The organism is Gluconacetobacter sacchari, from assembly GCF_014174255.1.
Lineage (GTDB): Bacteria > Pseudomonadota > Alphaproteobacteria > Acetobacterales > Acetobacteraceae > Gluconacetobacter > Gluconacetobacter sacchari.
Genome location: NZ_JABEQJ010000023.1, coordinates 1 through 56,461, shown reverse-complemented (window position 1 = coordinate 56,461; position 56,461 = coordinate 1). Strand labels below are relative to the sequence as shown.

Annotated in this window: 53 protein-coding genes, 3 tRNA genes and 4 pseudogenes (1 of these 60 cut by a window edge); 19 read left to right on the top strand and 41 right to left on the bottom strand. The window is 64.3% G+C overall.

The window, feature by feature from the left end; genetic code table 11:
* The 4 genes from HLH48_RS16110 to HLH48_RS16095 form a co-directional block, all read left to right on the top strand.
* Positions 1–757: the 3' portion of a glycosyltransferase gene (locus HLH48_RS16110; RefSeq protein ID WP_264812223.1), read on the top strand. Its footprint begins 212 nt before the window's first position; only the last 757 of its 969 coding nucleotides appear in the window; its start codon lies beyond the left edge, outside the window; the stop codon is at positions 755–757.
* 117 nt (positions 758–874) lie between these two features.
* Positions 875–1,735, top strand: coding sequence for an ABC transporter permease (locus tag HLH48_RS16105; RefSeq protein ID WP_246387398.1), 861 nt, complete (start codon positions 875–877; stop codon positions 1,733–1,735).
* Between the two features lie 5 nt (positions 1,736–1,740).
* Positions 1,741–2,520 (top strand): ABC transporter ATP-binding protein, encoded by a 780-nt coding sequence (locus HLH48_RS16100; RefSeq protein ID WP_182998518.1) that lies wholly within the window; start codon positions 1,741–1,743, stop codon positions 2,518–2,520.
* A gap of 24 nt (positions 2,521–2,544) precedes the next feature.
* The gene (locus tag HLH48_RS16095) at positions 2,545–4,485 is read left to right on the top strand and encodes a glycosyltransferase family 2 protein (protein WP_182998498.1); all 1,941 of its coding nucleotides are present in this window, start codon (positions 2,545–2,547) and stop codon (positions 4,483–4,485) included.
* Here HLH48_RS16095 and HLH48_RS16090 read toward each other — a convergent pair.
* From HLH48_RS16090 to HLH48_RS16065, 6 genes are all read right to left on the bottom strand, one after another.
* On the bottom strand, positions 4,462–7,323 hold the full coding sequence (locus tag HLH48_RS16090) for an FkbM family methyltransferase (protein WP_182998497.1): 2,862 nt from the start codon (positions 7,321–7,323) through the stop codon (positions 4,462–4,464). The genes HLH48_RS16095 and HLH48_RS16090 overlap by 24 nt on opposite strands.
* 15 nt (positions 7,324–7,338) lie before the next feature.
* Complete coding sequence (locus HLH48_RS16085) at positions 7,339–8,307, bottom strand: NAD-dependent epimerase/dehydratase family protein (protein WP_182998496.1); 969 nt, start codon at positions 8,305–8,307, stop codon at positions 7,339–7,341.
* Entirely contained in the window at positions 8,304–9,524 is a 1,221-nt protein-coding gene (locus HLH48_RS16080; RefSeq protein WP_182998495.1) for a glycosyltransferase family 4 protein, read from the bottom strand. The genes HLH48_RS16085 and HLH48_RS16080 overlap by 4 nt, the downstream gene beginning before the upstream one ends.
* Positions 9,524–10,432 (bottom strand): glycosyltransferase family 2 protein, encoded by a 909-nt coding sequence (locus HLH48_RS16075; RefSeq protein ID WP_246387402.1) that lies wholly within the window; start codon positions 10,430–10,432, stop codon positions 9,524–9,526. Before HLH48_RS16075 ends, HLH48_RS16080 begins: the two co-directional genes overlap by 1 nt.
* A gap of 371 nt (positions 10,433–10,803) precedes the next feature.
* The gene (locus tag HLH48_RS16070) at positions 10,804–12,021 is read right to left on the bottom strand and encodes a GGDEF domain-containing protein (protein ID WP_182998493.1); all 1,218 of its coding nucleotides are present in this window, start codon (positions 12,019–12,021) and stop codon (positions 10,804–10,806) included.
* A 90-nt stretch (positions 12,022–12,111) separates the two neighbouring features.
* Entirely contained in the window at positions 12,112–13,392 is a 1,281-nt protein-coding gene (locus tag HLH48_RS16065; RefSeq protein WP_182998492.1) for an MFS transporter, read from the bottom strand.
* A gap of 134 nt (positions 13,393–13,526) precedes the next feature.
* Here HLH48_RS16065 and HLH48_RS16060 point away from each other — a divergent pair, with 134 nt between their 5' ends.
* The 7 genes from HLH48_RS16060 to HLH48_RS16030 all read left to right on the top strand — a co-directional run bounded on the left by HLH48_RS16060 (position 13,527) and on the right by HLH48_RS16030 (position 15,471).
* The gene (locus HLH48_RS16060) at positions 13,527–13,892 is read left to right on the top strand and encodes a tRNA-binding protein (RefSeq protein WP_182998491.1); all 366 of its coding nucleotides are present in this window, start codon (positions 13,527–13,529) and stop codon (positions 13,890–13,892) included.
* The gene (gene gpt, locus HLH48_RS16055) at positions 13,892–14,374 is read left to right on the top strand and encodes a xanthine phosphoribosyltransferase (protein ID WP_182998490.1); all 483 of its coding nucleotides are present in this window, start codon (positions 13,892–13,894) and stop codon (positions 14,372–14,374) included. The genes HLH48_RS16060 and gpt overlap by 1 nt, the downstream gene beginning before the upstream one ends.
* A gap of 90 nt (positions 14,375–14,464) precedes the next feature.
* Positions 14,465–14,541 (top strand) — tRNA-Pro (locus HLH48_RS16050).
* 50 nt (positions 14,542–14,591) lie between these two features.
* Positions 14,592–14,897, top strand: a complete 306-nt coding sequence (locus HLH48_RS16045) for an ETC complex I subunit (protein ID WP_182998489.1) — start codon at positions 14,592–14,594, stop codon at positions 14,895–14,897.
* Positions 14,898–14,930: 33 nt separating this feature from the next.
* Positions 14,931–15,004: transfer RNA gene (locus HLH48_RS16040), tRNA-Arg, on the top strand.
* A 2-nt stretch (positions 15,005–15,006) separates the two neighbouring features.
* Positions 15,007–15,096 (top strand) — tRNA-Ser (locus HLH48_RS16035).
* Positions 15,097–15,225: 129 nt separating this feature from the next.
* Positions 15,226–15,471: a hypothetical protein gene (locus HLH48_RS16030; protein ID WP_182998488.1), complete on the top strand. Its 246-nt coding sequence runs from the start codon at positions 15,226–15,228 to the stop codon at positions 15,469–15,471.
* A gap of 189 nt (positions 15,472–15,660) precedes the next feature.
* Here HLH48_RS16030 and HLH48_RS23805 read toward each other — a convergent pair.
* From HLH48_RS23805 to HLH48_RS23580, 7 genes and pseudogenes are all read right to left on the bottom strand, one after another.
* Positions 15,661–16,695, bottom strand: a pseudogene (locus HLH48_RS23805) (recombinase family protein); the annotation flags it as partial.
* Positions 16,692–17,153: a type II toxin-antitoxin system VapC family toxin gene (locus HLH48_RS16015; protein ID WP_182998487.1), complete on the bottom strand. Its 462-nt coding sequence runs from the start codon at positions 17,151–17,153 to the stop codon at positions 16,692–16,694. The gene HLH48_RS16015 and the pseudogene HLH48_RS23805, both read right to left, overlap by 4 nt.
* The gene (locus HLH48_RS16010; RefSeq protein WP_149577224.1) at positions 17,150–17,398 is read right to left on the bottom strand and encodes a type II toxin-antitoxin system Phd/YefM family antitoxin; all 249 of its coding nucleotides are present in this window, start codon (positions 17,396–17,398) and stop codon (positions 17,150–17,152) included. The genes HLH48_RS16015 and HLH48_RS16010 overlap by 4 nt, the downstream gene beginning before the upstream one ends.
* A gap of 177 nt (positions 17,399–17,575) precedes the next feature.
* On the bottom strand, positions 17,576–17,728 hold the full coding sequence (locus HLH48_RS23300) for a hypothetical protein (RefSeq protein WP_182998523.1): 153 nt from the start codon (positions 17,726–17,728) through the stop codon (positions 17,576–17,578).
* Complete coding sequence (locus HLH48_RS16000) at positions 17,718–17,936, bottom strand: helix-turn-helix transcriptional regulator (protein WP_182998486.1); 219 nt, start codon at positions 17,934–17,936, stop codon at positions 17,718–17,720. The genes HLH48_RS23300 and HLH48_RS16000 overlap by 11 nt, the downstream gene beginning before the upstream one ends.
* Positions 17,937–18,066: 130 nt before the next feature.
* Entirely contained in the window at positions 18,067–20,826 is a 2,760-nt protein-coding gene (traA, locus tag HLH48_RS15995) for a Ti-type conjugative transfer relaxase TraA (protein ID WP_264812227.1), read from the bottom strand.
* Complete coding sequence (locus HLH48_RS23580; protein ID WP_264812226.1) at positions 20,714–20,974, bottom strand: MobA/MobL family protein; 261 nt, start codon at positions 20,972–20,974, stop codon at positions 20,714–20,716. Before HLH48_RS23580 ends, traA begins: the two co-directional genes overlap by 113 nt.
* Before the next feature lie 168 nt (positions 20,975–21,142).
* Between HLH48_RS23580 and HLH48_RS15990 the strand changes: the two genes are divergently transcribed.
* Both HLH48_RS15990 and HLH48_RS15985 read left to right on the top strand, forming a co-directional pair.
* Positions 21,143–21,472 carry a conjugal transfer protein TraD gene (locus HLH48_RS15990; protein ID WP_343065431.1) on the top strand — a complete coding sequence of 110 codons (330 nt, stop codon included), beginning with the start codon at positions 21,143–21,145 and terminating at the stop codon, positions 21,470–21,472.
* A gap of 1 nt (position 21,473) precedes the next feature.
* Entirely contained in the window at positions 21,474–21,692 is a 219-nt protein-coding gene (locus HLH48_RS15985) for a conjugal transfer protein TraD (RefSeq protein WP_182998485.1), read from the top strand.
* 44 nt (positions 21,693–21,736) lie between these two features.
* On the opposite strand, the gene HLH48_RS15980 is transcribed toward HLH48_RS15985, so the two are convergent.
* The 9 genes from HLH48_RS15980 to HLH48_RS15940 all read right to left on the bottom strand — a co-directional run bounded on the left by HLH48_RS15980 (position 21,737) and on the right by HLH48_RS15940 (position 29,820).
* On the bottom strand, positions 21,737–21,922 hold the full coding sequence (locus HLH48_RS15980) for a hypothetical protein (RefSeq protein ID WP_246387395.1): 186 nt from the start codon (positions 21,920–21,922) through the stop codon (positions 21,737–21,739).
* Positions 21,923–21,994: 72 nt separating this feature from the next.
* Positions 21,995–22,963 (bottom strand): quinone oxidoreductase family protein, encoded by a 969-nt coding sequence (locus HLH48_RS15975; protein ID WP_182998484.1) that lies wholly within the window; start codon positions 22,961–22,963, stop codon positions 21,995–21,997.
* 117 nt (positions 22,964–23,080) lie between these two features.
* Positions 23,081–24,718 carry a GMC family oxidoreductase gene (locus HLH48_RS15970; protein WP_182998483.1) on the bottom strand — a complete coding sequence of 546 codons (1,638 nt, stop codon included), beginning with the start codon at positions 24,716–24,718 and terminating at the stop codon, positions 23,081–23,083.
* Between the two features lie 24 nt (positions 24,719–24,742).
* Positions 24,743–25,519, bottom strand: a complete 777-nt coding sequence (locus HLH48_RS15965) for an alpha/beta fold hydrolase (RefSeq protein ID WP_182998482.1) — start codon at positions 25,517–25,519, stop codon at positions 24,743–24,745.
* A 14-nt stretch (positions 25,520–25,533) separates the two neighbouring features.
* Positions 25,534–26,379 (bottom strand): oxidoreductase, encoded by an 846-nt coding sequence (locus tag HLH48_RS15960; protein WP_182998481.1) that lies wholly within the window; start codon positions 26,377–26,379, stop codon positions 25,534–25,536.
* 53 nt (positions 26,380–26,432) lie between these two features.
* Entirely contained in the window at positions 26,433–26,945 is a 513-nt protein-coding gene (locus tag HLH48_RS15955) for a cytochrome P460 family protein (RefSeq protein ID WP_182998480.1), read from the bottom strand.
* 24 nt (positions 26,946–26,969) lie between these two features.
* Positions 26,970–28,034, bottom strand: coding sequence for an alpha/beta fold hydrolase (locus HLH48_RS15950; RefSeq protein ID WP_182998479.1), 1,065 nt, complete (start codon positions 28,032–28,034; stop codon positions 26,970–26,972).
* A gap of 60 nt (positions 28,035–28,094) precedes the next feature.
* Positions 28,095–28,511 carry an organic hydroperoxide resistance protein gene (locus HLH48_RS15945; RefSeq protein ID WP_182998478.1) on the bottom strand — a complete coding sequence of 139 codons (417 nt, stop codon included), beginning with the start codon at positions 28,509–28,511 and terminating at the stop codon, positions 28,095–28,097.
* A 34-nt stretch (positions 28,512–28,545) separates the two neighbouring features.
* Complete coding sequence (locus tag HLH48_RS15940) at positions 28,546–29,820, bottom strand: epoxide hydrolase family protein (RefSeq protein WP_182998477.1); 1,275 nt, start codon at positions 29,818–29,820, stop codon at positions 28,546–28,548.
* A gap of 204 nt (positions 29,821–30,024) precedes the next feature.
* On the opposite strand from HLH48_RS15940, the gene HLH48_RS15935 reads away from it, so the two are divergent.
* Positions 30,025–32,862 carry an ATP-binding protein gene (locus HLH48_RS15935; protein ID WP_182998476.1) on the top strand — a complete coding sequence of 946 codons (2,838 nt, stop codon included), beginning with the start codon at positions 30,025–30,027 and terminating at the stop codon, positions 32,860–32,862.
* Between the two features lie 371 nt (positions 32,863–33,233).
* Here HLH48_RS15935 and HLH48_RS15930 read toward each other — a convergent pair whose 3' ends face one another.
* From HLH48_RS15930 to HLH48_RS15920, 3 genes and pseudogenes are all read right to left on the bottom strand, one after another.
* Positions 33,234–34,706, bottom strand: coding sequence for a carbohydrate porin (locus HLH48_RS15930; RefSeq protein ID WP_182998475.1), 1,473 nt, complete (start codon positions 34,704–34,706; stop codon positions 33,234–33,236).
* A gap of 360 nt (positions 34,707–35,066) precedes the next feature.
* Positions 35,067–35,435 (bottom strand): helix-turn-helix domain-containing protein, encoded by a 369-nt coding sequence (locus tag HLH48_RS15925; RefSeq protein WP_182998474.1) that lies wholly within the window; start codon positions 35,433–35,435, stop codon positions 35,067–35,069.
* Positions 35,432–35,653 (bottom strand): annotated as a pseudogene (locus tag HLH48_RS15920) (type II toxin-antitoxin system RelE family toxin); the annotation flags it as partial. The pseudogene HLH48_RS15920 and the gene HLH48_RS15925, both read right to left, overlap by 4 nt.
* Before the next feature lie 52 nt (positions 35,654–35,705).
* Here HLH48_RS15920 and HLH48_RS15915 point away from each other — a divergent pair.
* Positions 35,706–35,909 (top strand): annotated as a pseudogene (locus HLH48_RS15915) (transposase); the annotation flags it as partial.
* 154 nt (positions 35,910–36,063) lie between these two features.
* Here HLH48_RS15915 and HLH48_RS15910 read toward each other — a convergent pair.
* The 12 genes from HLH48_RS15910 to pcaH all read right to left on the bottom strand — a co-directional run bounded on the left by HLH48_RS15910 (position 36,064) and on the right by pcaH (position 48,186).
* Positions 36,064–37,953 (bottom strand): bifunctional sugar phosphate isomerase/epimerase/4-hydroxyphenylpyruvate dioxygenase family protein, encoded by a 1,890-nt coding sequence (locus tag HLH48_RS15910; RefSeq protein WP_182998473.1) that lies wholly within the window; start codon positions 37,951–37,953, stop codon positions 36,064–36,066.
* Between the two features lie 25 nt (positions 37,954–37,978).
* Entirely contained in the window at positions 37,979–38,833 is an 855-nt protein-coding gene (locus HLH48_RS15905; RefSeq protein WP_182998472.1) for a sugar phosphate isomerase/epimerase family protein, read from the bottom strand.
* Positions 38,833–39,663 (bottom strand): shikimate dehydrogenase, encoded by an 831-nt coding sequence (locus tag HLH48_RS15900; protein ID WP_182998471.1) that lies wholly within the window; start codon positions 39,661–39,663, stop codon positions 38,833–38,835. The genes HLH48_RS15905 and HLH48_RS15900 overlap by 1 nt, the downstream gene beginning before the upstream one ends.
* Positions 39,663–41,051, bottom strand: a complete 1,389-nt coding sequence (locus HLH48_RS15895; protein ID WP_182998470.1) for an MFS transporter — start codon at positions 41,049–41,051, stop codon at positions 39,663–39,665. Before HLH48_RS15895 ends, HLH48_RS15900 begins: the two co-directional genes overlap by 1 nt.
* A gap of 113 nt (positions 41,052–41,164) precedes the next feature.
* On the bottom strand, positions 41,165–42,370 hold the full coding sequence (pcaF, locus tag HLH48_RS15890; RefSeq protein ID WP_182998469.1) for a 3-oxoadipyl-CoA thiolase: 1,206 nt from the start codon (positions 42,368–42,370) through the stop codon (positions 41,165–41,167).
* Entirely contained in the window at positions 42,363–43,031 is a 669-nt protein-coding gene (locus tag HLH48_RS15885) for a 3-oxoacid CoA-transferase subunit B (RefSeq protein WP_182998468.1), read from the bottom strand. The genes pcaF and HLH48_RS15885 overlap by 8 nt, the downstream gene beginning before the upstream one ends.
* Complete coding sequence (locus HLH48_RS15880) at positions 43,028–43,729, bottom strand: 3-oxoacid CoA-transferase subunit A (protein WP_182998467.1); 702 nt, start codon at positions 43,727–43,729, stop codon at positions 43,028–43,030. Before HLH48_RS15880 ends, HLH48_RS15885 begins: the two co-directional genes overlap by 4 nt.
* A gap of 149 nt (positions 43,730–43,878) precedes the next feature.
* Complete coding sequence (locus HLH48_RS15875; protein WP_182998466.1) at positions 43,879–44,091, bottom strand: hypothetical protein; 213 nt, start codon at positions 44,089–44,091, stop codon at positions 43,879–43,881.
* 222 nt (positions 44,092–44,313) lie between these two features.
* Complete coding sequence (gene pcaDC, locus HLH48_RS15870; RefSeq protein WP_182998465.1) at positions 44,314–45,483, bottom strand: bifunctional 3-oxoadipate enol-lactonase/4-carboxymuconolactone decarboxylase PcaDC; 1,170 nt, start codon at positions 45,481–45,483, stop codon at positions 44,314–44,316.
* Positions 45,484–45,486: 3 nt separating this feature from the next.
* Positions 45,487–46,893 (bottom strand): 3-carboxy-cis,cis-muconate cycloisomerase, encoded by a 1,407-nt coding sequence (pcaB, locus tag HLH48_RS15865; RefSeq protein ID WP_220795155.1) that lies wholly within the window; start codon positions 46,891–46,893, stop codon positions 45,487–45,489.
* Complete coding sequence (gene pcaG / locus HLH48_RS15860; RefSeq protein ID WP_182998514.1) at positions 46,886–47,476, bottom strand: protocatechuate 3,4-dioxygenase subunit alpha; 591 nt, start codon at positions 47,474–47,476, stop codon at positions 46,886–46,888. The genes pcaB and pcaG overlap by 8 nt, the downstream gene beginning before the upstream one ends.
* Before the next feature lie 5 nt (positions 47,477–47,481).
* Positions 47,482–48,186, bottom strand: coding sequence for a protocatechuate 3,4-dioxygenase subunit beta (pcaH, locus tag HLH48_RS15855; protein ID WP_182998464.1), 705 nt, complete (start codon positions 48,184–48,186; stop codon positions 47,482–47,484).
* 141 nt (positions 48,187–48,327) lie between these two features.
* Here pcaH and HLH48_RS15850 point away from each other — a divergent pair, with 141 nt between their 5' ends.
* Both HLH48_RS15850 and HLH48_RS15845 read left to right on the top strand, forming a co-directional pair.
* The gene (locus HLH48_RS15850) at positions 48,328–49,221 is read left to right on the top strand and encodes an AraC family transcriptional regulator (RefSeq protein WP_182998463.1); all 894 of its coding nucleotides are present in this window, start codon (positions 48,328–48,330) and stop codon (positions 49,219–49,221) included.
* Positions 49,222–49,269: 48 nt separating this feature from the next.
* Entirely contained in the window at positions 49,270–50,070 is an 801-nt protein-coding gene (locus tag HLH48_RS15845; protein WP_182998462.1) for an IclR family transcriptional regulator domain-containing protein, read from the top strand.
* 2 nt (positions 50,071–50,072) lie between these two features.
* Here HLH48_RS15845 and HLH48_RS15840 read toward each other — a convergent pair whose 3' ends face one another.
* Positions 50,073–51,467: a carbohydrate porin gene (locus HLH48_RS15840; protein WP_182998461.1), complete on the bottom strand. Its 1,395-nt coding sequence runs from the start codon at positions 51,465–51,467 to the stop codon at positions 50,073–50,075.
* Between the two features lie 525 nt (positions 51,468–51,992).
* Here HLH48_RS15840 and HLH48_RS15835 point away from each other — a divergent pair.
* Positions 51,993–52,853, top strand: coding sequence for an IclR family transcriptional regulator (locus HLH48_RS15835; RefSeq protein WP_182998460.1), 861 nt, complete (start codon positions 51,993–51,995; stop codon positions 52,851–52,853).
* A 113-nt stretch (positions 52,854–52,966) separates the two neighbouring features.
* Entirely contained in the window at positions 52,967–54,889 is a 1,923-nt protein-coding gene (locus HLH48_RS15830) for an FAD-dependent oxidoreductase (protein WP_343065430.1), read from the top strand.
* A 120-nt stretch (positions 54,890–55,009) separates the two neighbouring features.
* Here HLH48_RS15830 and HLH48_RS15825 read toward each other — a convergent pair.
* The 3 genes and pseudogenes from HLH48_RS15825 to HLH48_RS15815 form a co-directional block, all read right to left on the bottom strand.
* Positions 55,010–55,306, bottom strand: a pseudogene (locus tag HLH48_RS15825) (ATP-binding protein); the annotation flags it as partial.
* Positions 55,249–56,183, bottom strand: a protein-coding gene (locus HLH48_RS15820; RefSeq protein WP_182998459.1) for an IS630 family transposase whose coding sequence is annotated in 2 segments (ribosomal slippage) — positions 55,249–55,844 and positions 55,844–56,183 — 936 coding nt in all. Because the reading frame shifts where the segments join, the coding sequence is not laid out codon by codon here. The gene HLH48_RS15820 and the pseudogene HLH48_RS15825, both read right to left, overlap by 58 nt.
* A 138-nt stretch (positions 56,184–56,321) precedes the next feature.
* On the bottom strand, positions 56,322–56,461 hold a 140-nt coding region (locus HLH48_RS15815), incomplete at its 5' end, for a transposase (protein WP_182998458.1).

The following is a 56,461-nucleotide window of genomic DNA, read 5'->3' as shown; positions in this document are numbered from 1 at the left end:
ATGCGTGCAGATCACCCGGATCACCGAGCGCCTGGGCGTGGCCCGATCGTTCGCTCTCCTGCTGGACCAGGTCCCGGACGGTCACCTGGCGGCCTTCTGCGACCAGGACGACGTATGGTTTCCCGACAAGCTGGAACGCGCCGCGCAGGCCCTGTTGCCTTTGCATGCGACGGGCCGGCCGGCCCTGTATTGCTCCCGCCAGGTCCTGACGGACGCGGCACTCGCCCGGCTCGGCCTGTCCCCCCTCCTCCCCTCCGCGCCGACTTTTTCCATGGCTTTGGCCCAGAATATCGCCACCGGCTGCACGATCACGCTCTCGCCCGCCGCGATCCGGCTGGTGCGGGCCGCCATGCCGCCGCCGGCCCGCACCCTGCATGATTGGTGGAGCTATCTGCTGGTCAGCGGCGCCGACGGTCAGGTCGTGACCGACAACCGGCCAAGCCTCTATTATCGCCAGCACCAGAGCAACGCCGTGGGCGCGCCCGCGCATGTCGCGGCGCGCGCACTGGCGGCCTTCCGGCGGGGTCCGGGCCCTTTCATGTCCGCCTTCCGTACCAACGTGGCCCAGCTCCTCTGTCACGCCGACCTGTTGAGCGACCGGAATACGGCCACGCTCACCACCCTCCAGCAGGCATTGGCCATCCGAGGCCCCGCCGGTTGGCTGGCTCGCTTTCGGCTACTGCGCCGGCTGCCGGGCCTGCGGCGCGGCACCCGCGCGGAACAGATGGTTTTCCGATCCTGGTTCCTGCTGGGTTAACCCGGCCTCGCCGCCCGGCCAGGTTTGCGTCCCGCGCATCGATCCGCGTATGGTCGGCACCTTGCCGGATACAAGGTTCTCAAAGGCTTCCCTCCCATGACAAAAGCAGCCCCCACGATGTCGCGAAACGGAGCCCTGCGACGACCGGTCCATTTCCATCTATCCGCGGACAGCGGATGGAAACAGCGGTTCCACCTGGCATGGGCGGACATGCGCGAGGGCGCGCATCTGTGGAGGCTCATCGCGGTCCTGGGCTTTCTGGACATCAAGCTCAAATATCGCGGCTCGGCGCTCGGCCCCTTCTGGCTGACCATTTCGATGGGGGTGCAGGTCGGGGCGATGGCCTTCATCTATGCCGACCTGTTCCACACCGACATCCACTCCTACCTGCCGTTCCTGTGCCTCTCCATCATCGCCTGGAGCTACCTGAACGCGCTGGTGACCGAAGGCTGCGGCTGCTTCATCCAGTCCGATGCCGTCATCAAGGGCATGCGCATGCCCTTCAGCGTCCATGCGGGGCGCAGCATCGTCCGCAACACGATCATACTCGCCCATAATGTCGTGGTGATCGTCGTCGTGTTCGCCATCATGGGCGTGCATCAATCGCTTTCATCCCTTCTGGCGCTGCCGGCATTAGGCCTGTGGCTCGTCGACGGCTTCGCGTTCTCGCTGTTCTTCGGCGCCCTGTGCGCCAGGTTTCGCGACGTTCCGCAGATCATTTCGGCAATCATGCAGATCGCCTTTTTCGTCACCCCGGTCATGTGGTCCACGACGATCCTTACCGGCCATCGCGAGGCCCTGCTGCTGATCCGGTTCAACCCGTTTTATTATATGCTCGAAATTCTCAGGGCGCCTCTTCTCGGCACGCCATTGTCCGTCATGACCTGGGGCTGGGCCCTGGTCATTTCCGGTATCCTCATTTTCCTTTCATGGATCGCCTTTGCACGAACGCGCGGCCGGATCGCCTTTTGGGTCTGAATATGATGGCAAACCTCACAGCATCCAATGTCTCGATCGGTTTTCCGCTCTATCACAGCGACAGCCGCTCATTGAAGAAGACCATTCTGGGGCAGGCCTCGGCGCGCTTCGGGCGGGACAACAACAACCGTCCCGTCGTCCAGGCACTCCATGACATTTCCTTTTCCCTCAATTCCGGCGATCGCCTCGGGCTGATCGGCTCGAACGGATCGGGCAAGACCACCCTGCTGCGCGTTCTGTCCGGGATCTACCAGCCCACAGGCGGCACCCTGTCGGCGAAAGGCCGCATGACCGCCCTGCTCGATCCCGGCCAGGGCATGAACCACCAGCTCACCGGACGGGAGAACATCCGGCTGCGCGGCCTGTATCTCGGCCTGTCCGTTTCCCAGACGCAGGAACTCGTCAAGGATGTGGAAGATTTTTCCGAACTCGGCCATTTTCTCGATCTTCCGGTCCGCAATTACTCCTCGGGGATGACGATCCGGCTGGCCTTCGCGATGGCCACCGCCTTCCCGCCCGAAATCCTGCTGATGGATGAATGGATCCTCGCGGGCGACGCCGTTTTCATGGAAAAGGCCAAGAAAAGGGTCGAAGGCATGGTCCGGCATGCCGACATCCTGGTACTGGCCAGCCACTCGCCTTCGATCCTGCTCGAATGGTGCAATCGCCTGCTCTGGATCGAGAACGGCCAGATCAGGGGCGATGGCGCCCCGATGCGCATTCTCGAACACTACCTCCCGTCTTCAGCGTTCAAAGAACTGGCGAAAGCGGAAGCTGCGCCGTAAGACGCACCAGGAAAAGGCCGCTCCATGACCCTGTCCGCCCTCCGGGCGCCACCAGCACTCCGCAGGATGGCCGCCGACCGGCTCTCCCGGACCGCGGGCGCCGCATATCGCTTCCTGCGGAAGCACCCGGCCATCAGGAGGGCGCTCCGACCCATCGCACAGCGTGTCTTCCCGTCGCTCGTCTCGTTCCATGCCGCGCACATTCCCCGGCATGACTACGAAGACTGGATAGCCCGGCACGACACCCTCACGGCGCAGGATGAAGTCGCCATCCGCGCCGACATCACCCGCTTCCCGCGCCGTCCGCTGCTGTCGGTCGTCATGGCGACCTACGAGACGCCCGAGCGCTACCTGCGGGCGGCGATCGCGTCGCTCCAGGGCCAGATCTATGAGGAATGGGAACTCTGCGTGGCCGACGACGCCTCGTCGGCCACGCATGTCGCGCGCATCCTCGACGAGGCCGCGGCGGCCGACCCGCGCGTCCGCGTCATCCACCGCCCGGTACGCGGCCATATTTCGGCGGCGTCCAACTCCGCGCTCGACCTGGCGACCGGAGAATGGGTCGTCCTGATGGATCACGACGACCTGCTGCCGCCAGACGCGCTCTACGAACTGGCCGCCGAAATCGTCGCACACCCGGACGCACAGGTCATCTATACCGACGAAGACAAGATCGACGACCGCGATCGCCGCTACAATCCCTATTTCAAGCCGGATTTCGACCCCGACCTGCTGCTGGGCCAGAATCTTCTCAGCCATCTCACGGCCTACCGGCGCGATCTCATCCTCTCGCTCAACGGTTTCCGTGAAGGGCTGGAAGGCTCGCAGGACCATGACCTGGCCCTCCGCGCGACCGGCGCCTGCGGGCCGAATGCCGTGCGCCATATCCCACGCATACTGTATCACTGGCGCCAGCAGACAAGCCGGCGGTCCTTTTCCCAGTCCGCCATGGCCCGATGCATCGCCGCGGCGCGCACGGCCATCGCCGGGCACCTGGCGGCCCGCGGGGTCGAGGCCGCCATTCTCCCCGCCGCCGGCATCCATCACCGGATCGTCTTTCCGGTGCCGGATCCCGCGCCACTGGTTTCGATCCTGATCCCCACCCGCAACCGGGCGGACCTGCTGCGCGTCTGCCTCGATGGCGTGCTGAAACGGACGGACTACCCGGCCATCGAAGTCCTGATCGCCGACAATGACAGTACCGAACCGGACGCGCGCGCATTGCTCAAACACGTGCAGTCCGATCCACGCGTGCGGGTCATCCCCCAGCCCGGCCCGTTCAATTTCGCGCGGATCACGAATCGGGTCGCCGCCGAGGCACGGGGTGAAATCCTCCTTCTGCTCAACAATGATATCGAAGTCATCGAAAGCGGCTGGCTGCGCGAGATGGTATCGCACGCCGTCAGGCCCGATGTCGGCGCGGTGGGGTGCCGCCTGCTCTATCCGAATGGCCGGCTACAGCATGGGGGCACGGCGCTGGGCGTCGGGCGGATCGGCGGCCATATTCTGACCGGCGCGCGGCGGGACGATTACGGCCCGTTCGGAGTCCTGGGCCTGCTGCGCAGCGCCAGCGCGGTCACGGCCGCCTGCCTCGCATTGCGGCGCGACGTCTGGCGGCAGGTGGGCGGAATGGACGACATCAACCTCGCCGTCGCTTTCAACGATGTCGATCTATGCCTCAAAATCCGCGCCCTGGGGCTTCGCATCGTCTGGACGCCGTTTGCGGAACTCTATCATCATGAAAGCGCGTCGCGCGGCCCCGACCAGTCCGGCAGCAATGCCGAACGTTTTCGGCGCGAGGAAGATTTCATGATCGCGCGCTGGGGGGACGCTCTATTGAACGATCCCTATTACAACCCGAATTATACATTGAAGAACGCGAATTTTTCCCTCGCGACCCCTCCCCGGCATGACCGGCGCCATCGCACAGCGCCCCGACCGTCAACCCGGCTGGATAACATCTGACCCCGGAAAGACATCCGGCACCGGAACGCCCATTTTGATCAACGCTTCATGCAGGCCTCGCCGATTGGCCTGATGGGAGAATTGCTGCCGGGCCATGTCGAGCGCCGCGGCCGACATCCGCTGCCACAATCCCTCGTCAGAGGCGAGCGCGACGACCCTGTCGGCGAACATTTCCGGCGTATCCGCGATCAGAACATTTTCGCCGTCGACCAGGTTCATGCCTTCGGCGGCGACGGTCGACAGGACACAGGGCAATCCGCTGGCGAGGCTGGAAGCCACCTTGCCCTTCGCACCGGCACCGAAACGCAACGGCGCCACCGAGGCACGCAAGGTCTCGAACCACGCATGCAGGTCGTCGATCGGCCCGAGATAGGTCACGCCGTCTTCCGGCCTGGCGATACCGTCCGGAAGATGGCTGCCCACGATCGAAAAGGTCAGGTCAGGACATTGCCGTCGAACAAGGGGCCAGATTTCAGCCAGAAACCAGCGGATGGCATCCAGGTTCGGCTGGTGGGCGAACCCGCCCACGAATCCGACTCCCCGTCGCGCTGAAAAGGGCGCGGCGGGCGGCACGATATCGCGGACAAGAGGCTGAAGCAGGACCGGCGCGCGCGGAACCGCGGTCGAGAGGATCTCCTTCTCGGTCTCCGAGACGACAATGGTCAGGTCGGCGTGCCCGACCAGCCATTCCTCACGGTCGCGCGTCCTGCCGGCCTGTTCCAGCGCATCCCGGTCGCCGCTCAACAGTGCCGCGCGCTGCTCCCGCAGGAAATACAGATCGACGGTATTGAAGATGATCCTGGCGTCGGGACAATTGTAGCGGACCAGTTCGAACAGCGCACCGCCACAATTGAACCGCACGAGGATGACCAGCGTAAAGACATCCCGATTCTCCTCGATATAGCGCTGGACCTGGGCCGAACCATTCTGCGGCACCAGCCTGACCCCCAGGGCGGCCAGTCCGTCACGATACCGCTCGTCCTGAATCAGGTCGCTGGCCACCCCAAAGACAACCTCAAACCCCATGGAGATCAGGTTGCGGATCAGATTGACCGCATCCAGCGAGCCGGAATCCCGGTCGGGCTCCGGCCAGCGATCATCCACGATCAGGGCCACCGGCCCCCGGCGCCCCGCCCACCGGGCCAGTTCGCCAGCCGGGTCCGCGACCGGGGCCGGCAGCGCCGGTTGGGGCGCCACCACCGTCAGTCCGCCGCGCCGCCTGATCTGCTGCCACGCCCGCCAACGCTGGGGCAACTGCCCCGTCGCGCTCCACCACCCAAGCTTCGCGCTCCGGACCGACAGCTTGCGCACTGGCGCGGGCACCCGCCGCCCCACGCGCATCAGCACCATGCAGGCCCGCCAGATATTGCTCGCCTGCAAGGCCTCGCTCTGCGCCGCCAGGGCCGCCTTCTGCTCATGCAAGGTTCGCAACTGGGCCATCAGGGCGCTGTTTTCGCGCGCGATCTGCTGGACCCGATTCTCCGTCCTGCCTTGCAGGCCCTGAAGTTCCGCCTCACGCTGGGCCAGCGTCTCCGCCTGTCGCGCATAGGCTGCCTTTTCCGCGGCCAGTTCCGCCTTCAGGCCCTCCAGAATCGTCTCCCGCCCCGCTCTTTCCGCGTCCTGCCCGGCCCGCAATTGCGCCAGGGCCGCTTCATGCACGCGGGCCTCCCCCTCACGAACCACCCGTTCGGCGGCACACTCGGCCCGCAGGCGCACCAGCTCGGCTTCATGCGCGCGGGCTTCCGCCTCATGGGCCGCCTGTTCCGCGGTGCGCTCGGCCCGCAGCCGCGCCAGTTCGGCCTCATGCGCATGGGCCTCCCCCTCCAGGCGCGCCAAGGCCGCCTCATAAGCCTGCACACGTCCGTCAAGTGGACGCAGGAGGTACTGGTCGATATGCGCGTCGGTCAGCGCGACGATATTCGTGTAATAATCCTCATCGAACGATCGATTGCGTTCCAGCGCATGAATCTCGCGGCCGATCCCGTGAGAGGCCAGCTCGAACACCCGGTATCCCAGCCCCTTCAGAAAGGTCATGAATTCATCGGGCGAAACGAGGCTGACCTTTCGCAGCCACATCGGAAAGAACTCGCTGACGATGATCGGCCGATCCCGCAGCAGCAGGGCCCGCCCCCCGCGCAGCACCAGGGCCTCGGCACCTTCGACATCGATCTTGATCAGGTCGATCCGACGGTCCCATGCCAGCCCGTCGAGCACGATGGTCGGGATATCCTCGACCAGACTGGCATCTTCGGGAATCGTGCCGGAGACCATGACGGCATGGCCCGAATTGAACTCGCGACTGAAGGTCGCCATGCTGACGGTACCGGCGGTGTCCGACAGCGCCGCGCAATGCAGGATGCAGCGATCCTGAAAGCCATTCGCTTCGACGGACGCCCGCAGCCGTTCGAAAATCGCCGGACGAGGTTCGAACGCATAGACCCGGCCTTCCGGCCCGACCTTATGGGCGCCAAGGATGGTAAACCAGCCGATATGCGCGCCGATATCGATGAATGTGCCGCCCTTTCGCAGGATGGAGAGAATGAAGGCGGTTTCCGCTGGCTCCCAATTATCGGCGATCGCTCCGGCGGACACGCCGACATCCATCAGGTCAGCCCAGATCCTGAGTCCGTCGCGGATTTCCGCACAGACCCACTGCGTCGCTCCCGCCGAAAACGCGCCCAGCACCGCGCGCCGGCGAAATTCCCGTGATTCCATCAGCCGAAGACCGAGAACCTGCGGCGACTCCTGCAGGCTTTCATAGGCCTGCACCTCATGCGGCAACGGCGCGCGGCCCAGCAACGCCTGAAAGATCGTCTCAATCTGATTCGAATCGGACACGGCGGATAACGTTCCTTATATGGGTCGAATCGACGGCTGCGGCGCCTGCAAGGCCTTCAGGCGCTCGGCCGTGACCCGCAGCGATCCGGCCCAGTCTGCCGTCGGCGCCCATGCCAGTTCCCGGCGGGCCAGCGCGATATCGAGCACATTGACCGGCACGTCGCTTGCCCGTCCCTGCCGATAGATCCTGCGCGGCGCCTCCACGCCCATCGCCCGCCCGACCGAGGCGACGACATCGTTGATGCTACGGCCGATACCGGACCCGATATTGAAAATCCGCTCGGGGCCATCGTAAACGGCGGCGGCGATAAAGGCCGATATCACGTCGTCGATATAGATGAAGTCACGCACGACCGTTCCGTCCCCCCATATCTCGACGGGCCGGTCAGCGAAGATGCTGGCAATCGCGGCGGCAATGATCCCCTGCTTCTTGCCGGGATCCTGATAGGGACCGAACGGATTGGCAATCCGCAGGGCCACCGAGTTCAGCCCGTGGAGATATTCATAGAGATAGAGGAATTTCTCGATGGTCAGCTTGGCGATGCCATAGGCCGAGATCGGAAACGTCTCCATGGTCTCCCGGATCGGAACATGTTTCGGAATACCGTAGACGGTACCTCCCGACGATGCGAACACAAGCTTTCGGACGCCCGCTGTCCTGCACAGATCGAGCAGATGGATCGTGCGGTTGACGCTGCCCAGGATCTCGGCTTCCGGATTCCGGTTCGCGCTTTCGGGCAGCGTGCCGCCGATCAGGTGGAAAACGTAATCGCAGCCGTCGACGGCACGGGCCAGAGCGGATTCGTCGGAAAACTCATAGCCCCGCCAGTCGAGATGCGGATCGGCATCGCGCAGCCGGGGCGGCCGCCCATAGGCACGGACAAGCCCCCCCTCCTCCACCAGCCGGTCGACAAGCGCCTGGCCGATAAATCCGCCGGCACCAAGGACCAGGCAGGTCCGGCCGGCCATCGGCAGGGCCGTCATCGCATGATCTGCCGGGCGAGATAGGCTTCCATCTGCTCGACCATCCGTGTGGTGGTGAACTGCGCCGCGGCATCCCGCGCGGCCTGCGATATCCGCTCGCGCAGTTCCCCGTCTTCCGCCAGGAACGCGATCATGGCCGCCAGATCGGTGGCATTTCCCGGCGCGAAGATCAGGCCGGTACGCCTGTCCTCCACGATCTCGACATTCCCTCCGACAGCGGAGGCGATGGTCGGGATTCCCGTTGCCATGGCATGGATCAGCGTCAGCGAGAACGGCTCGTACAACGACGGGAAAAGATAGAGATCGTGCCGATCGAACAGGTCGCCAAGGTCAGCCTCGGCCACCGGCGGCAGGAACGTCACCTTCTCCGCCAGCCCCAGCCGGGCAACCAGGGACATCAGATGGGCGAGATACACCGCATCCGTGTCGTCGCCCACGATCGTCAGCGAGAAGGATCGCCGGTCGGCGCCGGAACGCCGGTCGAGTTCGCCCAGCGCCTCGATCGCGGTATGCACCCCCTTCAGCCGGACGAGACGGCCGGCGAACAGCAGCCGGACGGGTCCCTCCCCCAGTTCCCGGCGGGGTTTGCGCGTCCGGGCCAGCACATCCGTCAGATCGACGCCATTATGGATGACGGTAGCGTCGCGAAAGCCCAGCCCGGCGGCTTCATGGAGAGCCTGCATCGAGCGGGCACCGAAGATCGCCGCAACCTCCATCTTGTGAATGGTCTCGGCCGGCACCAGCCCTCCACCCGGCCGATCGCCATAGATATGGCGCTCGAAATAGGTGCCGATAAACGCCGGCGCCATCATTTCAGCCAGCCAGTTGTCGGTCAGCATGCAGACGGCGGGCACGCCAAGACGCTCGATCATATGGAAATAATCTTTATGCAATCCATAAAGGTTCCAGGCGAAAACGACGTCGGGGCGCAAACGTTCCACCAGTTCACGCGTGACGATCGCATTGTCGTCCGAAATGACCTGCCGGCGCAGTTCCCCTTTGGCGAAGGACTGGTAGATGGTGTCGCCACAGAGCAGCCGCAGCCCCTGGGCCACACGCATTCCCTCATGGTCGGATATCCTGCCGCCATAGCAGCTTGTCAGGACACGCACCTCATGGCCACGCTGTGCCATCGCCCCGGCGACACGGGCACAGAGCACCTCATAGCCGCCGATCTGGTTGGGGGGGAAAAGATTGCTGATAAAGAGGAGCTTCATCACACTGCCAGCAGCAGCTTGGACTTCATGTCCGCGTCGGCCGGCAGGCCGTTGGTGGCCAGCGAGCCGGAGGGATTGGCATCGAAATAGGCGATGCATGCCTGCGCGGCGCGGGTCAGGCCATGCTTCTCCAGGATCTGCCAGGCCTGCTGAACCCGGGCGCCATTCGCGGCCTCGTCATGCGACAGGCCCCAGAGAAAGAAGGACGCCACCATAGCCCAGTCGACGCGCACACCGGCATGGTTTTCCTTGATCGTGTTGGTCTCATGCACCCGATAAGACAGAAGCTCCCTGTCGATAAAACCGATCCGGCGGCGGTTGAGCGCCAGCCGCAGGCCGAAATCCATGTCATGAGCATATCGCAGGTCCGCAAAACCGCCGAGTTCGTCGAATACCCTGCGCCTGGCGACGAAATTCGATGTCGTCATCAGGACATTGGCATCCATCAGCGCCAGTCCGGGGTCGCGGCGCGCGATGAAACTGTCCAGTCCCTCCTCATACCAGGCATTGCGGATCGCAACGCCCTCGTCATTGACGAATGATAGTCCGCTGGCCACGAGATCCAGCCCGGCATCCCGGTCCAGCGCCCTGACGAGGTGATCGAGCCGGTTCGGCGCCCAGACATCATCGGAATTCAGGATGGCCACATATTCGGCGGTCGCCGCCCGCACCCCGCGATTCAAGGTCACGGCGGCCCCGCAATTCGTCTGGCCGGCAATCCGGATCCGCGAATGCCCGGCTGCGAACTGCCTCGCAATCTGCAATGAGTCATCTTGCGACCCATCATCGATAACAATGACTTCCCTGACAATATTCCCCTGCTCTATGACGCTCTCAAGAGCGCATTCGATATATGAAGAATGATTATATAACGGAATGACAACAGAAACTCTCCCTTCACCCTCCATATTCGACAACAATTCCACCTCCTCAGAAAATCATTAATATTATTTATTATTTAGTTTTTCTACATACCATGCCGAAAACGCATCGCGCTTCCTTCCGGAAGCCGCTCATCAAGCGATATCAGTCCATAATGCCCAAAAAAAGGCCGACCGATGATGGACAGGTGCCGCACGTCATTCCTCACTCCGAGAAGGACCGATCGGCGGCAATCTCGGAACAAGGAACGTCCGTGCGCCACGGACGATCCAATTCGTCACACATCTTAACGAAAAAATTTTGCCGTCCGGGCGCTGTGCGCCCGCCATTCTCCCGCTAAACGACTGTTATGAAATCGTTCTTCCCATACGCGGCCTGACCCGCGATCGCGGACAGGTCAGGGCTGGCGGTCCGACCCGGCGCTCGTCGGGTCGCGGCCTGCGGCGGGGCTTTCCCCGGTTTGGAGGTCCCTGCGGCGGATGCGGGGGAGCATGCCGATACCGGCGGCCCCGTCCGGACCAGCCCCCTCCACCCGATTGCGCCCCCGCTGCTTGGCGCGATAGAGGGCGGTGTCGGCCAGCGCCATCTGCTCGCCGAGAGGCCGGTCGGGAATGGTGGCGGCCGCATAGCCGATACTGACCGTGGCCGGCAGATCGCCGGACAGCGGCACCCGCTCGAAGGTGGCACGCACTCGTTCGGCCAGCGCCCCCAGCGCGTCACGGGACGGAAGGCTGACCGCCGCGGCGAACTCCTCGCCACCGATCCGGCCGAAGACCGCGTCGGTGCCCAGGACCGCCGTCGCCACGGTACTGAAATGCGCGATCACGCGGTCACCCGTCGCATGACCGAACGTATCGTTGACCCGCTTGAAATGGTCGATGTCGAACAGCAGGATCCCGCGCTGCGGCACCGTCTCCGCCATCTGCCAGAATCCCCGCCGGTTCAGCACGCCGGTCATGTCGTCGCGCAGAGCCGCCGCCCGCGCCTGGAGGATGGACCGTTCGGCGACCAGCATCAGCATCAGCCCCGGCCACAGCACGACATAGGTCAGCATCTCGAAGGGAATGGTCGCGGCCATGACGGGCAGCCAGGATGCCAGTACCGGCGATCCCACCAGGATCGCCCGGGCGATGCAACTGACGACATGCAGCACGCAGACACCGATCAGCACCTGGTGCGAGCGGGTTGCGCGAGGAAGCCGGATCAACTGGTACAGCGCCAGCAGCACCAGCACGATCGCCATGGCCATCGCGATCTCCACCCGCATGACGAGCGAATGCCGGAAGTGCGGCAGGGTGTAAAAGCCCAGCCAGATCACGACCGGGGCCGCCAGGCCGGGCCATGACAGCCGCTTGCCGTCCAGCCGGACGGTCGCCTGCCAGAACAGGGCCAGCGCAAAGAGCAGGAGGCCATTGCCCAGCGGTACGGCAATGACATCCGGCACCTGCGGGCGCATCACCACCAGCGGAATCCCCACCGCCGCGGCAAACGTCCCGATCTCCAGCAGGCGCAGGGTCGGCTCGGGATGATATTGGCGGGCAACCCGGCACAGAAACCCGACCAGCAGCGAGACAAGCGCGATGGACGGCCCGGTGGGCAGGGTGGCGAGGAACATGAAGAACGGATATCCCGATCCATATTGAGGCGTCATCATACCGTCATACGCCCCCCATTCCACCCGGCTGCCCCACGGCGCGCGGCCGGGTCACTCCGCCGGCCGGATATCGTCCAGCCGGTCCAGCCGCCACAGGGATGGAAACAGGCGTATCCATAGCAGCGTGACCGCGATCGTGCCGATGCCGCCCAGCACCACCGCCTCCACCGGACCGATCAGGCTGGCCAGCATGCCGCTCTCGAACTCGCCCAGTTGGTTCGACGATCCGATGAACAGCATGTTCACCGCCGAAACCCGGCCGCGCATCTCGTCCGGCGTGCGCAACTGCACCAACGCGCCGCGCACGACCACGCTGATGACATCGGCGCCCCCCAGCACCGCCAGCGCCGCGACCGACAGCACCAGCGACCGGGACAGGCCGAAGACGATCGTCGCGACACCAAAGACGGTAACGGCGGCGAACATCGCTTCCCCCGCCCGGCGCTTCAGCGGCCAGCGGGCGAAGATCACGGCGACCAGCAGCGCCCCCAGCGCCGGCGCCATCCGCAGAACACCCAGGCCGGTCGGCCCGGCATGCAGGATCGCATCGGCATAGAGCGGCAGCATCGCGGTCGCGCCGCCCAGCAGCACCGCGAACAGGTCCAGCGAGATCGCCCCCATCATCTCGGGATTCCTGCGGATGAAATGGAGTCCTCCCAGGACGGTTTCCAGCGTCATGGGCCGCCGGACCCGTGCCGGAAAATCCAGCCGCATGAACAGGGTGGCCACCGCGGCCAGCCCGAAGCCGGCCGTGCAGACGCTGTAGCAGAGCGCGGCCCCGACGCCATACAGCAGCCCACCCAACGACGGCCCCATGATCGAGGCCACCTGAAACAGCGACGACGACAGCGCCGCCGCGCGCGCGAACAACGCGGGCGGCACCAGCGCCGGCAGGAAGGTCTGCTGGCTGGGCATCTCGAACGCGCGGGCGGTCCCGAACAGCGCGACCATGGCGTAGATCATGCCGGGGGTCAGCCAGCCGCCGAACGACCCGATCGCCATCACCAGCGCCCCGCAGGACTCCAGCGCCTGGCACGTCGCGGTGATCAGGCGGCGGTCGAAATGATCGGCCGCATGCCCCGCCAGCAGCGTGAGGCAGAACATGGGGGCGAACTGCGCCAGCCCCACCCAGCCGAGCGCGCTCGCGCTGTGGGTCAGCATGTAGATCTGCCACCCGACCGCGACGGCCTGAACCTGCGACGAGAACGAGGACAAGGTCCGCGCCGCCAGAAAGACGGCAAAGCCCCGATGGCTGAACAGAGGCGCCGGCGGCTGTATCGGCGTCGCGGACGACGCCGGCGTGTCGTCCTCCCGGTCGGAATGATCTGGCATGGTGGGCGGACAATAGCCGGCTGGCCGCCTTTTTCCATCCATTGTCTTCGGCACCGCGTCACGGCACGCCGATCCGGCGGTCATGGCCGCGCGAACCGTTTGCAAATCCGCCGCCACGCGGGCAAAACCGTTCCATGACAGAACCCGTCCCATCCGGCCCGCTGCCTCCCACGGATATCGAGACTTTCGCGCGCCTCGACATCCGCGTCGGCACGATCGTGGAAGCCCGGCCTTTTCCAGCGGCCCGCAAGCCCGCCTACCAGTTATGGATCGATTTCGGGCCGCAGATCGGCGTGAAGCGCTCGTCGGCGCAGGTCACGGTCCACTACACGCCCGATACGCTGGTCGGCCGGCAGGTCTGCGCGGTCGTCAACTTCCCGGCGCGCCAGATCGGACCGTTCCTGAGCGAGGTCCTGACCTTGGGCATGCCCGACAGGCAGGGCGACGTCGTCCTGATCAAACCCGACCTGACCGTGCCAGATGGAGGAAAGCTGTTCTGATGGCCACCAACTACGCGACCGTAACCTGGGACCAGCTTCATCGCGACGCCCGCCAGTTGGCCGAAATCCTGATCCCGCGCGGGCCGTTCAAGGGAATCGTGGCGGTCACCCGGGGCGGCCTGATTCCTGCGGCCATCATCGCGCGGGAAATCGACTGCCGGTTGATCGAAACGATCTCGGTCGTGACCTATGACGAGGAAGCACAGGGCCACCCCGAGGTCCTGAAGGCACCCGCCGCCGCCGGCGACGGCGAGGGCTTCCTGATCATCGACGACTTGGTCGATTCCGGCGTCACCGCCCAGATCGTGCGCCAGCACCTGCCCAAGGCCCTGTTCGCCTGCCTGTACGCCAAACCGTCCGGCAAGCCGCTGACCGACCTGTTCGTGGTCGAGGTGCCGCAGGAGACCTGGGTGCTGTTCCCCTGGGACACCGCGCCCCTGTTCATCCCGCCTCTGGCCCGCAAGGGCGGCCCGGCAGCCTGACCCCGGACGGCCCGTTCCGCGCGCGGCAAGGGAAAAATTTCGTGGGGCGCTTGTCAGCGCGGCCAAGGACTCATAGCTTCGGCCCAGGTTCGGGGCGTGGCGCAGCCTGGTAGCGCGCGTGTTTTGGGTACACGAGGCCCCCGGTTCGAGTCCGGGCGCCCCGACCAGCAGAGCAGAATGCAGAATAGAATAAAGATGGAATAGGGAGTTTCGTTGCATGCGGGCCCGAATCTACAGGCAGGCGAAAACGGCGACCCAGTCCGGCCAGGCGAACACTCACGACTGGATTCTGGAATATGGCCAGACCCGGCCCCGCCAGCAGGACCCGCTGATGGGCTGGACCGGCAGCCGCGACACCCGCTCGCAGCTCCGCCTGCACTTCCCCGACTGCGAGAGCGCCGTCGCCTATGCCGACCGCCACGCGGTTCCCTACGACCTGGAACGACCGGTGGCGCGGGTGCGCAAGCCGAAACTCTATGCCGACAATTTCCGCTCCGACCGGGTCCAGAACTGGACGCATTGACTGCACTCTGGCAGAAGAAACTCCGGTGCGCATGCGCCCTTAGCTCAGTTGGATAGAGCAACAGCCTTCTAAGCTGTGGGTCGCTGGTTCGAATCCAGCAGGGCGCGCCGGAGAGGTGGCCGAGTGGTTTAAGGCAGCGGTCTTGAAAACCGCCGTACGTGCAAGCGTACCGTGGGTTCGAATCCCACCCTCTCCGCCAGTTCAGTCCCTGAGTGGGCACTGAGTTTACGCCGCTTTTTCCGGTAAGCGCCTGAAGCAGCCGCGTCTTCGATCCCATGATCCGAACCTCGCCGTCCGCGACCTCGACACGCTGGGCGAGCGCGCGCAGGTGGTCGCGGCGGTAGCCGCCGCCTTCGAGGCGGATACGCTGGCGGGCTGTCTTGGCGAAGGTGCGGACCATTTGCGGGGTGATGGCCTTGGAGCCGGAGTTGTCGAGCATGGCCTGGGCGCGCTCGGCATCGGCCTTCGCCTGATCGTGGGTAGCCTTCAGGCCGTCGATGCGGTCTTTCAGGGCCGGATCGTCGATGTCGGCCACGCCCGCCTCAATGGCGTCGTAGAGGCGTTTCAGGCGTAGCTCCGACTCGGACGCACGCTTGTTCAGTTCGGCGATGTGCTCGCGGCGGCGCTCGGAATGCTCCTGCCGCCGGTCGAGAACGCTGGCGAGGATGGTTTCAATTCGCTCGGGCTGGAGAAGCTGATCTTCCAGATGGCTGGCGACAAGATCGTCCAGCTTTTCCATCGGCACGGCCATGCCCTCGCAGGCGGTCGGTCCCTGACGCGCCTTCATGGAGCAAGCATAGTAGCGATAGCGCCCACCCTTGCCGGTGCGGATGGTCATGGCCCCGCCGCACTTGGCGCAATGGATAAGGCCGGTCAGCATGGTCGGGCCGCTGATGACGGCGGAAGGGATGACCTTGGGGTTGCGAGCCTTCAAGAGCGCCTGCACCGTGTCGAACGTCTCCCGGTCGATGATCGGCGGCACCGGAACCGTGACGATCTCGCTGACGGGTTTCAGCTCCTTGGTCTTGCTGCGCTTGTTGAACTCATGCTCGCCCATATAGGTGCGGCGGGTCAGGATGCGGTGAACCTGGCCGATGCCCCAGCGCCCGCCGTCGCGGGTGAAGATACGGCGGCTGTTGAGATACGAGACGATGTTCTTGACGCCCATCTGCCCGGTCGTGCCGTCGCCTTCCAGGGCGAGGCGATAGATCAGCCGCACCGTGTCGGCGTGGAGCGGGTCGATCTCCAGCTTCTTCTTGGTCTTGGCCCCGCGCTGCTCGGCCGCGACGACACGATAGCCGATGGGCGGCAGCGAGCCGTTCCAGAAGCCCTGCCGGGCGTTCTCCTTCAAAGCCCGTATGACATGCTTGGCGTTTTCCTTGGACTGGTATTCGTCGAACAGCGCCATGATCTGCCGCATCATGACGTGCATGGGGTCATCCCCCATTTCCTGCGTGATCGAAACGAGCTTCACGCCGTTCTTCGCCAGCTTGCGGACGTAGAACTCAAGCTCGAAATGATCGCGGAAGAAACGGCTGAACGAGTGAACCACGACGACGTCGAACGGCGCGGGTTTAGACGTGCCCGCCTCGATCATCCGCTGGAACTCCGGGCGGCGGTCGTTGGTGGCGGATGCGCCTGGCTCCACATAGGTTTCGACAAGCTGATAGCCGCGTGAGGCGCAGTAGGCTTCGCCCTGCCGCTTCTGGTCGGGGATCGAAACATCATGCTCGGCCTGCCGCGCTGTTGAGACACGCAGGTAGAGGGCGGCGCGCAGAGGGATTGTGGAAGCGGTCATGCCGGGCCTCCTTGTGCAGCCGCTTCGTCAGGCGACAACACGGCGACGCCGAACGGCAGGAAATGCTTTGTGTTGCGGGTGACAACGATGAGTTCATGCGCTGCGGCGGTCCCGGCAATCACTGCGTCAGCCATGCCGGGGTCGTGACCGGCCGCAAGCGCCTTCGCTTCCAGCCGCCCGCCAATAGCGGCGGCCTGCGCATCGAAGCCAATGATCTTGTCATCGTATGTGGAGACAAGTCCACTGAGCCATGCTTTCAGGCTCGCGGCCTTCGCCGTTGCCCCCTTGTGGTCAAGGAGCGCGATTCCCTTCTCGATCTCATGGATGGAGACGACCGACAGAAATAGCCGTCCATCGGCGTCCATGCGATCCAGCCAGGTGAGGAAGTCAGCGGATGCTTCCGCCTTCGACGGCGCCAGCATGGAAACGACGTTGGTGTCGAGAAGGAAGCCGCTCAAAGCTCGACATCCCGCGATGGTTTGCGGTTGCGCGGGAACTCTCCGCCTGGGAACGTCCTGAGATAGCTGACAAGGCCCGCCCGTTTGCGCGTCAGCGCCTTGCGCGCAATCTCCGCCGCCTCGACCGAAACCAGGGCCGCAACGGGCTTGCCATGACGGGTGATGGTCACGATCTCTCCTTTGACGGCTTCATCGACCAGGCTGGAAAATCCAGCCTTGGCGTCTCTGAGGTTGATGGTCAGCATGTTGCACCTCCATATGTAGACATATGTGACTACATGTAATCTATTGGAGGGCGGATTTCAACGTCGATTTCGACGCTTGGAGCGTCAGCCGCCAGAACCGAACAACTCGTCGAACAGGTCGCCGAACCATTGCTCGAACACCTCGATCTCGGCTTCCGTGACCGGAACGGGATCGGGCTAGTCGTCGGTAACGGTCCAGGTCGAGAGGTCATGTTTCGGCGGCCTGCCGGGGAACGGCCACGGATAGCCCAACAGCGCCTCAAGCTGCTCGGATGCCGTGGGCGGCCTGACGCGCCGGGCGCGGGAGCGCGCGCCGCGATCAGACGGCATCGAGGCCGCGCCCGCTTCCTGGCCGGCATGCCACGGGGTTGGCGACCCATCGGTCGATGTCGGATTCCCGCCAGCCCGCGCCGTTGATGCTGATCTTGATCTGGGGCGGGAACGTACCCTCGGCGATCTTGCGGTAGATGGTGGACCTTGAGAGACCCGTCCGGTCGCGGACGGTGTCCATGCGGATGATACGGTCTGGTTGGCGCATGGCCGCGATGCCTCCTGCTGACTGTTTCTGAGAACTTCCAAGTCAGGCAAGAGCAATGATTTGTTGTTACACAATAGATATTTAGGCGCCGTAGTAGTGTGGCGAAAAAAAGGCGGTAAATAGGATGGTTCTACAGCCCGAGACCCCGGCCCCGGCCAAGCCCGAACGTGAGGGTGAGGTCGCGGCCGACGCCCATCCCCGAATCGAATGCGATGCCGAGTTCGCGCTTGCGGCCAGCCAGAAGGGACTCCATCTGCGGGTCGCGTTCGAGACTGTGCGCCATGTTGCCCATCTCCGCCCGCGCGGCCCTATGGCCGGCATAGTCGCCCGCCGCATACCGTTGGTCGCTGGTCCTGTGGAGATTCTGCCAGCGTTCCACGAAGCGGTCGGCGCGCAGGCCGGGATCGGTGCGTAGCTCGGTTTCCAGTTGCAGGGCGCGGATGGCGCGCCGCGTGTTGCCTGACGCCGCCTCCGTCGCAAGCTCCGGGTTCTTCTTGTAGGCCGCTTCGGCATCATGCGAGCCGTAGGGGCGCACCTCCTCGAACCGCTGGCGCGCCTCCTGCAATTCCCTAACCTGATCGGGGCTGGCCTTGCCGCCCTGCTCCTGCGCCGCGAAGATCGCATCGACGGTGCGGGCATGGCGGACGAGCGCCCGGCCACGGGCGCGGCGCAACGCCGCCTCCGGGTCTTCCTCCACCTTCCTTTCCGGCCCCTGTCCGCCTTCGGCGGGCAGGCGCAGCCCGTCGAACATGCCGCGCACCTTTTCGGGAACTTGGCGCACGATCTCGACACCCCGCTCCACCCGCTCGCGGAAGGTGATGCCGCGCCGCTCGGCGTAGTCACGGGCGGGTTCGTAGTCGCTCGCCATGTCCTTGGAGCGGTCGCGCGACAGGGTGTTGATGAGTTTGTCCTGGCTGGCGAAGTCGTCGCGGCCATAGTGCAGGTCCATGCCGTCGCGGTGACGCGACAGGGCGACATAGCTGCCGTGAGCGTCCAGGCCCGGTGTCGCCAGAATATGGGCGCGGTCCACCGTCATGCCCTGCGCCTTATGGATCGTGGCGGCATAGCCGTGGTCGATGCGATTGTAGTCCTTCATGTCGAACGCGACATCGCGGCCGTCATCGGTGCGGACGGTCATGCTCTGCGCGCTGACCTGCTCGATAGTCCCGAGCGTGCCGTTCTTTACGCCAAGGCCGCGCTCGTTAGCCAAGAACATCACGCGGTCGCCGGGGGCGAAGGTTCGTGCGCCACGCTCGACCGTGATGCGCACGTCCTCGCCAAGATCGCCAGCTTCCCGCATCCGCCCACGCGCCGCCTCGTTGAGCACGCGCACCTCGTCGTTGGTGTGGGTGAGGATGATGCGGCTGCTGTCTGGTGCGGCCTGCCGGTCGCGGTCCCAGCGGTCGATCAAATCGTCACGCGCCTGTTCCCGCGTCTGCGCGGCATGGACCATGCCGTGACTGTCATAGACATGGATCGCATCGCCGGTCCTGCCGGTTGCCAAGTCGCGGGTGGCATCGCGCTGCCAGTCCTCGCGCTGGCGATGCACCTCGCCGATCTCCGCCCCGCCGTGGCGCTCGAAGATCGAGCAGAACGCCGCGCCCGCTTCAATGGATTGCAACTGCTGCGGATCGCCGACCAGCACGACCTTGGCGCCGGCCTCGGCGGCATGGGACAGAACGCGCTCCAACTGCCGCGTGCCGACCATGCCCGCCTCGTCGATGACAAGCACATCGCGGGACGTGATTACGTCGAGGCCCTGTCCCCAGCCGTGTTCCATGCTGGCGATGGTGCGCGACGCGATGCCCGATCCGCTTTCCAGATTCTCGGCGGCGATGCCGGACAGCGCGACGCCCCGGACCTCGTAGCCAGCCGCTTCCCAGGCTTCGCGCGCCACACCCAGCATCGCGCTCTTTCCCGTCCCGGCATAGCCGACGACAATGCCGAGATCGCGCCCATCCGTGACATGCGCCAGAGCGTCGACCTGCTCGTCAGACAGGACAAGACCGCGATCCGCCGCGTGGGCCAATGCGGCTTTGCGGTCGCTACCGCTGACCTCATGACGTTCCCGTTCCGCCATCATCGTGGCGGCGCGGTGCAGGCGCTGCTCGGTCTCGATCATCTCGCGGGTGGTGAAGCGGTCCTCGCCGCGTCCATCCGCGCCGAGTTCGACCAACTCGGGCGCGCTCCGCATCGCGCCCATGACTGCGTTGAACTGCTCGATCCCGTCGCTGTGCCGATGCGCGAACATCGCCATGTCGCGCCGCGTGAAGGTCGATTGCTGGTGGGTGATCGCGTCGAACGCCACCGAAGGATCGGCGATGATCCGCTCGCCGTTGGCCCGTGCGATCTCGCGGTGTTCGTCCGCGCGGTCGGCCTCAAGCCCGGCGGCTTCCATGCGCTGCGCGGGTGCGCCAATCTTCGATTGCGGCTCAAGGCCGATGCCCTGCGCTTCCAGGCTCCGATGGTCGATGCGCGCGTCGATGTCGAGTTCGGCCAGCCGCTCGTTGACGTGATCGGCCCAACGCTCGCGCCAATGCTCGACCAGCTCCGTGCGGTTCCAGTCCCGCACCTTCTGGCCGAAACCATCCTCGCTCACCTCGCGCATGGTCAGCATGACATGGGCATGGGGCTTGGGCGTCCCGTCCTCGGCCATGTCCCAATGCACATTGAGGTCGGCGATCATGCCCTGATCGACAAACTCCGCCTGCACGAAGTCGCGGGCGAGTTCGACGCCCTGCGCTTGCGTCATCTCGTGCGGAAGGGCGAACTCGATCTCACGAGAAAGTTGGGCGTCCTTCCTCTTCTCGAACGCCTCTACATCGTTCCAAAGCCGTTCGCGGTCGCGCCATTTGCTCCGGCGCGTTCTCCGGTAGCATGACCTCGGAATGGACGACGCCGGACTTATTCGAGAAGTCGTGGTCGCGGTCCAGCCGGTCGTCGCGCAGCCGCGAGGCCGAACGGTAGGCGGCGGAGGCCACCGCGCTGGAGCCGGATTTGCGGCCGATGACCTTGACGTGAAGATGATAGATCGCCATCGCGATCCGAACATCATCACAGCGAAGCGCACGTCGGAACGACGTATAAGCGCGCCCTCGAAACTAATTTCTCGGGACAGCCCGCGCCGCGTCAGCTCGTCCCGGCGACCTTACAGCATTGTGGTAGGCGCTCAACTATCATCGCTTCATCGACAGCTTATGGAGGATATGATGCGCAAGCCACGGGACTTTGACGCGGAACTGAAGTCACTGGAAGACAAGACGCGAGACCTGAAAGCCCGCAAGGTACAGCAACTCGGCGAGTTGGTCATCTTGACCGGCGCCGACGCCCTCAGCGCCGAGGAACTGGCGGGCGCGCTGATCGTGCTGGCCGAAACCAAGGACGCCGGAAAGAGGGAGGCATGGGCGAAACGCGGGGCCGCGTTCTTTCAAGGGCGGGCACGGCGATCTGCATCTCCGCCTGACCGCGACTCGGGCGGCGCTGCGACGCAACCAGGCGGCGCGCAATCGGCATCAAACGGTGCAAGCACGTCATGACATGCGCACCTGGCAGGTCAAACGTCGCAAGCGGACGCGGCATTTGATCGAACTCGGCGGCCTTGTCGTCAAGGCCGGTATCGTGGACCTGACCAGCGATGATCGCGCCATGATCTACGGCGCGCTGCTCTGGATGGCCGACAGGCTCAAAAGCGAGCAGGGTGAACACGCACGGGCGCTCTGGACCGCGAAGGGAAAGCAGGCGTTCGAGGATAACTGAGCATCAGCAGCGCCATAGGACACGCCCCTTCGATGGCGTTGCGGTCAGGGAAAGAGAACGCACGCCAACGCATCGACCAGCTCGCCCCGTTTGGCATCGGGCAGCTTGGCAAGGTTGCACTGTTTCCACATGACGGCGGGCAAATGCTGCGCTTCCGGTATCCCGAGAAGCGTCCAATCCGGTTCGCCTCGTTTGAAGCCGACAAGGAACCGCCGGTGATCTTCAGGCATGGCGGCGCCCATCGCAGCGATGCAGGCCGCTGGGTTCTTCCGTGCGGGCTCTGTCTCGGGTCGTTCGCGTTTCTAGGGTATGAGCAACAGTTTGCCCGTCGTGACGCGGCGTTCCATATCAGCATGGGCTTTCGCCGCATCCGCCAGCGGATATTCGCCGCCGATCCGAATCTTGAGGTTGCCCTCGATAAGCCAGTCGAACAGCCGGGCCGAACGGGCGCGGAATAGTTCGGGCGTGTGGATATGGTCGTAGAAGGTAGGGTAACCGATCTTGATACTCTTCGGGAGCGTCATGATGTCGATCGGGCCAGGACCGCCCAGAACGGGGCCATACCAGCAGAAAGTGCCTGAAATCCGGAGCGCATCAAGCGAGCCCTGGAAAGTTTTCGGGCCGGAGCCGTCGTAGACGACGTGCACGCCTTCGCCTCCCGACAGACGAATCGCTTCGTCGGCGAACCGGCCTTCGGTATCGATGATGATGTCATCTGCGCCAGCCTCCTTGGCCACCGCGATCTTGCTCCGCGAAGAGACCCGGCCGATGACATGGCCGCCCCTCAACTTGATGATCTGTGTCAGGAGCAGACCGAGGCCACCGGCGGCCGCGTGGACAAGCGCAATGTCACCTGACTGCACAGGGTAGAAATCCGTCGCGAAGTGGCTGGCGGTCAGCCCCTGCATCATCACCGCCGCAGCGGTCCGGTCATCGATCTCGTCCGGTACAGTTACAAGCGCGGCAGCCGGGATTACAGCCTTTTCGGCATAGCTGCCGGGCGAATAAACCCAAGCCACGCGCTGGCCGCGCTGGATGTCATCGACACCTTGGCCAACTGCCAGAACACGGCCGACGCCTTCGACGCCCAGTATCTTCGGGTCAGGCGTCTCGCGCCACGCGGTGCCGCGGCGGACCCCTATATCCATGAAGTTGACGCCGGCGACTGCGATCTTGACGAGTGCCTCGCCCGGGCCTGGCATCGGGTCTGAGCGCTCGACAAACTCGATCACCTCAGGTCCGCCCGTTCGGGTCATGACAATGGCTTTCATTGCACATCTCCATTTTCTGTAACTGTCGCTCGCACGCCGACTTGGCCGAAGGTGCGCAACTCCTCGTCGCTGATGCCGCCGCGTGCGGCTGTCCCGAAAGGACATGCGGGCGAGGCGCTATGTCAGCTCGTGTCTGGACGCGGCTAGTCCATAGTCGGTTCGCAGCGCCTCGGCCGCGCGCTCACCGATGATGACGCAAGGCGCCATCGTGTTCCCGGTCGTTATGCGGGGCATGATCGAGGCGTCCGCCACACGAAGATTGGTAACCCCGTACACCTTGAGTTGGCTGTCGACGACCGACATGCCGTCACGACCCATCTTGGCGGTGCCGCACAAATGCCAGAAGCTGGTGGCTGCATTTCGCACGAAATCTTCCAGTTCGGCACTCTTCAAAGTCCCCGGCATCACTTCCCGTTTCACAAAAGGACGCAGAGGAGCCGAATTGCCGATCTCACGGCAGAACTCGACGCAAGCGATCGCCGTCTTCATGTCATCCATATCGGCCAGCACGTTCGCTTCGATACGAACGGGGTCGAGCGGATCGCGACCGCTTAGACGTAGACGGCCTCTGCTTCTCGGATGCGCGACGCCTCCCAACAATATCCAACCTGCCGAAGGCAGTCCGAACCTCGCTGCGTTCTCCGGAGTCGATTTCGGAACCTCGGCCTCGCAGATGAGAATGTCCGGACAGGTCAGCTCTGATCTGCTTTTCCAAAAGATGATCGCCTCCGACATAGTGTTGCGCGGCGGCAAGGACTCCTGATATTCCCAGATGCAGTCGAATGCGACGTGGTCCTGAAGATTCTGGCCCACACCCGGCAGATGCGCGACGACGGGAAGTCCGAGCCTTTCCAAATCCGCCCGATCGCCAATGCCGGATTGCATTAGAACTTTGGGCGTATGAATTGCGCCGAGCGAAAGCACCACCTCAAGGCAGGCTGCGATCTTCAGCATCTCTCCCTTCCGCGCGATCTCGACGCCGGTGGCGCGCTTTCCATCGAACGTCACACGGACAACCAGCGCCTCGGTCAGAACCGTCAGGTTCGGCCTGTCCATGTAGGGATAGACATATGAGCGGAATATCGACTCTCGCAGTCCGTTGCGCGCGCGCACATCTGTGATGGATGCGCCGCCATCACTTTCCATCATGCGGCCGTTGGGGGTTTCGTATGTCGGGATGCCGATTGCGCGCGCCCCGTTCACCGTGGCGGGGGCAAGGGGATTGGGATCGGGCGCCGGCTCCACGAACACTAATCCTCCCGCGCCGCGGTAGTCCGGGTCGGGCGTGCCCCGCCAGTCTTCAATACGGCGATAGAGTTTCAGAACCGAGTCGTAACTCCAGGCCGGATCACCTGCCGCTGATGCGAAGGAATCCCAGTCCTGTTTGTGCCCCCGAGCCCAAACCATGACGTTGATGCTGGAGCCGCCGCCGAGAACCTTGCCCATCGAGTAGGGAATCGAGCGCCCGTTAATGTGCGGATTGGGTTCGCCTTGAAAGCCCCAATCCCTCTCGCTTCCGAGATTCAAGGGCCATTGATTTGCCTGAATGACGGCCGGAACGTCGTCGCTGGATCCGGCCTCAATCAGCAGCACGCTGACGTTGGGATTCTCCGCGAGCCTGCGCGCGACCACCGAGCCGGAAGAACCGGAGCCGCACACGATAAAGTCATACTGCAATCGCAGTTCGCGTCCTAACTCGTGCTGGTTGCGCCGGAGGCGTTCGGCGAACTCATCGAACTCGGATGTTACCGACATATTCTGATCCTCGCTGGAGAATGCTCACTCTGCCGCAGCGGCCTTCTCGATCAGTCTTGCGACTCGTCCGGGATTGGACACCATCACCACATGCGAGGCGCCTTTGATCACGACGGTTTCTCTTGAGTGGGCGCGTGCGGCCATGAAAGCGGAAGCTTCCGGCGGGATGTTCTTGTCCTTGTCGCCATAGACGAACCAGGCCGGAATGGTCTTCCACGCCGGCGCTGTCTCCGGCTCGTTGAGCGCGGCTTCGGTGATCGGTCGCTGCGTGGCGGCCATCAACCGCGCATCGGCCTCCGAAACATCTGCCGCGAATTGATCGTGGAATTTGTCCCGCCGGATGTAGAGATCGATTCCACCGCCGGACAGCGTCACCGGCGGCGCAAGCGTTGGAGCAAGCGTGCTGCCTGGAAACTTGCCCGCAAGCCCGGCGGCTGTCTCGCCAACGTCCGGTGCGAATGCCGCAACGTAGACCAGCCCCTTGACATCGGCGTGGCCGTTGGCGGCTTCGCTGATGACAGAGCCGCCATAAGAATGACCCACCAGGACAACGGGCGATTTGATGCCGGACAGAATATCGGAGATGTATTTCGAGTCGGTCCGGACGCCACGCAGAGGATTGGCGGCGGCTACGACGGGATAACCGTCCTTCTCAAGTATTCCAATGACGCCGTTCCAGCTCGATGCGTCGGCGAATGCGCCATGCACCAGGATAATGGTGGGCTTGTCGGGCTGCGCGCGTGCGCTGGAATTGCTGAGTATGGCGGCAGTTATTGCCAGTCCTGCGAAGAGCTTGTTCATCTGAGTAATTCCTTTCATGGAGCGTCGCTTTGCTGCGGAAAATCAGTGGACACGCTCAGCGCACGCCATTGCTTGAGGTCGTCCAGCTTTTTGAGATCAGCCTGCTCGATGATCTTCACGGCATCGCTTCCAAGCGGCAGTCGGAACGGCGGCTGTTCCATCGCGGCTATCTCAAGAATGGCCTGTGCCGCGCGCGTCGGGTCGCCGGGCTGCCGGCCGTCATATGTCCGCTGCAAGCGTGCGGTTGCGCCCACGACCTCGTCATATTCGGGACGCCCCTCCTTCAGCATGGTCGAGGATCCCGCGAAGTCGGTCCGAAAGCCTCCTGGCTCGATTACCGTGACCCTGACCCCGATCAGGGCCATTTCCTGCGCGAGCACTTCGGAGAAACCTTCGATGCCCCATTTCGCCGCGGAATAGGGGGCGCGGCCTGGCGCGCCGATACGCCCGCCGACGGACGAGAACTGGATGATATGGCCGCCGCGCTGTTCGCGCATGACGGGGATCGCGGCCTTCGTCACGATGATCGTGCCGAACAGGTTCGTCTCGATCTGCTGGCGGAAATCATCCAGCTCCGTGTCCTCGACCGAATTGACATTGCCGTAGCCGGCATTGTTGACGAGGACGTCGATGCCTCCGAAGCTGTCCACGGCGACACGAACGGCCGCCTGCGCGGCGATAGGGTCAGTCACGTCCAACGCGAATGTCCGGATGGCATCGCCATAGCACTTCGCAAGATCACTCAGTCGCGCAGGCTCTCGGGCTGTAGCCACAAGCCGATGGCCGGCTTGCAGAACAGCCTCGGACAGGGCACGGCCGAGGCCACGCGAGCTTCCAGTGATGAGCCATCGTTGCGACATAGCTTGCTCTTTCAGGTTGATTTCCGGCGTGCCGTTATCCGTTCGCGGCCGCGTTACGGCGCGAACCGGGTGAAGACGAAGTCGTGTCCCCTGACGCGGGCTTCGTGGCAGGCAAAACAGGTTTGGTGCTGCGCCTCATCGACCGGCTTGCCGCCGATGAATCGGCCGAATCCCCAGCCGCCGGTGGCGGCGTATTTTTTCGAGTCCTTGACCATCACCTGGACGGTGGTGGCAACCCCTGGAACGGTCGCGGGTTCGAACTCCGTGGATCGCATCTGCTTCCAGGCGAGCTTGACGAGGACCGTTCCGTCCGGGAACGGCAACGTACCGGCGCGATAGGCATCGATCGCCATGCTGTTTCCGACGACAGCGCGAAGCTCGTCGAGGGGTTCCGCCTCAAGTGCCGGCGCGATCAACTCCCATTGCCGGTATCCCTCGGGGACGGTGACACCGTAGATCGGCGCCGCGTCTTTGCTCTTCGTATCGCCTTTGGCCCCGGAGATCATTACAAAGACGAGCGACACCAGCGCCGCGACGACGCATGGCAGGAGGTAGAGAGGCTTCATTGGAAAGCTCCGCCGGGTGCGTGATCAAAACCTATCGACATCGATGACCGCCTGCGCGAAGGCTTGAGGCGCCTCTTGCGGCAGGTTGTGGCCGATGCCGCCCGTGATCAGCCGGTGCTCGTATCTGCCGGAGAACTTCCTGGCGTAAGCTGCCGGATCGGGATGCGGCGCGCCGTTCGCGTCGCCTTCCATGGTGATCGTCGGCACTCCGATCGCCGGCAACTCTGCGAGCTTCCCTTCCAAGTCATCATATTTCGGCTCGCCTTGCGCCAGGCCAAGCCGCCAACGATAGTTATGAATCGAGACGGCAACATGGTCGGGATTGTCGAACGCAGCAGCCGAGCGGTCGAAGGTGGCGTCGTCGAAGGCCCATTTTGGCGACGCGAGCTCCCAGATCAGGCGGACGAAATCGTGCGTGTATTTCTCATAGCCGGCCCGGCCACGCTCGGTGGCGAAGTAGTATTGATACCACCACTGCAATTCGGCCTTGGGCGGCAGCGGCGCCCGGTTCAGTTCCTGGCTGCCAATGAGATAGCCGCTCACGGAAACCATCGCCTTGCAGCGCTCAGGCCAAAGAGCGGCGACGATATTGGCCGTTCGCGCACCCCAATCGTAGCCGGCAACGGTCGCCTTCTCGATCTTGAGCGCATCCATAAAGGCGATAATGTCGGCTCCGAGCGCGGCTTGCTGGCCGTTGCGAGGCGTTTCGCTTGAAAGGAAACGGGTCGTGCCGTAACCGCGAAGATACGGGATGATGACCCGGTATCCGGCCGAGGCCAGCAACGGCGCGACATCCACATAGCTGTGAATGTCATAAGGCCAGCCATGTAGCAGAATAACGGCGGGTCCGTTGTCAGGACCGTCCTCGGCATATCCGACGTTCAACACGCCAGCCTCGATTTGCTTGAGCGCGCGGAACGATGTGTGTGTCCCCGGCATGGTTGTCAGCAGCTTCGATGACGTCTTCGTAGACTGTGCGTTTGCGGTCCCGCTCATGCCAAGCTGCGCGACGGCGATGGTCATGGCCGCGGCTCCAAAAAGGCGACGGCGCAAATAATCGATTTGCTCGGGCTTCGTGGTCGTATCCATTGGTGAATCTCCTTCGAGGGGCAGTGGATTCGGTTGGCAGGCGGCTCGCAGGAAGCGTCCTCAGAGGAGATTGATCGCGATGTCGATGTTGCCGCGTGTGGCTTTGGAGTACGGGCAGGTCTGATGCGCGGCATCCACGACAGCCTGGGCAGTTGCTCGGTCGAGACCAGGCAGGCTCACATTGAGGCGCGCGCCGAGGAAATAGCCGCCATCAGCGGCATTCAGATCAACTTCCGCATCGATCGCCAGATCAGCAGGCAGCGCGACGTTCATCTTGCGGGCGGCAATCACCATCGCGCCCTCGAAGCAGGCCGACCAGCCGGCGGCGAAGAGCTGTTCCGGATTGGTGCCGCTGCCTGGACCTCCAGGCGTTGAAAGCCTGATATCCAGCCGGCCATCGGAGCTGCGAGAGGCTCCGTCCCGGCCGCCTGTTGTGCGAACCTTTGCAGTGTAAAGCGATTTGGCCTGTGCGGTCATTGATCTCTGTTCCTCTTGGAGAGAAGGGGTGCGGTCAGCGCAGCGGCCTGAAGGCCGCCCGAACCTCTTGCGTGAAAAGCTGTGGCTGCTCCCACGCCGCGAAATGGCCGCCGTTGTTCACCTCGCTGAAGTAGAAGAGGTTCTTGTAGCAGCGCTCGGCCCAGGTTCTGGGCGCGCGGAAAATCTCGCCGGGAAAGACGCTCACAGCGACCGGCACGTCGATGACGCCGCGCGCGTTGAAGTTGTTGGAGTGGTCTTCCCAGTAGATTCGGGCCGCCGATGCACCGGTCCCCGTCAGCCAGTAAAGCGAGATATCGTCGAGGATTTCGTCGCGGGTTAGGACACGCTCGGGCTGGCCGCCGCTATAGGTCCATTGGGCAATCTTCTCGTACATCCAAGCGGACATGCCGACCGGGGAGTCGACCAGCGAATAGCCTATGGTCTGCGGCCGGGTGTTCATCATCGCTGCGTAGGCGGAGTTGTCGCGATAGAAGGCTTCCAACTGGTCGAAGGCTCCGCGCTCTACGGCCGAAAGGCTGGTCGGGGCCGGGTCCCCCGCGGCCAGTATCTTGGCGATCTCAGCTGGAACCACAGCCGGCATGTTGAGGTGGATGCCGAGCAGACCGGGCACCTTCTGCAGCGCCATGCGCTGGGAGATCACCGAACCGCAGTCGCCGCCTTGGCTGACGAAGCGATCATAGCCCAGGCGCCGCATCAGCATGGACCAGACGCGGCCGATATGGTCCGAGCCCCAACCCGTTTCCGCCGGCTTACCGGAGAAGCCGAAGCCAGGGATCGAGGGCACGACGAGGTGGAAGGCATCCCCGACCGAACCGCCATGCGTGACGGGATCGGTAAGAGGACCGACGACCTTCATGAACTCCAGGATCGAGCCGGGCCAACCATGCGTCATGATCATCGGCATGGCGTTCGCATGCGTCGAACGGACATGGATGAAGTGAATGTCGAGGCCGTCGATCTCTGTGAGGAACATCGGCAGCGCGTTCAGGTGCGCCTCGACCTTCCGCCAGTCATAGTCGGTCATCCAGTAGCGGACGAGTTCCTGGAGTCTCGCCAGTTCAACTCCTTGGGACTGATCCGTGACAGTTTCCCGCATCGGCCATCGCGTCTCCGCTAGACGCCGGCGCAGCCCGATAATCTCGTCGTCCGGAATATCGACGCGGAAGGGCCGGATGGCTTCGCTCTTGACACCAGCCTGCGCCGCCACGGGAACCGCTCGGAGGGCGCTAGCAGCCGCCATCCCGGCAAGTAGGGTGCGCCGCGTGAGCGGCAGCGTCGGTGCGGGCATGAGCGTTCTCCATGCGTCAGCAGAAGGTCTTGCTGCGTCAACACATAGACAGAGATCGACCGATGCACCCGTTATGCGTTATTATGAGGTGTTAGCGCTTGCCAGAAGCAGCAAGTCTTGGACCCGAAATTCCTGCAACGCTGGCCGGTAGCCCAAGGCGCACGCGACCTTGAAGGATGATGTTCGACAATGCCGAAAATGTGGATGACCGAAGAAATCGCGTTTGGCCCATTTACGCTGATTGTGGATGAGCGGCTCCTGCTACGGCAAGGGGCGCCTGTCGACCTGGGCGCGCGTGCTTTCGACATCCTGACTGCTTTGGCGACGCGCCCGAATGAAGTGGTCACGAAGGCAGATTTGCTGGCGCGCGTATGGCCCGATGTCACGGTCGAGGAAGGCAGCCTGCGGTTTCACATCGCCAACCTGCGAAAGGCAATGGGCGATGGCAAGGACGGCGCCCGTTACATCACCACCCTGGCGGGGCGCGGCTATTGTTTCGTGGCGCCGGTTTGGCGATCTGGCGGTCGTGAAGATGTGCAAAGCGAAGTTGCGACGGGCTATCCACACGCCAATTTGCCGAGCCGTCTGACCCGGATAGTCGGGCGAACCGATGATACTGCCTCGCTCTCGGCGCAACTTACCGCAACGCGCTTCGTTACGATTGTAGGCGTGGGCGGAGTCGGCAAGACTACTGTCGCGGTGGCTGTGGGGCATGCTCTGATTGAGACGTTCGCAGGCGCCGCGCATCTCGTCGATCTCGGTGCGCTGAGTGATCCCAATCTTGTTGCGACGACCGTGGCCTCAATGCTCGGTTTGTCGCTCGAATCCGACGATGCCGTCTCGGGCCTACTCGCATATCTGGCGAGCAGGCGAATTCTCCTGATTCTCGACACCTGCGAGCATGTCATCGATGCGGCCGCAGAGTTGGCTGCACGTATCTTCGCCGCAGCGCCTGAAGCCCACATTCTGGCAACGAGCCGTGAGCCGCTCAATGTCGAGGGCGAGCATGTCTACAGGCTCGCGCCACTGGCATATCCGCCCGATGATCCGGCGATCACCGCGGCGATCGTGCAGGGGTTCCCGGCAGCCCAACTGTTCATGGAACGCGCCGTGGCGAGCGGCGCCCGTCTCGACCTCGATGAGGCGAATGCGATGGTCGTGGCCGGCATCTGCCGAAAACTCGATGGCGTGCCGCTCGCGATCGAGCTGGCAGCCGGACGAGTCGCAAGCTTTGGGTTGCAAGAAACCGCAGCCCTTCTCGATGAGCGCCTGACCTTGCTCTGGCCGGGCCAGCGCATGGCGCCCCTGCGTCAGAAGACCCTCCAGGCCACACTGGATTGGAGCTACGGGCTTCTTTCTGAGTTCGAGCGTCTCGCGCTTCGCCGGCTCGCCGTATTCGTAGGCCACTTTTCAGTTGAGGCCGCGCTCGCGGTCGTGGCCGGCCCTGACATTGACAAGGCGCTTGTGTTCAGCGCCATCGACAGCCTCGTCGGCAAGTCGATGGTCGCAACAAGGCCCACCGGCGCGACGATGCGCTACCGGCTGCTCGACACGACGCGCGCTTACGCCCTCCAGATCGACATCGACGACACTGAGGTCACCGATTTAGCCGCGCGTCATGCTGCCCACTACTTGCGATGGCTGGAGGAGACGGGAGCCGAATGGCCGACCTTGTCGAGCGCAGCGCAACGCTCGCAGCACCTTGCCGGCCTCGCCAATGTGCGGGCGGCTCTGGAATGGTGCTTTGGACCCACGGGGAACACCAAAATCGGTATTCGGCTCGCCGTTGCCGCCGCTCCGGTTCTTCTGTCGATGTCTCTTTTGACCGAATGTCATCGTTGGACAGCCCGAGCGATCGAGGCGCTCCACGACGCCGGAAGTGCTGGGCGCGAGGAGATGCATCTTCAGGCGGCTCTCGGAGTATCCCTGATGTTCACGCGCGGAGGAAGGGATGCCGCCCGCGAGGCCTTAAACATAAGCTTCGTCCTTGCCGAAGAGCACGGCAATACCCTTGACCAGATCCAGGTTCTCGGCCCGCTTCAGATGTTCTACCTGCGCACTGGAGAGTTCAAAACAGCGCTGACTTATGCAGAGCGCTGTTCCGACCTCGCCGGAATCCTTGGAGATTCGGTCTCCACCACCTTGGCGCATTCGTTGATGGGAATCTCGCTTCACCTCAGCGGAGAACTCGGCCGAGCGCAAACAGCGCTCGAAGCGGCGTTGCGATGCGGGCCGCGCGCCGACCGGACAACGACGGACTATCTCGGCTTCGACGGGCGGCTTCTAGCCGGTGCGATCCTGGCCCGAACACTTTGGCTGAGAGGCCACCCGGATCGGGCGGTGGAGCGGGCCCTCCTGACAATCGAGGATGCAGAGACCCTGGACCATCCTCTGACGCTCTCCATCGCTCTTGTTTGGGCTGTTTCGGTATTCCTCTGGGTCGGTGATCTCGCGCGTGCTGAGGAGCATATCGACCGTCTTTTCGCGCGTGCCACCCTTCATTCTCTCGGCCCCTATCTCGCGGTAGGGCGCGGCTTCCAGGGGGAACTCGCCATCCGGCGAGGCGACGCCGACGCTGGGGTCAGGAGTTTGCAACACGGTCTCACCGAGCTTCACACTGCACCCTATGAACTGCTCACGACGCCGCTCAACATCGCGCTCGTTCAGGGCCTCGGGGCAACGCGTCGCTTCGCGGAAGCGCTCGCACTAATCGACGAGACGATCCAATCGGTCGAAGCGAATGGCGATCTCTGCTACATGCCGGAATTGCTGCGCGTGAAGGCCAACCTTGCTCTCGCAACGTCACGGCCTGACACCGATGAGGCAGAAACATACTTTGCGCGGTCGCTAGAACATAGCCGTCATCAGGGCGCTCGCGCATGGGAGTTACGCACCGCTATCGACCTCGCGGGCCTTCTAGCTGCTCGCAATGAGCGCAGGCATGCCCGAGAGATTCTTGATCCACCGTTCGAGAGCTTCACGGAGGGGTTGGATACGGTTGATCTGAAGGCTGCGGCAAGCCTCTTGGTGACACTAAGCTAATTTCGGCCTTTATCCGGCCTGATCACTCACCAAGATGGAATCCAGCACTATTCATGTTTCCATCCTGCTTTGCTGTATATGGGAAGCCCACAGAGTGGGCGGCGTGGCAGCTTGCAATGTATCGGGACGTCGATGAACCTATGGTAGGGCTATAGCGTAAACGTAGTGATCATCACTATCGGTCGTGGCCCGCCATTCCGCAACAGAACCAGGTTCGCTACACGATCGGCGCTTCAACCAAGCAAAACCGTCTTGCCGCCGGTAAGGCGCAGCCCCCGCGTCCGGATTTTGCCGAAGCTGTTCCCGTTACCCGGGCCACGTCATCCAGAGGCGGCCCGCACTCGACCGTACTCATGGACCGGCACACTCAGTCACAGAATTTCGATATGGCTCTTGAAGCCGAGCAGGGTCGCGTTTCGCAGGTTGGACTGCGCGTTGGGGTTGAAGTAATATTCGAACACCGGCTGGAACACCACGCCACGACAGACATGGATAGCGTAGTTCACTTCCAGTACCTCGGCATGGCCCTGGATGCCGGTCGCATGGTTCGGCAGGGACTTTCCCACGTCCATCAGGTACCCGTCGGTCAACGACACCCCACGGTCGATTTTGGTATAGGTAAACGCGGCGCCGATCGTATCGAAGGGGCGCGAGGGCCAGAAACCCCGGTCCAGGAAAGCAAGATAGCCCACATAGTTCCGCAGTGACGTATGCGGGTCGTTGTAGGTAATGCCGGTCAGAATCGTGATTCCGGCATCCTTGCCGCCACCTTTCGGGTGATGGATCCGCTGGTCGAACATCACCCAGCTTTCCCACCCCGCGCTATGCATGCGCGGCGCACGGCCACTCAGTGCGTAGGGCCGGCCATCGCTGTCGAACAGGTTGTCGGGCATCGGCTCGTCCAGCGCCGCCGCCCCGACCTTGTAATGTCCTGGCAGCGTGCCGTGCGCGAACACGGGTTCCCATCCCGTTTCGACGGGGATGGTGTAGCCCAGGATGTTGGCCCCGTTGAACTTGAACCCAGTACGGTGCTGGGCGACGGCATAGATGCCGTTTTCCATCGGATAGACGCCGGTCTGGATATAGGTGGAGCGGGTGGGCCGCCCCCGGACGCGAAACCCCCAGGTCGAAGCCGGATAGCCCGGCATGTAGTTCGAATCCGTAATGCCCTTGGGGCGGCCGCACATGCTGCCGTTCATGAAATTGCAGAACAGCGGGCTGGCCGCGAAATCCGATGCCAGCGGAATGCGCCCCGCCGCAATGGCGACGCGGCCGCCGAGCAGAGTCTCCTCGCCATAGGCCAACACCAGATGCACAGCGACGTTGCCGCCACCGCCGTAATCTTCCGACGCGTGATCCAGCCAGTCGCCGAACATGCGGTTGGCGGTGGTGCCGTACCGTCCCACCGTGATGACATGGGTAGCAAAGCCGGTCAGACCCGCCAACTTCTCCCAGTTGATGTCCAGTTCGTTGGCGTATTGCCCCGCATTGCTGGCACCCTGGCGATAATTCCGGAATCCGGGGGTCGGCTGCGTCAGCGCGCCCGCGAATTCGTTGGTGTTGTCGAACAGGAAATTGACACCGCGATCGCGCAGATATTTCGTCAGCCCGAACGGGTTGGGAAACAACGCCTCGGGCTGGGAAAAGGGCGGCACCGATGTCGTCAGCGGCGCCGCCGCCGGCAGCGGTGTGCTGACGCGGATGCTGGGGGCCGAGCCGATATCGTTATCGAGCACCTGCGCGTGTGCAGCGGGGATGCAACGCAGCGGAAGGGCTCCGAGCACGCAGACCGCCAGCCCGCGGAGAAAGGACCGGTCGATGCGCCGGACGGAAAGAAACTGCATTGAGGAGGGAAACTGACCACTGAATCAGGAGGAAAGAGCACGCAACCTATCAGGTTTCAGCATGACTGTCCCCACATTGCCGTATAAACACAAGAAAGTTATCCCGTTTTGTCCGTCCGGGCTCGGCATGCACCTGGCCAAGACCCGCGTCATATATCGGCACGACAGCACCACGTTCTTACGGAACGCGAGGCGTGCGACAGAAGACGCGCCGCGCCATGATCTTGAACGCGGGTTACCGATTGAGGTCGCGGTGCAGGAGATCATCAACATAACCACCGTAGCAGTCAGAGCCAATGAGCAAACTGGGACCGCATGATGCAGCGGCATCTCCGGCAGCAGGTCGACTCCCGCGGTTCCTCAGTCCAATAGCCGTTCGATGCTGACGCCCAGCGTCTTCGCGATCTTCGCGAGCGCCGACGTACTGCCTCGCTTCTTCCCGGCCTCGATTTCATCGACGTAGCTCTGCGACACGCCAGATGCGGCCGCCAGGGCTTTTTGCGTCAGGCCCGCGCGTTCGCGCCAGATGATAAACGCCGACACGTCATCCAACACCATGCGCTGCGTCTCGGCGTCCGTATAGGCATGGGCATGCGCATTGGTCTGTTCGGAGCGGCGAATAGCATCCAGGTCGCTCCTGTCTTCCAGACGATCAAGGATGGCCTCCCAATCCGACCGGTTGAGGGTAATCGTCTCCGGAGTCTCGGAGATGGGTGCAATATGGTTCATTCGTAAATCTCCCCTCTCTTGCCGACCCGGACGACCTCAATGCTTGTCTCGGTCTGGCGATAGATGGCGCGCCAGTCACCTTTCCACAGCCGCCAGTAACCCGGCGCCCCCTGCATCTCGGTCACGAAGGACTGGCGTTGGGGGTGGCGATCGACGACCAGACGAAGCGCCTCCATGATCCGCTTGGCATCGGCCTTGGGCAGGCCCTTGAGGTCGCGGAGCGCGGCTTGGGCTTCAACAGAAGCCGTCCGTCAGATTAAGTACGAACTTCCACACCTGATGCTGGCGCTGCTGATTTACGCCTATACGAACGGCGTCTTCTCATCGCATCGGATCGAACGGGCGACGTATCGTGCCATCGGCATGCGCTTTGTCGCGACGAACCTGCATCCTGACCATGACACGATCGCGACGTTCCGGCGCGGCAACGGCACGGCGATCGAGGCGGCGTTCGTGCATGTGCTCCTGCTGGCACCGCAGGATCACGCGACTGACGCCCGCATGAACGCCGTCGCCTCCGTCATCCATCATCGAAGCAGAGCCCAACCCGACAGCCTGCCAGAGCGCGAGGCCATAATGCCTCCCGCTCCGCTCCAGACGCAGAGCAAAAGTCATCCTTTCCCTCTTCTCAGCCTGGCAGCCAGTCGGTATTGGATGCGTCCCCAGCGCGCCGTTGAGCGGTAAGGCGTACCTGGGTATTAGCCGCTCCATACCCATTATAAGAATTTTTCCTCTGTACAATCTCGAAAAAAAACACGCGGTCGATAGCGCGTGAGAAAATCTGGAAGAACTCGCCCCCCGCCGCGTCGCGGTCATAAAGAATGTTGTATGCGGCAAGACGAGCAACAAATGCATCATCCAGGCCGAAGCGCGCCTGTAAATCGTCATAATAATTTCGCCCGATGCTCAGCGTGGGCAGTCCCGCCCGCTTCATCTGGCCAGCACTGGCGAAAATGTCGTTCGTTCGCAAAGCCAGGTGCTGATAGCCGGAACCGAGGAAATTACGCTCGAACCGCGAGGCGAGCGTACGCGCGCCCAATGCGCCGTTCAGCGTCAGGCGCAGGGAACCATCGTGATTCTCCAAGGCCTGGCTTTGCACGACACCACCTGGGTCGATCAAATCGATCTCCTGGCAGGCACGCAGGTCGAACAATGTTGTCCAGTATAAAAGCCAGGACAGAAATTCGTCATATCGGACGATCGACGCCAGATGATCGAAGCCAAGAATCGGCTCCGTAACCGGAGACGGGTCCACAGCCTCAAGATCAAATTCACGCTGCCACAATCCATCCAGCGCCTCATCATCCAGCAGATAGACGAGACTGCCCCCGACACCGCGGACGGCAGGAATGGCCTGTCGCGAAAGATCATCGGCAAGGTCTTCGAGAATGGACATGCCGAGCGCTTTTCCCCGCAGGGCGGCATCGGCACGGTTCGGCACCCGTACGCCGACGGCGCAAATACCCTGCCCGTGCATCAGGCCGAAACTCCCGGCCATGGACTGGCTCTCGCGATTGATCACCACATGGGTGTTCCCCGCCCCCTGCCACAGTTCGACGGCGCGCTGCCGGTGGCGCCCCACTTTCCGCAGACCGATTGCCTGCAACATTCCGGCCAGGGCGCCCTCGTCATCCTGGACGGCGGAGAATTCCACAAATTCCAGGGCAGCGGCGGAGCGCGGGGGCAATATCGGGGGAGCGCCGGCCAAGCGGGCGGCGTCGTCGCGCAGGGCGATCAGCGACCGCCGGCCATCGACGGCGATGGTCTTGGAAAAGCCGGTACGGAACCGGTCATTGAAAATTTCGAGCGAGAGCGGGCCTTGATAGCCGATCCGCATCAGGGCGGCGACCCATTCCGCCACCGGAAGGCCGCCTTGCAGGGGCATGCACCGGAAATGCCGGCTCCATTGCAGAAGGTCCATGTCCATGACCGGCGCATCGGCCATCTGCACCAGAAAGATAGATCGCGGATCGAGTTCCTCCAGCGACGAGACGGGGATGTTCCGCGACAGGGAATGAAAGCTGTCCAGTACGATGCCGACCGAGGGCAACGCGACCTGGCGCACGATATCCGCGACCACGCGATGGTCGTTGACGTGGCGCCCCCAGGCCAGTGCCTCATAGGCGACACGCAATCCACGGTCCGCCGCGCGTTCTCCCAATTCCCGGAAATCGGCGACGATCCGCCCATGTTCGCCGCTGGCGTCCTCCAGCGTGCTGGAACAGACCAGCAGCAGGTCGGTACCCATCGCCTGCATCAGGTCGAATTTCCGCTGCGCCCGGTCGAAGGCGCGAACCCGCTCCGCGCCCGCCAACCCCTCGAAATCGCGAAAGGGCTGGTAGACGACGTTGCGCAGACCCAGGTCGGCCATCAGCAGGCGCAAATCCACCGCCGATAGATCCGAGGCGACGAAATCGTTCTCGAAGATCTCCGCGGCCTCGAAACCGGCCTCGGCAATCGCCTCCAGCTTTTCGCGCAATGTCCCGCCCAGCGAGACGGTCGCGATCGAATCCAGCATGGTCCGGGTCCTCTTCACTGCATTGTCACCGTCCGAACGCGGGCGAAGACGCCCGCGTGGTCTGGACCCCCAGGCCGACCAGCAGGCGGACCGCGGCCTCGCGCACACGCCGGGCAACCACTTCGGCACCGCGTTCGGCCATCATGCGCTCCATGGGTACCTCAAGGCTTATGGGAATGCCAGGCGGCATTCTCGCAATCAACGCACCCAGCGCCAGCGCGCCGTCTCCGGGAGGCAGGCGTTCCGCCCGCGCTTCCAGCAGGCGGCACGGCAAATCCTCCGCCCCATGGGCCGGCCCATCGCAGAGATGCATGAACGGCAGTACGCCCGCATCCAGCCCGTCCAGATCGGACAGGCGGCTGCCCGAACGATAGAAATGCAGGGCGTCGACCAGTATCCCGCCATTGGCCGGCGCGCCCGCACGGCGGCGGATCGCCAAGGCATCGGCCAGGCTCGGCACTACGGTCCAAGGAAAGAATTCCAGCACCACACCTAGGCCGTATCGACCCGCCAGCGCGCACAGGGCGGCATAGCGGTCGGCCATACGATCAAGGTCGGGGTCATAGGGGGCCGCGATGATACGCGCGGCGCCCAGTTCGGCCCCGGCTGCGCAGAACCGTTCCAGATCGACGACCTCCAGTTCCGGCTCCAGCTTCACGAATTCGATGTCATGCACCCGCGTCCCAGTGTCCCGCAGCGCGGATCGCGTCTCGCGCATCAGCGATGGGTCGTCCATCAGCGGATAGCCGGGGCTGTGCGGCGTGACGCGGATCAGACGCAGCCCCACAGCTTGGTAGCCAGTCCTGGCCGCCACGCGGACCATTTCAGGCGGCGACAGCGTTATCACCGTCAGATGGGCCAGGACAAGATCACGATTCATCAATCAAACTCGCTCAACATGCGGTCACGGTCGGGCGCCACGCCGGTAAAGAGCGCGAAGGCATCGGCCGCTTGAAATACCGCCATGCCAACGCCGCTGACGGTGCGGCAGCCCTTCGCCCGGGCTGCGGCCAGGAGCGGCGTCTCGCACGGGAAATAGATTACTTCCGAAAACCACTGGCTTGCATCAAGAAGATCCGATGAGAAGGGCGATCCGGGATGCGAGTCCATGCCGATTGGCGAGGTCTGCACGATGCCGTCAGCACCCGAGATCACGTCCTCGACACAGCTTGCGGCCGACACGCGGGCTTCGGGGAACAGGCTGCCCAGCCGTTCCGCCAGATCCGCGGCGCGCCGGCTGGCGACATCGAAGATATCGAGTCGCGCCGCACCCATGGACAGCAGCGCATAGGCGACCGCCGCCGCCGCACCACCCGCGCCCACCTGCCCGACCCGGTTCAGCGACACGTCGGGCAGTGTACGGCGGAAATTGGCGGCATAGCCCGACCAATCGGTATTATGCCCGATGCGCCGGCCGCCCTGGAAGACGACGGTATTGACCGCACCGATCGCCAGGGCGGCATCGGACAGTTCGTCCAGCAGCGGGATGACCGCCTGTTTGTATGGATGGGTGACGTTGGTCCCGTTGAAATGGAAACGCTCCATCCAGCGGAGGATGTCGGCCAGCCCGCGGGAATCGCTCTGCCAATTGTCGGTATCGACCAGCCGGTAGACCAGCGGCAGTCCGAGATTGCGAGCCTCGCGCTCGTGCATGGCCGGACTGCGCGATTTGGCGATGCCTTCGCCGATGAGGCCACAAAGCCAGTTCATCACACCCCCCTGTTGATGGAACGCTGGATCACCGACATGGCGAAGACGCAGCCGGCGCAAACCAGGAGCGGTATCGCATAGATCTGAAAGATGATGGACAGGCGGACATGGTGCTGAAGCAGCATGCCGCCCATATACGGGCCGATCACGGCACCGATGCGGCCCACGCCCATCGCCCAACCCATCCCGGTGGCCCGGACCTTGACCGGATAGAGGCCGGCAGCGAGCGGATAATGACCGTTGAACCCGCCCTGGAGGAAAATGCCGATCACGAATGCCACGCCCAGCACCTGCCAGACCGACATCGTGACCGAGCCGAAGATGCTGAGCGCCACCGCCGCGATCAGCAGATAGAGCATGATCGTGCGATGCAGGGTCAGCCGCATGGCGACGATGCCGATGGTCGCACAACCGACAAAGGCGCCGATATTATACAGCGCGCCAGCATAGATGCTGTCCGAGATTTCCAGCCCGGCCTCGACCGCCAGCTTGGGAATCCAGCTGATGATGAAATAGAGCGTCATGAATCCGCAGACGATCGAGGTCCATAACAGGATGGTCCGGAGCGACCGACCCTCGCGGAACAAGCCGCCCACCCCCGCGTTCGCACGCTCGACGGAGGCGACGGCGGGCAGTTCCGTCGTTTGGGACAAGCGTAACCGGCGTTCGATCGCTTGGATGCGACGCAGCGCATCGCGCGGCTGGCGCTGCACGAGGAACGCCATCGACTCCGGCAAGAAGAAGATCAACGGCAGCAACGCGGAGGCCGAAAACAGACCGGCCCCGATCAATAGAACGTTCCAGCTCCGGACATGGATCAGCGGTGCCACGATGAAGCCAGTGATCGTCGCGGCGATGGGATAGCCGCCTTGTAGCATGGCTACCGCGAAATCATGATGTTTCGGCGGCGCGTATTCGGCGGCGAGCGTCGAGATTCCGGCCAGGGCGGCGCCGATGCCCGCCCCCACGCCCAGGCGCAGGACCATGAGTTCGGTCAACGATGTGGCATAGCCGCTGGCGAGCATGCAGACCGACATCAATGCGACCGAAAAGATAATCAGCGGCCGCCGCCCGGTCTTGTCCGAGAACGGGGCAATCACCAATCCGCCGAACGCCATGCCGGCCAGGCCGGAGCTGAATACCAGCCCGAGTTGCTCGGCACTCAGGCCAAGGCTTTTCGAAAGCGTCGGCGCGACATAGGACAGCATCAACACATCGACGCCATCGACCATGTTCACGCCGAAGCATAGCGCGATGATGATGGCGCGCATGATCGTCCAGCCAGCCGGCGCGGCCACGTCTGCGGTGGACAAGGACGAGCCGCCGCTTGCGTCGTGATGTGGCAGCGGCGTGGCCGGCTTTGCCTCGTACAGAATAGAACCAGACATTGCGGACTCCATTGAAGATCCCGGTCGACGACTGCCGGCTCTTCGTTTTCTTGTTATTGTTGGAGCAAACGGCCTACGTGGGAATCGATCGGTACGAGTCCCTTTCCGCGAGCCTATATACGCTCGATGATCGCCGCGATACCCTGCCCGACGCCGATGCACATGGTCACCAGCGCGCGCCGGCCTCCACGCTGTTCCAAACCGTTGACCGCCGTCAGCGACAGGCGCGCGCCCGACATGCCCAGCGGATGGCCCAGCGCGATGGCGCCGCCGTGCGGATTGACCCGCTCGCAATCGTCCGGCAGCCCCAGCGCGCGCAGCACGGCCAGCGACTGGCTGGCGAAGGCCTCATTCAGTTCGACCAGATCGATATCATCCAGAGAAAATCCGGTCTTTTCCAGCACGCGCCGCACCGCTGGAACGGGGCCGATGCCCATGACCGCCGGTTCTACCCCCGCCATCGCCATCGCCACCACCCGCGCCCTGGGCGTCAGGCCGTGGCGCCTGGCCCCGTCCTCACTGGCCAGCAGCAGGCAGGCCGCGCCGTCATTGACGCCGGAGGCATTGCCGGCTGTGACGGTGCCGCCCTCCTTCCGGAATGGGGTTTTCAGCTTTGCCAGCCCTTCCGCAGTGGTTTCGGGACGCGGATGCTCGTCCTCGCTGACCGTGACCTCCGCTCGGCGGGTGCGCACGACCAGTGGCGTGATCTCACGTGCGAAATAGCCGGCCCGGCGCGCACGCTCAACCTTGTGCTGCGAGGCCAGGGCGAACGCATCCTGATCCGCGCGCGAGATCGCGTAGCGAGCGGCGACATTCTCGCCGGTCTCGGGCATGGAATCGCAGCCCCAGGCGTCTCGCAGCGCCGGATTGACGAAACGCCATCCAATGGTGGTGTCATGGATCGCGGCCTCGCGCGAAAAAGCCTCGGTCGCCTTGGCCATCACGAAGGGCGCGCGCGACATGCTCTCGACCCCGCCCGCAAGCATCAGGTCGGCCTCGCCCGCTCGGATCGCGCGGGCGGCCTGACCGACGGCGTCGAGGCCCGAGCCGCACAGCCTGTTGATGGTCGTGCCCGGCGTGCCGACCGGAAAACCTGCCAGCAGCACGGCCATGCGCGCGACATTGCGATTGTCTTCGCCCGCCTGGTTGGCGCACCCCAAGATGCAATCGTCCAGCGCGTCCCAATCGACCTTCGCGTTGCGTTCGCGCAGGACGCGCAGCGGATGGGCCGCCAGGTCGTCGGCGCGGACATCGCGCAACGCCCCGGCGTAGCGCCCGATCGGGCTGCGCGTGAAATCACAGATATAGGCGTCACGCATATTCCGGCACCTCGAACATCAGTTCGACCCCGGTCTGGGCCTGGAGGGCATCACGAGTCAGGCCCGCGACCATTTCCGTCACCACGAAATGCCCATCCCGCACGTCGATGACCGCGAGATTCGTATAGACGCGGTTGACCACCCCCGGCGCCGTCAACGGATAGGCGCAGCGTTCCACCAGCTTCGGCGCGCCGTCGCGCGTCGTGTGTTCGGTAGCCACCCAGACGCGGGGCGTGCCTACCGCCAAATCCATCGCGCCGCCGACCGCCGGCGCGCTGTCCTGGGCCGAGGTCGCCCAATTGGCCAGGTCACCATTCGCCGCGACCTCGAACGCACCCAGCACGCACAGGTCGAGATGGCCACCGCGGATTATCGCGAAACTGTCGGCATGATGGAAGAAGCTGCCGCCCGGATTGAGCGTGACATGCTGCTTGCCGGCATTGATCAGCCACGGATCGATCGCATCCGGCGCCGGTGCCGGGCCGAAGCCCAGAATGCCGTTCTCACTATGCAGGATGACCTCGCGCCCGGCGGGGATCGCGTCGGCCACCAGGGTCGGGATGCCAATGCCGAGATTGACGTACCATCCTTCGGGGATGTCGCGCGCGATCCGCGCGGCGAGGTCCTTGCGGGACAGGGATTTGTAGGCGATCATGATCATGCGGCTCCCGCTTCTGCGATCCGGGCGTTCGCGGTCTCAGGCACGACGACGATACGGTCGACGAAGATGCCGGGTGTGACGATCGCTTCAGAGTCCAGCACACCGGCCGCGACCATGCCGCAGCTCTGCACCACCGTCGTGCGCGCGGCCATCGCCATCACGGCGTTGAAATTGCGGCCGCTTTCGCGATAGATGCAATTGCCCATTCGGTCCGTCCGCCAGGCTTCGACCAGCGCGACATCGGCATGAAGCGCCTGTTCCAGCACATAGGTCCGGCCGTCGAAGACCCGGCTTTCCTTCCCGCGAGCCAAAAGGGTGCCCACCGTCGTCGCGGTATAAAAGCCGGGGATCCCGGCACCGGCCGCGCGAATCCGCTCGGCCAGCGTGCCCTGCGGCACGATTTCCAGTTCCAGCTTGCCCGCGCGGAACAGTTCCTCGAACACTACCGACCCGGCGGAGCGGGGGAAGGAGCAGATGATCTTCCGCACTCGCCCCGCTTCCATCAGCTTCGCCAGCCCTATGCGGCCTGCCCCGGCATTGTTGGCGACGATGGTGAGGTCACGTGCGCCCCGTTCGATCAGCCCTTCGATCAGGGCATCGGGCTGGCCCACGGAGCCGAACCCCCCGACCATCACCACCTGTCCGTCCTCGATGCCGGAAAGTGCGTCCGCGATGTCGCGGACTTCCTTGTTGATCATCGCCCTGTTTCCCGCGCTCTTTCCCGGGCGGCTCGCGGCCTGCGGTCGCGTTGCCCGTTTTGTTCGCTATACGCACACTAGGGCGTATAGCGAACATTATTCAGACCAAACCGACCCCCGAGGGCAAGCGCCGATGCGGCTTCTCCCGATCATGTGATATCTCGAGAATCATTGCGGGATAGCAAAAAATCCAACGTCAGTCTTTGAACAACGTCATACATCTGCGTGCCGGCAGCGGTGCGGCAGCCTCTTTCCCGCGCGGCGGCGACCAGATGCGTGACGGCGGTCCGGGCGACGACGTCGCCGACCAGCAGGGCCGATACACCCGCCGGTTCGGCGCCCGCATCGCGCTGCGCGTGCAAGAATGCCGGCCCGCCGGCTGAGGCCGTGGCACAACAGTTCGGCGATGGCGAATTTATAGGGCCTGACGCGCGGAACAGCCTGCGGCGGAGCCGGTCGATGCGGGCACGTAGCTGCCGAAGGGCGGGCCGGACTGGTTGTTACCGGACATGCGGTCGACCGTCATGCTGCCGATGGCGCAAGACAAGGCGTTCTTTCTTTCAAAAAAGAACGGAGACGCAACCCTATACCTGGGCCGCCATCTCGGCGAGGATCTCCTTCGCGCACCGCACCGCACCGTTGGCTTTCGGGATGCCGGCATACACGGCGACGTGCAACAGCAGTTCGGCGATATCCTCGTCCGAACAGCCAGTATTGCGCGAGGCGCGGATATGCAGCGCGAATTCCTCCTCGCAACCCAGGCCGGCCAGCAGGGCCAGCGTGACGATGGAGCGCGTGCGGCGATCGAACTGCGGGCGGGACCAGACCTGACCCCAGGCGGTGCGGGTGATGAAAGTCTGGAAATAACGGTCGAAATCGGTGATGCGGGTAGTGGACCGATCGACATGGGCCGTGCCGAGGACGGCGCGCCTGACCGCCATTCCGGCCGCATAGAGATCGGGGGGAACGTCGTCCCGCGTGGCGGGAGAGAAAGCGTCGAGCAGCGCGGCGGCGACGGCGTCGGGCTGTTCGACGGTCGGGATGTGCGAGGCCTGGGGCAAGATCACCAGTCGCGACGACGGCACGCTGTCCGCCAGTGCCCGTGCGGTGGCAACGGGGGTGGAAGGGTCATCTTCCCCGACCACGACCAGCGTGGGCACGGCAATGGTGCCGATGCGGGCGCTGAGATCGCAGGCGGCAAGCGCCTCGCAGGCGGCGGCATAGCCCTCGGGGTCGGTACGCAGGAAGATCTGGCGCAGGCCGCGCGCGGCGGGGGTGTCGAGGCCGGCGGGAGTGATCCAGCGGCCCATGACCGCATCGGCCATGCCGGCCAGACCGGCCGCGCGGACCAATGCCGCGCGTTCACGCCACGAGGCCTCGGTCGGGAAGACCGGCGCGGTGTCGATCAGGACCAGCGAGCGGACGCGGGCGGGAGCATGCAGCGCCATCGCCTGCGCGATCAGCCCGCCGATCGACACGCCGGCGACATGCGCGGCCTCGACCCCCAGCGCGTCCAACACTGCGCAGGCGTCGGCGGCCAGGCCCTCGATCGTGTAGGGACCCGGCGTCACGCCGGTCAGCCCGTGCCCGCGCATATCGGGGCGGATGATCCTGAAGCCACCGGACAGGGCACCGACCAGCCCGTCCCAGATGTCGGACGAGGTGCCGAGCGAGTGCAGCAGCAGCAGCGCCGGCGCACCGGGCGGGCCGTCCAGCCGGACATTCACGTTCAGATCCGAAAGTGTCACGAACATCGATCACTCTCCTCCGCGCCAGGCCTGAAGGGCCCGTTCGCAGAAATCCCTTGCGTTTCCAAGATAATGCGCCGGGTCCATCAGCCGCCCGATCTCGTCGGCCGACAGGGCGACGGTGACGCGGCGGTCCTGCTTCAGGACCTGTTCCAGCGGCCGGCCTTCGGCCAGGGCGGTGCGGCTGGCCTCTTCGAGCACATGGTGGGCGTCTTCCTTGCCGATCGAGCGCGCCAGGTCCATGCTCACGGCCTCGGCCATCATCAATCCATGCGTGCGGCCCAGGTCGGCCCGCATCGCCCCGGGGCGGATTTCCGTCCCCTCAACCGTTTCGGCCATTCGCGCGGCGGAGGCGGCGGCGAGGCGCAGCAGGGCGGGCAGGGTCTGCCATTCGGCGTGCCAGCCACCCAGGCCGCGTTCGTGCTCCTGTACCATGGCGGAAAGCAGGGTCGCGACCAGGCCGGGGGCCTGGGTGGCAACCGAGAGCGCAATGGCGCAGCCGACTGGATTGCGCTTATGCGGCATGGTGGAAGATCCGCCCTGCCCCTTGCCGCCCGGCGGCAGCAATTCGACGATTTCGGTCTGCATCATCAACGAAAGGTCGCGGGCCAGCTTGCCCAGCGCGCCGCAGAGCACGCCCAGCGCGCCCCCGCACGCGGCCAGTTCGCCGCGCAGCGTATGCCACGGCAGCGGTGGCAGGCGTAGGTCCAGGCGCGCGGCCACCCGGCGCGCGACATCCAGCCCCTGGCCGGTCAGCGAGGCGAGCGTCCCGGCGGCGCCACCGAATTGCAGGCTGGCGGCGCGCGCGGCGGCGTCATCCACCGCCCTTCGCGCAGCCGCAACCGCCGTCAGCCAGCCGGCGGCCTTGAGCCCCAGCGTAGTGGGCACGGCATGCTGCAACCAGGTCCGGCCCGGCAGCACGGTCGCGGCGTGATCAGCCACGATCCGGGCCAGCGCGGTTTCCAGCCGCAGCAGGTCGATCCGCAACGCGGAAACCGCCGCGCGCAGTTGCAGCACGGTCGCCGTGTCGATCACATCCTGGCTGGTGGCGCCCCAATGGACGTAACGCGCGGCCGCGCCATCCCGCCGCGCCACGATGGCGGTGAAGGCGGCGACGAAGGGGATGGCGATATTGCCTGCCCGGCCGGCGGCCTGCGCGATGGCGGCGATGTCGAAGGCTTTGGGGCTGGCGCATGCGGCGATCATGTCGGCGGCGTCACGGGGCACGATGCCGAGATCGGCCTGCGCCGCCGCCAGCGCAACTTCGAATGCCAGCATAGTCCGCAGCCGCGCGCCATCGTCCAGCGCGACCAGGACAGCAGGCGTGGCGAACATGCCGTCCAGCAGCCTGTCGCCCTCTGGCTCCGCCCCGCCCCCCACCATCGCTCCATCCCCACGCATCGCTTCGTCAGACATCGAAAAACACGGTCTCGTTCTCGCCCTGGATGCGGATATCGAACCGGTAGGCCGGCACACCGTCAACCGCGCCATCACGAACGGCGATCAGCGTCTCGACCCGGGCGGGATCGACCAGGGCCAAAATCGGATCGGTGGCGTTGGCGTCAGATTCCGGGAAATAAAGCCGCGTCACCAGACGCCGCAGCAGCCCACGCCCCAGCAGGCCGACGGCGATATGCGGCGCCTGGGCCATGTTGCCCGGCCCCGGCACCACGCCTGGACGCACGGTGTGAAAGGTGAACATCCCCTCTTCGTCCGTCGGGCAGCGACCGAAGCCGATGAAGGCGGGATCGACCGGGAGGCCGTCGCGCTGGTCGTCGGGATGGGCGTAGCGACCAGCGGCATTGGCCTGCCAGATTTCGACCAGCGCATCGGGGATCGGGGCGCCGTCGGCATCCACCACGCGGCCGCGCACCACGATGCGCTCACCCCGCGCGCCGTCATGCGCCAGGATTCCCCCCCCCTCCCACGGCAGGGCGTAATGGAAGAATGGGCCGACCGTCTGCCACGGGGTCAGCGCCAGGGGGGCGGGAGCAGTCATGTCGTTCACAGCGGATTCTCCATCGGCGTCGCGTCGCGGCCCCTCAGCACAATGTCGAAGACATAGCCGAGTGCCCATTCATTTTCCGTCGTCTCGATATCGAAGCGCGAAACCATGCGCCCGCGCGCCTCGACCGGCACCGCGCCGGCGATCGGATCGATATCGATCAGCGGGTCGCCGGGGAAATACATCTGCGTGATCAGCCGCGTCGCGAACCCGGCCCCGAACAGCGAGAAATGGATATGGGCGGGGCGCCAGGCATTGTAATGGTTGCGCCAGGGATAGGCCCCCGGCTTGATGGTGACGAAGCGATAGCGGCCCTGCTCGTCGGTCACGACCCGTCCCTGGCCGGTGAAGTTCGGGTCCAGCGGGGCGTCGTGCTGGTCTTTCTTGTGGATATAGCGGCCGGCGGCGTTGCATTGCCAGACCTCGACCACCGTATTGGGGACCGGGCGGCCGCGATCGTCGAGAATCCGGCCCGAGACGATGATGCGCTCGCCCAGCGGCTCGCCCTTGCCCTGGCGCGTCATGTCATGGGCCGGCGGGCGCAGCAGGCTGGTGCCGAAATCCACCGGGCCGGTTACCTCGGTAAGGGTCTGCGGAATCCGCACCAGCGGCTGGCGGGGCGAGCGCGCGACCGTGCTCGCGTAACCCGGGAAGAGCGACGGCGGCTCCGACAGGATCTGTGGCGAATATTGGAGCACGTCCATGATTCTTCTTCCTTCTTCTGCTCCCGAACGACCGATGCGTGGTTCGGCCGACAGGCACACAATGGGGCGCATAGCGATCGCGGTCGATGCATAAAGCCGTCCGAACTTGCAGTTTCCGGACAGTTCACGATAATGCGATCCATGAGCGGATCGGACGGGAAAAACGCTGAAAAGAAAAAGGGGGATCAGGACCCGTTCCTGATCCACGACCGGATCGGCCATACCGGCCTGCGGCATTTCCTGGACATCGAACCGCTGGAGCGCCGTTCGCGTCCCGCCAACTGGCGCGTACGCCGGCACAGCCATGCGGCACTCGCCCAGCTTTTTGTGCTGTCGTCAGGGGGCGGTCTCATCGAACTCGACGGCGCCACGCAGGATTTCGCGGCGCCGGGATTCGTCTGGATACCGGCGCGGTCGGTCCATTCACTGGCCTACCACCCGCCCACGCACGGCCGTGTGGTGACGATCGGCCACGGCCACCTGCTGGCCCTGCGGGAGCAGAATCCCGAGGCCGCCGCCTTGCTGGCGGCCCCCCGCGCCGTACCGGCCGACATCGTGGAATTCGACCGCATCTTCACGCTGGCCGACCATCAGCATGGCGTCGAGGACGGCCTGTCGGAGACGGTTCGCGACGCGATGGCCCGGATCGTCCTGGCGACGGCCTGCCGCCTCCTGCGCACGGCCGATGCCCCGCTGCCCGGCCGCCGCGACGCGGCGCTGGTGGCGGCGTTCCGGGCGCTGGTGGAACGCGATTTCACCGCGCGCCCGATGCTGGCGGCCTATCTGGACGCTCTGGGCACCACCGAACGCACCTTGCGGCGGGCCTGCGCCCGCACGGGACAGGAAGCGCCGAAAGAGATCATCCAGGGCCGGATCGCGGCCGAGGCGCGGCGCCTGCTACTGTTTTCCGGTCTCAGCGCCGCCCAGATCGCCGAGCGGCTCGGTTTCAGCGACCATGCCTATTTCTCGCGCTGGTTCCGGGTCCGGGAAGGGATCACGATCCGCGCCTTCCGCGAGGAACGGCAGACGAGCTAGGCGGTGCGCTCTCTTGCCCGGCCTTGCCTTCTCGGGCAGAAAACGAAGATGAACACAGGATCGGTCGGCATCGCGGACGAACCCGCCGAAAGCCGGGATTTCGTCACCGCGCTGGCCCGCGGGCTGGATGTACTGCGGGTGTGCGCCCAGGCGCCCGAGGGGCTGACGCTGGCCGACGTGGCGCGGCAGGTCGACCTGCCGCGTGCCGCCGTGCGCCGCGCGCTGCTGACGCTGGTGACCACGGGTTACCTGGTCCAGTACGGGCGGTTGTTCCAGGTCACGCCGCGTGTTCTCGACCTTTCGGCGCGGATGAAGGACCTGCCACTGCCGCGCCTGGCCCAGCCGATCCTGAACCAGTTGAGCGAGACGCTGAACGAAAGCGCGTCGCTGGCGATCCTGGACGGCCGGGACATCCTGTATATCGCGCGCACCGAAACCCGCCGCATCCTGGCCGTGGATCTCACAGTCGGGGCGCGCCTGCCGGCCTGGTGTACCTCGATGGGGCGGGTGCTGCTGGCCGCTCTGCCCGACACGGAACGCCGGGGCCACATGCCGCCGGTGCTGGACGCCCGCACGCCCAGGACCACAACCGACCTGGCGGCGCTGGGCCGGCTGTTCGCGCAGATCCGACGCGACGGCTATTGCGTGCAGGACCAGGAACTGGAGACCGGCCTGCGATCGGTCGCCGCCCCGGTACGCGGGCCGGACGGCACCGTAGTCGCCGCGCTGAATGTCAGCACACAGGCCGCACGTACCTCGATGCGGGATCTGCGCAAGCTGGTGATCCCGGCGGTGGTCGACGCCGCCACCGCGCTGGGCCATGCCCTGAAAGGGCAGACCCGCGCCTGATGCTAGAACTGCGCCAGCAGGCGGAATCCGGCCACCAGGGCGTTGGGGTAGGTGCGGGTCGCGTCCGGGTGGACGATATATTGCAGGTCCGGCAGCAATTTCAGTCCGCGCGTGATGAAGGCCGTGTAGGTCAGTTCCAGCACCTGGAAATTGGATTGCGGCAGTGTCACGCCGTTCTTCAGGGTCGCATAGCCCAGATCCTGCTGCAATTCCTGGTAGCGGGTGATCTTCTTGTTCACGTTCTGCCATGTCCAGAACAGGGAAATCGCGTCGGTGACCCGGCTGGGGAACATGCCCTGCCCGATAATGCCGACCGTATACTGGCTCTGCCCCTGCAATGAAGCACCCTGATCCCAGCCGGCAAGCCCGAACAGGATCAATCCCTGGTCCTTCGCCGGCCCGAAGCGCGTCACCATCTGGTCGGCTCCGACATACCACGCGCCGCGCTGGTGTTCGACCCGCGCCGGCAGGTGCGAAATCAGGATCGGGGTGCCGTCGACGGAGGTGAACGGATCGGGGTGGTCGGACGTATCGATATAGCCGCCGATCTTGTAATGCCCGGTCAATTTGTCATGCCCCAGCGCGGGCTCCCAGCCCAGTTCGACCGGCACGACATAGCCCAGCGCCTGGAACGAGAAATTGAAGCCGGCCCGGCCGCCCTCGGTCGCCGAGGCCTCGAAGAATCCGGCCTGGGCATACAGGTCTTGGCCGGGATTCAGGCGCGCCGTCACACCCCATTGCGAGAACGGCCAGGAACGCCATTTCGACCCGACGGACAGGGCCGTCGGATGGGCGCAGATCACGTTGCTCACGGCATAGCATCCGAAATATGACGTGCCGTATTTCAGGTTCGCCGGCATGCGCCCGACATCGATTACCAGCTTGCGGTCGAACAGGGCCTCCTCGAAATACATATAGACCAGCTTGTACAGCACGTTGCCACCCACGCCGTAATCCTGCTGCGGCTGGATCAGCCCGGTCTTTTCCAGGTAATCGGTCGCGACGCTGCGCCCGGCCCGCTGGACGCCGAGCATGTGAAAGGACAGGCCCTTGAGGCCGATCAGTTTCTCCAGGTCGAAATCGGTGCCCATGACCACCTGGTGCGAATAATCGAAGCCCGTCCGGCGACCGCCCGCCACGTCGCCCAGCGATTCCGACATATAGGTCAGGGTGAAATTGAAACCGGCCCTCGACAGCCGTTCCCGCCAGCCGCCGAGCGAGCCGAGCAGACGATCGTTCTTGGGCACCACGCGGACTTCGGTCCAGGAGGACCCCAGCGCCGAGGCGTTGACGCCGGTATTGATCCGCTCCTGCGTCGTGGTGGCGGCGTTATCCAACGCCAGCGCCTTTGCGTTCCACGGGGGGCTGGCCCTGGCCGAGTCGGTGGCTGCCGCCACCTGCACGGGCTGCGACGAACGCGCTGCCCGAATGGGTGGATGCGGCGCCTTCCTGCCACGCGGGTGACGAGGAACGGCCCGGATATGCCCCAGAGCGGCCGTGTCCGTGGCCTGCGGGACCCTGTCTGCGGCGGCCGCCACGTCATGGGCCTGGAATCCAAGACAACAGAGGACAACGCCGAACAGCGCCGCCCGTGACAAGCGGGGAAATGACATCGGAAGAAACCATTTCTACAAGACGGAACAATCCTGCCTGACCGGATCCATGCGTGGACCCGGCTAGGGAAACCGGCGCAGGCGGCAACGCCGCCCACCATCGTCCGAAAAGAGAGGTCCCTTTTTTATTCCATGGTTTTTCATCATGACGCTTCTATCGACGTTCTTGTCGTTGGATCGCATCGCCACCTTCATGCCCCCTGGGGGCATCGAAAATGGAAACATTGTGCGACCTGATTCATTGTTACCGGAAACATTTTCCATTATTAAAGTCAACAGATCGTCAACCCATGGGCCTGGAACAGACAGATGAGCCGCAAACCCACCACCGCCTCCGCCGTCGGCAAGGAGGCGAAAGCGACGCCTTCGGGGGTCATGGAACGCACGCTCGCAATCATCGAACTGCTCTCGCGCCATGCGGAGGGCCTGCCGATCTCCTCGATCAGTTCCGACCTCGGGATTCCGCTCAGCGCCGCCCATCGCCTGGCCTCCGAGCTTCAGGTCCTGGGCTATGTCCAGCAGGAAGGCGGCTCGGGCGGGCGGTACCGGCTGACGATGAAGCCGGTTTCGATCGCCTTCACCTTCCTGGCCTCCTGCGGGATCACCGACCTGGCCCAGCCGCTGCTCGACCGGCTGGCGGCGGAGAGCGGCGAGTTGGTGCGCCTTGCGGTGCCCGACGGGCAGAAGCTGAACTGGATCGCCAGGGCGCAGGGCAGCCGCAGCGGGCTGAAATACGACCCGGAGATGGGCCAGGTTGCACATCTGTCCTCCACCGCCACCGGCATCGCCTGGCTGGCCGCCATGCCCGACGGCGTTGCGATCAAGCTGGCGCAGGAACAGGGCTATGGCAGCGTGGAGGAGGGCTACGGCCCCAACGTGCCGCAGGACGACAAGCAACTGCTGGCCATGCTGCGCCTGACGCGCAAACGGGGGTTCAGCCTGACCATCGCGACCTTCACTCCCTGGATGACGGCACTGGCCTGCGTCATCCGCGCCCGCTCCACCAACGAGTTGCTGGGCACGCTGAGCATCGCCGGACCCACGATGCGCATCCCCGAATCCCGCGCAATGGAACTCGGCGCGATACTGCGCGAAACCGCGCGCGAACTCGGAGACATGCAGATCGTGCCGAAGGAGGTCGCACGCCCTCCGCAGAGCGGCGCTGTCTGAACGCGCACACGCCCCACCATTCCCCTGCCGAAAACCGTGACAATAAGAGGTCGAATCATGCCCGAGTCACCCCATCCGCGATCGCGCCCGCCATCACCACGACCGATCTGTAGGTGATCGGCGCCAGAGCCGGCGGCATGATTACGGCGCTGTTTGTGAAACGTCGAAGCCTCGACAGCATCGGCGACGAGGCGTCGAGCAAGGGCATCCCACAGGCCCTGCCAGCCGCGATCGCGGACCTGCAATCGGGCGAGATGTCCTATCCGCGCCAAGCATGCTGGCGCCCCCCCGGAAGCCAATTGAAAGTCATACCCATGTCTGTTGCCGAAGCACGCGTCGAACAGTGCGATCTCCTCGTCATCGGGTCCGGGGCGGCCGGACTGTGTGCCGCAGTCACCGCGGCGCATCGCGGCCTGAAGGTCGTCGTCGCAGAAAAGGAGCCGGTGCTGGGCGGCACGACGGCGTGGTCCGGCGGGTGGATGTGGGTACCCTGCACGCAATACGCGCGCCGCGACGGCAACGAGGAGGGGCTGGACGGCCCCGAGACCTATCTGCGCCATGAACTCCGCGACCGCTTCGACGCAAGCCGAGTCCGCGCGATGCTGAAAGCCGGGCCGGAGATGATCGATTTCCTGGACCGCGAGACGGACGTCACCTTCCAGTCGGGCACCTGGATCTGCGACATCCATGGGCGCACGCCTGGCGCCGGCACCGGCGCGCGCTCTATCGTCGCGGCGCCGTTCGACGGGCGGAAGCTGGGCGACCTGTGGCCGCTCCTGCGGCGCCCGATGCGCGAGACGACGCTGAACGGCATGGGCATCCAGGCCGGACCGGACCTGCGTGCGTTCCTCAATGCCACCCGCTCGCCCAGGGCCTGCCTGCATGCGCTGTCACGCCTCGGCCGCCATACGCTGGATCTGCTGCGCTATGGGCGGGGGACGCATCTGGTCAACGGCAACGCGCTGATCGCTCGCCTGATGCTGTCGGCCAGCAAGGCCGGGGTGCGCTTACTGCCCGCCAGCCCGGCGCGGGAACTGGTCGTGGAACAGGGACGAGTCGCGGGCGCGGTACTGGAAAGGGCACAGGGCAATCTGACCGTCAGGGCCCGTGCCGGCGTGGTGCTGGCGACCGGCGGGTTTCCGCATGATGTAGCCCGCCGCAAGGCGCTGTTCCCGCATACACCGACCGGGCGGGAACATTGGACGGTCGCCGCCCCCGGCACCACGGGCGACGGGCTGTCGCTGGCGGAATCGGTCGGGGCGGCCATCGACCTGTCCGTGGCATCGCCAGCGGCATGGTGCCCGGTCTCGTTAGTACCGTTCCCCGATGGCACGACGGGGCATTATCCGCATATCATCGAGCGGGCAAAGCCGGGGATCATCGCGGTACGCGCCAACGGCCGGCGCTTCGTAAACGAGGCCGACGGCTATTACGATTACGTCACCGCCCTGTTTCGAACGCTGGAACCGGGCGAGGCGCCGGTATCGTGGCTGATCTGCACGCGCGCCTTCCAGCGCCGCTGGGGTCTGGGCTATTCACGGCCAGCGCCATTCCCGCTGCGTCCTTTCATCCGCTCGGGATATATTGTCGAAGGCACCACGCTGCGCGAACTGGCGGCCAGATGCGGCATTTCCCCCGAAGGGATGGAAGAGACGGTGCGCGCCTACAACAAGGACGCACGCCACGGCGAGGACCCCGCGTTCGGCCGCGGCTCCACTGCCTTCAACCGCTCGGGCGGCGATGCCCGGCAGACACCGAACCCTTGTGTCGCGCCGATCGAAAAGGGTCCCTATCTGGCCTTGCGCGTCCTACCCGGCAGTTTCGGCACCTTCGCCGGCATCCGTGCGGATCAACGGGCGCGGGCGCTGGACAATGACGGACAGCCGATCCCGGGCCTGTGGGTCGCAGGTTCGGACCAGGCCAGCGTGATGGGAGGATTCTATCCGTCGGGCGGCATCAATTTGGGGCCGGCCATGATTTACGGCTACATCGCGGGCTTTGACGCGAGCAAGCTGCTGGATGTCAATCGGCATTGAAATTTGCCCCCCAATCGGCATCTAAAAATGACCCCTTGGAATTGAGGCCGGGCTTCTCCCTGGAGCCGTAGGCGCAAGGGAGAAGCCCGGTCTCGATCGTCCGTTCTTGTCGAGGGCAGGTCAGGAGCGGTTCTTGAACCGCCAGCTTTCGTTGCCGGTCTCGACGATGTCGCAATGATGGGTCAGACGGTCGAGCAGAGCCGTGGTCATCTTGGCGTCGGCGAACACGCTGGCCCACTCTCCAAAGGAGAGGTTGGTTGTCACGATCACCGAGGTCTGTTCGTAAAGGCGACTGATCATATGGAACAGAAGTTGGCCGCCGGATTGGGCAAACGGGAGGTAACCGAGTTCATCGAGGATCACGAAGTCCAGGCGTCCGAGATGCTTGGCCATACGGCCGGCCCTACCGGCCCGGCTAAACCAGCGGCGTCCCATAAGGCTGTGACGGTTCTTGCTGCCTTGGCGCGTAAAAGGGCCTTGAGCTTGGCGAATGCCATTTCGATCGGGTTGAAATCCGGACTGTAGGGAGGGAGGAACATCATCTGTGCCCCCGCTTGTTCGATGGCCTTTCGTGCTCCCGGCACCTTGTGGGCGGGCAGATTGTCCAGCACGACGATATCGCCCGGGCTCAGCGTCGGCACGAGAACCTGTTCGACATAGGCTTGAAAAATCTCGCCGTTCATGGCGCCATCATGCACGAAGGGTGCGGTCATGCCCGTGAGGCGCAGGCCGGCGGTGAAAGTCGTGGTTTTCCAATGACCATGAGGAACGCCGGCCCGACAGCGTTCTCCGCATAAAGCGCGACCACGCAGGCGGGCCATCTTCGTGGAGAGACTGGTTTCATCAATGAAGACCAGGCGGTGCGGATCAAGGTCAGGCTGGCCGTCGAACCAGTCCTGCCGGCATTTCAGGACATCTTCGCGTTCCTGCTCCAATGCATGGGCGGTCTTTTTTTGAATGTCCACTCACGCTGCCGCAGCCATCGGCTGAGCATGCTGCGGCCGATCCCGACGGACAGTTCACCCTTCAGATGGGCCACCATCTCGTTGAGCGTGATATCTTTCTGCGCTTCGATCATGCCGACGATAAAGGCTTCATGCCCGTCCAGCCGCGAACCGCGCGGCTTGCCTTGGCGGCGCGCTGTCCGCTCGCCGTTCTCGCGCTCACGCCGAAGCCATCGGATCGCCGTCGAAATCCCGACCCCAAACCGCTTCGCCACTGAACGGGCCGATCCACCCGCTGCTCCGGCTTCCAGAACCCGCGCCCGAAGATCGTCACTCAATGCTCGCGCCATCACCATCTCCATCCATGAAAATGGTGAATCACAATCCACGCCCCGCGTCACCCCATGCGATTCATAATTCAGTGGATTTGCTCTAGCAGCCTGTCGGATTGGGCATTTGGGGGCTGATAACGCCGCGGCTGAGCGGGCTTATGCTGCCTGAAGCCGCGCCATTCTTCTGCAGTTGTATGCGAGTGCGACGAGTGTCCATTCAGTTGTGACTTTTGCAAGGCCACGCAGGCTGAATCTCCTGAAACCCATGACACTTTTGATAATTCCAAAGACCGGTT

Coding starts and splice junctions, on each gene's coding strand:
- HLH48_RS16105 (WP_246387398.1), top strand. CDS start 875: ATGTCGCGAAACGGAGCCCTGCGACGACCGGTCCATTTCCATCTATCC.
- HLH48_RS16100 (WP_182998518.1), top strand. CDS start 1,741: ATGGCAAACCTCACAGCATCCAATGTCTCGATCGGTTTTCCGCTCTAT.
- HLH48_RS16095 (WP_182998498.1), top strand. CDS start 2,545: ATGACCCTGTCCGCCCTCCGGGCGCCACCAGCACTCCGCAGGATGGCC.
- HLH48_RS16085 (WP_182998496.1), bottom strand. CDS start 8,307: ATGACGGCCCTGCCGATGGCCGGCCGGACCTGCCTGGTCCTTGGTGCC.
- HLH48_RS16080 (WP_182998495.1), bottom strand. CDS start 9,524: ATGAAGCTCCTCTTTATCAGCAATCTTTTCCCCCCCAACCAGATCGGC.
- HLH48_RS16075 (WP_246387402.1), bottom strand. CDS start 10,432: ATGGAGGGTGAAGGGAGAGTTTCTGTTGTCATTCCGTTATATAATCAT.
- HLH48_RS16070 (WP_182998493.1), bottom strand. CDS start 12,021: ATGTTCCTCGCCACCCTGCCCACCGGGCCGTCCATCGCGCTTGTCTCG.
- HLH48_RS16065 (WP_182998492.1), bottom strand. CDS start 13,392: ATGCCAGATCATTCCGACCGGGAGGACGACACGCCGGCGTCGTCCGCG.
- HLH48_RS16060 (WP_182998491.1), top strand. CDS start 13,527: ATGACAGAACCCGTCCCATCCGGCCCGCTGCCTCCCACGGATATCGAG.
- gpt (WP_182998490.1), top strand. CDS start 13,892: ATGGCCACCAACTACGCGACCGTAACCTGGGACCAGCTTCATCGCGAC.
- HLH48_RS16045 (WP_182998489.1), top strand. CDS start 14,592: ATGCGGGCCCGAATCTACAGGCAGGCGAAAACGGCGACCCAGTCCGGC.
- HLH48_RS16010 (WP_149577224.1), bottom strand. CDS start 17,398: ATGCTGACCATCAACCTCAGAGACGCCAAGGCTGGATTTTCCAGCCTG.
- HLH48_RS23300 (WP_182998523.1), bottom strand. CDS start 17,728: ATGCCGTCTGATCGCGGCGCGCGCTCCCGCGCCCGGCGCGTCAGGCCG.
- HLH48_RS16000 (WP_182998486.1), bottom strand. CDS start 17,936: ATGCGCCAACCAGACCGTATCATCCGCATGGACACCGTCCGCGACCGG.
- HLH48_RS23580 (WP_264812226.1), bottom strand. CDS start 20,974: ATGGCGATCTATCATCTTCACGTCAAGGTCATCGGCCGCAAATCCGGC.
- HLH48_RS15990 (WP_343065431.1), top strand. CDS start 21,143: ATGATGCGCAAGCCACGGGACTTTGACGCGGAACTGAAGTCACTGGAA.
- HLH48_RS15985 (WP_182998485.1), top strand. CDS start 21,474: ATGCGCACCTGGCAGGTCAAACGTCGCAAGCGGACGCGGCATTTGATC.
- HLH48_RS15980 (WP_246387395.1), bottom strand. CDS start 21,922: ATGCCTGAAGATCACCGGCGGTTCCTTGTCGGCTTCAAACGAGGCGAA.
- HLH48_RS15975 (WP_182998484.1), bottom strand. CDS start 22,963: ATGAAAGCCATTGTCATGACCCGAACGGGCGGACCTGAGGTGATCGAG.
- HLH48_RS15970 (WP_182998483.1), bottom strand. CDS start 24,718: ATGTCGGTAACATCCGAGTTCGATGAGTTCGCCGAACGCCTCCGGCGC.
- HLH48_RS15965 (WP_182998482.1), bottom strand. CDS start 25,519: ATGAACAAGCTCTTCGCAGGACTGGCAATAACTGCCGCCATACTCAGC.
- HLH48_RS15960 (WP_182998481.1), bottom strand. CDS start 26,379: ATGTCGCAACGATGGCTCATCACTGGAAGCTCGCGTGGCCTCGGCCGT.
- HLH48_RS15955 (WP_182998480.1), bottom strand. CDS start 26,945: ATGAAGCCTCTCTACCTCCTGCCATGCGTCGTCGCGGCGCTGGTGTCG.
- HLH48_RS15950 (WP_182998479.1), bottom strand. CDS start 28,034: ATGGATACGACCACGAAGCCCGAGCAAATCGATTATTTGCGCCGTCGC.
- HLH48_RS15945 (WP_182998478.1), bottom strand. CDS start 28,511: ATGACCGCACAGGCCAAATCGCTTTACACTGCAAAGGTTCGCACAACA.
- HLH48_RS15940 (WP_182998477.1), bottom strand. CDS start 29,820: ATGCCCGCACCGACGCTGCCGCTCACGCGGCGCACCCTACTTGCCGGG.
- HLH48_RS15935 (WP_182998476.1), top strand. CDS start 30,025: ATGACCGAAGAAATCGCGTTTGGCCCATTTACGCTGATTGTGGATGAG.
- HLH48_RS15930 (WP_182998475.1), bottom strand. CDS start 34,706: ATGCAGTTTCTTTCCGTCCGGCGCATCGACCGGTCCTTTCTCCGCGGG.
- HLH48_RS15925 (WP_182998474.1), bottom strand. CDS start 35,435: ATGAACCATATTGCACCCATCTCCGAGACTCCGGAGACGATTACCCTC.
- HLH48_RS15910 (WP_182998473.1), bottom strand. CDS start 37,953: ATGCTGGATTCGATCGCGACCGTCTCGCTGGGCGGGACATTGCGCGAA.
- HLH48_RS15905 (WP_182998472.1), bottom strand. CDS start 38,833: ATGAATCGTGATCTTGTCCTGGCCCATCTGACGGTGATAACGCTGTCG.
- HLH48_RS15900 (WP_182998471.1), bottom strand. CDS start 39,663: ATGAACTGGCTTTGTGGCCTCATCGGCGAAGGCATCGCCAAATCGCGC.
- HLH48_RS15895 (WP_182998470.1), bottom strand. CDS start 41,051: ATGTCTGGTTCTATTCTGTACGAGGCAAAGCCGGCCACGCCGCTGCCA.
- pcaF (WP_182998469.1), bottom strand. CDS start 42,370: ATGCGTGACGCCTATATCTGTGATTTCACGCGCAGCCCGATCGGGCGC.
- HLH48_RS15885 (WP_182998468.1), bottom strand. CDS start 43,031: ATGATCATGATCGCCTACAAATCCCTGTCCCGCAAGGACCTCGCCGCG.
- HLH48_RS15880 (WP_182998467.1), bottom strand. CDS start 43,729: ATGATCAACAAGGAAGTCCGCGACATCGCGGACGCACTTTCCGGCATC.
- pcaDC (WP_182998465.1), bottom strand. CDS start 45,483: ATGTTCGTGACACTTTCGGATCTGAACGTGAATGTCCGGCTGGACGGC.
- pcaB (WP_220795155.1), bottom strand. CDS start 46,893: ATGTCTGACGAAGCGATGCGTGGGGATGGAGCGATGGTGGGGGGCGGG.
- pcaG (WP_182998514.1), bottom strand. CDS start 47,476: ATGACTGCTCCCGCCCCCCTGGCGCTGACCCCGTGGCAGACGGTCGGC.
- pcaH (WP_182998464.1), bottom strand. CDS start 48,186: ATGGACGTGCTCCAATATTCGCCACAGATCCTGTCGGAGCCGCCGTCG.
- HLH48_RS15850 (WP_182998463.1), top strand. CDS start 48,328: ATGAGCGGATCGGACGGGAAAAACGCTGAAAAGAAAAAGGGGGATCAG.
- HLH48_RS15845 (WP_182998462.1), top strand. CDS start 49,270: ATGAACACAGGATCGGTCGGCATCGCGGACGAACCCGCCGAAAGCCGG.
- HLH48_RS15835 (WP_182998460.1), top strand. CDS start 51,993: ATGAGCCGCAAACCCACCACCGCCTCCGCCGTCGGCAAGGAGGCGAAA.